Origin of the sequence: Nocardia huaxiensis (assembly GCF_013744875.1) — a bacterium.
In the GTDB taxonomy this organism is placed as follows: Bacteria; Actinomycetota; Actinomycetes; order Mycobacteriales; family Mycobacteriaceae; genus Nocardia; species Nocardia huaxiensis.
Map to the genome: position 1 here is coordinate 4,879,213 of NZ_CP059399.1, position 57,671 is coordinate 4,936,883.

At 67.5% G+C, this 57,671-nt stretch carries 41 protein-coding genes, 1 tRNA gene and 2 pseudogenes (2 of these 44 only partly in view); 36 read left to right on the plus strand and 8 right to left on the minus strand.

What is annotated here, in order from left to right:
• Positions 1–311 carry the 5' portion of a helix-turn-helix transcriptional regulator gene (locus H0264_RS22035; RefSeq protein WP_181579287.1) on the minus strand. It extends 124 nt beyond the left edge of the window, so the window shows 311 of its 435 coding nt (coding positions 1–311); its start codon is at positions 309–311; its stop codon lies beyond the left edge, outside the window.
• A gap of 210 nt (positions 312–521) precedes the next feature.
• Between H0264_RS22035 and H0264_RS22040 the strand changes: the two genes are divergently transcribed.
• From H0264_RS22040 to H0264_RS22090, 11 genes and pseudogenes are all read left to right on the plus strand, one after another.
• Positions 522–1,562, plus strand: coding sequence for a ketoacyl-ACP synthase III family protein (locus tag H0264_RS22040; protein ID WP_181579288.1), 1,041 nt, complete (start codon positions 522–524; stop codon positions 1,560–1,562).
• Positions 1,532–2,773 (plus strand): MFS transporter, encoded by a 1,242-nt coding sequence (locus H0264_RS22045; RefSeq protein WP_181579289.1) that lies wholly within the window; start codon positions 1,532–1,534, stop codon positions 2,771–2,773. Before H0264_RS22040 ends, H0264_RS22045 begins: the two co-directional genes overlap by 31 nt.
• A complete protein-coding gene (locus H0264_RS22050; protein WP_181579290.1) occupies positions 2,731–4,131 on the plus strand; it encodes an FAD/NAD(P)-binding protein in 1,401 nt (466 codons plus the stop codon). Before H0264_RS22045 ends, H0264_RS22050 begins: the two co-directional genes overlap by 43 nt.
• Positions 4,132–4,136: 5 nt before the next feature.
• On the plus strand, positions 4,137–5,399 hold the full coding sequence (locus H0264_RS22055; protein ID WP_181579291.1) for an ATP-grasp domain-containing protein: 1,263 nt from the start codon (positions 4,137–4,139) through the stop codon (positions 5,397–5,399).
• Positions 5,399–6,397: an enolase C-terminal domain-like protein gene (locus H0264_RS22060; RefSeq protein ID WP_181579292.1), complete on the plus strand. Its 999-nt coding sequence runs from the start codon at positions 5,399–5,401 to the stop codon at positions 6,395–6,397. Before H0264_RS22055 ends, H0264_RS22060 begins: the two co-directional genes overlap by 1 nt.
• A gap of 39 nt (positions 6,398–6,436) precedes the next feature.
• On the plus strand, positions 6,437–7,438 hold the full coding sequence (locus H0264_RS22065; protein ID WP_220139811.1) for a dipeptidase: 1,002 nt from the start codon (positions 6,437–6,439) through the stop codon (positions 7,436–7,438).
• Between the two features lie 46 nt (positions 7,439–7,484).
• A complete protein-coding gene (locus tag H0264_RS22070; RefSeq protein WP_181579293.1) occupies positions 7,485–8,909 on the plus strand; it encodes an MFS transporter in 1,425 nt (474 codons plus the stop codon).
• Between the two features lie 99 nt (positions 8,910–9,008).
• A pseudogene (locus tag H0264_RS22075) lies at positions 9,009–17,111 on the plus strand (type I polyketide synthase); the annotation flags it as partial.
• 244 nt (positions 17,112–17,355) lie between these two features.
• Complete coding sequence (locus H0264_RS22080) at positions 17,356–22,536, plus strand: type I polyketide synthase (RefSeq protein ID WP_220139812.1); 5,181 nt, start codon at positions 17,356–17,358, stop codon at positions 22,534–22,536.
• Positions 22,533–23,585: a TIGR03617 family F420-dependent LLM class oxidoreductase gene (locus H0264_RS22085; RefSeq protein ID WP_181579296.1), complete on the plus strand. Its 1,053-nt coding sequence runs from the start codon at positions 22,533–22,535 to the stop codon at positions 23,583–23,585. Before H0264_RS22080 ends, H0264_RS22085 begins: the two co-directional genes overlap by 4 nt.
• Before the next feature lie 63 nt (positions 23,586–23,648).
• Positions 23,649–23,722, plus strand: a tRNA-Met gene (locus H0264_RS22090).
• 87 nt (positions 23,723–23,809) lie between these two features.
• Here the strand turns inward: H0264_RS22090 and H0264_RS22095 are convergent.
• Positions 23,810–24,091 (minus strand): tyrosine-type recombinase/integrase, encoded by a 282-nt coding sequence (locus tag H0264_RS22095; RefSeq protein WP_181579297.1) that lies wholly within the window; start codon positions 24,089–24,091, stop codon positions 23,810–23,812.
• Positions 24,092–24,396: 305 nt separating this feature from the next.
• Here H0264_RS22095 and H0264_RS22100 point away from each other — a divergent pair, with 305 nt between their 5' ends.
• The gene (locus H0264_RS22100) at positions 24,397–25,644 is read left to right on the plus strand and encodes a S8 family serine peptidase (RefSeq protein ID WP_181579298.1); all 1,248 of its coding nucleotides are present in this window, start codon (positions 24,397–24,399) and stop codon (positions 25,642–25,644) included.
• Positions 25,645–25,772: 128 nt separating this feature from the next.
• Here H0264_RS22100 and H0264_RS22105 read toward each other — a convergent pair whose 3' ends face one another.
• A complete protein-coding gene (locus H0264_RS22105) occupies positions 25,773–26,006 on the minus strand; it encodes a hypothetical protein (protein WP_181579299.1) in 234 nt (77 codons plus the stop codon).
• A gap of 16 nt (positions 26,007–26,022) precedes the next feature.
• On the opposite strand from H0264_RS22105, the gene H0264_RS22110 reads away from it, so the two are divergent.
• The 3 genes from H0264_RS22110 (at position 26,023) to H0264_RS22120 (ending at position 30,163) form a co-directional block, all read left to right on the plus strand.
• Entirely contained in the window at positions 26,023–26,292 is a 270-nt protein-coding gene (locus H0264_RS22110) for a hypothetical protein (protein WP_181579300.1), read from the plus strand.
• Between the two features lie 1,868 nt (positions 26,293–28,160).
• Positions 28,161–28,388, plus strand: a complete 228-nt coding sequence (locus tag H0264_RS22115) for a hypothetical protein (RefSeq protein ID WP_181579301.1) — start codon at positions 28,161–28,163, stop codon at positions 28,386–28,388.
• A gap of 410 nt (positions 28,389–28,798) precedes the next feature.
• Entirely contained in the window at positions 28,799–30,163 is a 1,365-nt protein-coding gene (locus tag H0264_RS22120) for a PAS domain-containing protein (RefSeq protein WP_181579302.1), read from the plus strand.
• 512 nt (positions 30,164–30,675) lie between these two features.
• Here the strand turns inward: H0264_RS22120 and H0264_RS22125 are convergent.
• The gene (locus H0264_RS22125; RefSeq protein WP_181579303.1) at positions 30,676–30,906 is read right to left on the minus strand and encodes a hypothetical protein; all 231 of its coding nucleotides are present in this window, start codon (positions 30,904–30,906) and stop codon (positions 30,676–30,678) included.
• 424 nt (positions 30,907–31,330) lie between these two features.
• On the opposite strand from H0264_RS22125, the gene H0264_RS22130 reads away from it, so the two are divergent.
• The 11 genes from H0264_RS22130 (at position 31,331) to H0264_RS22185 (ending at position 42,661) form a co-directional block, all read left to right on the plus strand.
• Positions 31,331–31,807 carry an NADH-quinone oxidoreductase subunit B family protein gene (locus H0264_RS22130; protein ID WP_181579304.1) on the plus strand — a complete coding sequence of 159 codons (477 nt, stop codon included), beginning with the start codon at positions 31,331–31,333 and terminating at the stop codon, positions 31,805–31,807.
• Between the two features lie 68 nt (positions 31,808–31,875).
• Positions 31,876–33,786: a proton-conducting transporter transmembrane domain-containing protein gene (locus H0264_RS22135; RefSeq protein WP_244976274.1), complete on the plus strand. Its 1,911-nt coding sequence runs from the start codon at positions 31,876–31,878 to the stop codon at positions 33,784–33,786.
• A 44-nt stretch (positions 33,787–33,830) separates the two neighbouring features.
• On the plus strand, positions 33,831–34,748 hold the full coding sequence (locus H0264_RS22140; protein ID WP_181585749.1) for a respiratory chain complex I subunit 1 family protein: 918 nt from the start codon (positions 33,831–33,833) through the stop codon (positions 34,746–34,748).
• A gap of 73 nt (positions 34,749–34,821) precedes the next feature.
• On the plus strand, positions 34,822–35,484 hold the full coding sequence (locus tag H0264_RS22145) for a hypothetical protein (protein WP_181579306.1): 663 nt from the start codon (positions 34,822–34,824) through the stop codon (positions 35,482–35,484).
• On the plus strand, positions 35,484–36,947 hold the full coding sequence (locus H0264_RS22150) for a proton-conducting transporter transmembrane domain-containing protein (protein ID WP_181579307.1): 1,464 nt from the start codon (positions 35,484–35,486) through the stop codon (positions 36,945–36,947). Before H0264_RS22145 ends, H0264_RS22150 begins: the two co-directional genes overlap by 1 nt.
• A complete protein-coding gene (locus H0264_RS22155) occupies positions 36,944–38,419 on the plus strand; it encodes a hydrogenase large subunit (protein WP_181579308.1) in 1,476 nt (491 codons plus the stop codon). Before H0264_RS22150 ends, H0264_RS22155 begins: the two co-directional genes overlap by 4 nt.
• A gap of 104 nt (positions 38,420–38,523) precedes the next feature.
• On the plus strand, positions 38,524–38,853 hold the full coding sequence (locus tag H0264_RS22160; RefSeq protein WP_181579309.1) for an ArsR/SmtB family transcription factor: 330 nt from the start codon (positions 38,524–38,526) through the stop codon (positions 38,851–38,853).
• 98 nt (positions 38,854–38,951) lie between these two features.
• Positions 38,952–40,811 carry a phosphoenolpyruvate carboxykinase (GTP) gene (locus H0264_RS22165; RefSeq protein WP_181579310.1) on the plus strand — a complete coding sequence of 620 codons (1,860 nt, stop codon included), beginning with the start codon at positions 38,952–38,954 and terminating at the stop codon, positions 40,809–40,811.
• A 2-nt stretch (positions 40,812–40,813) separates the two neighbouring features.
• On the plus strand, positions 40,814–41,305 hold the full coding sequence (locus H0264_RS38730; RefSeq protein WP_276514503.1) for a sodium-independent anion transporter: 492 nt from the start codon (positions 40,814–40,816) through the stop codon (positions 41,303–41,305).
• Positions 41,302–41,682 (plus strand): DUF5313 family protein, encoded by a 381-nt coding sequence (locus H0264_RS22180; RefSeq protein ID WP_181579311.1) that lies wholly within the window; start codon positions 41,302–41,304, stop codon positions 41,680–41,682. The genes H0264_RS38730 and H0264_RS22180 overlap by 4 nt, the downstream gene beginning before the upstream one ends.
• Positions 41,683–41,923: 241 nt before the next feature.
• Positions 41,924–42,661, plus strand: a complete 738-nt coding sequence (locus H0264_RS22185) for a hypothetical protein (protein ID WP_181579312.1) — start codon at positions 41,924–41,926, stop codon at positions 42,659–42,661.
• Between the two features lie 733 nt (positions 42,662–43,394).
• On the opposite strand, the gene H0264_RS22190 is transcribed toward H0264_RS22185, so the two are convergent.
• The gene (locus H0264_RS22190) at positions 43,395–43,946 is read right to left on the minus strand and encodes a YbhB/YbcL family Raf kinase inhibitor-like protein (RefSeq protein WP_420831983.1); all 552 of its coding nucleotides are present in this window, start codon (positions 43,944–43,946) and stop codon (positions 43,395–43,397) included.
• Between the two features lie 344 nt (positions 43,947–44,290).
• Positions 44,291–45,431 (minus strand): annotated as a pseudogene (locus tag H0264_RS22195) (LuxR C-terminal-related transcriptional regulator).
• A 185-nt stretch (positions 45,432–45,616) separates the two neighbouring features.
• Between H0264_RS22195 and H0264_RS22200 the strand changes: the two are divergent.
• The gene (locus tag H0264_RS22200) at positions 45,617–46,702 is read left to right on the plus strand and encodes an S-(hydroxymethyl)mycothiol dehydrogenase (protein ID WP_181579313.1); all 1,086 of its coding nucleotides are present in this window, start codon (positions 45,617–45,619) and stop codon (positions 46,700–46,702) included.
• 33 nt (positions 46,703–46,735) lie between these two features.
• Here the strand turns inward: H0264_RS22200 and H0264_RS22205 are convergent, their stop codons facing one another.
• Complete coding sequence (locus H0264_RS22205; RefSeq protein WP_220139813.1) at positions 46,736–47,395, minus strand: TetR/AcrR family transcriptional regulator; 660 nt, start codon at positions 47,393–47,395, stop codon at positions 46,736–46,738.
• A gap of 132 nt (positions 47,396–47,527) precedes the next feature.
• On the opposite strand from H0264_RS22205, the gene H0264_RS22210 reads away from it, so the two are divergent.
• From H0264_RS22210 to H0264_RS22250, 9 genes are all read left to right on the plus strand, one after another.
• A complete protein-coding gene (locus H0264_RS22210; protein ID WP_181579315.1) occupies positions 47,528–48,661 on the plus strand; it encodes a VOC family protein in 1,134 nt (377 codons plus the stop codon).
• Positions 48,658–49,596, plus strand: coding sequence for a fumarylacetoacetate hydrolase family protein (locus tag H0264_RS22215; RefSeq protein WP_181579316.1), 939 nt, complete (start codon positions 48,658–48,660; stop codon positions 49,594–49,596). The genes H0264_RS22210 and H0264_RS22215 overlap by 4 nt, the downstream gene beginning before the upstream one ends.
• Positions 49,593–51,506 carry an acyl-CoA synthetase gene (locus H0264_RS22220; protein WP_244975913.1) on the plus strand — a complete coding sequence of 638 codons (1,914 nt, stop codon included), beginning with the start codon at positions 49,593–49,595 and terminating at the stop codon, positions 51,504–51,506. The genes H0264_RS22215 and H0264_RS22220 overlap by 4 nt, the downstream gene beginning before the upstream one ends.
• Positions 51,503–51,859: a DoxX family protein gene (locus H0264_RS22225; protein WP_181579317.1), complete on the plus strand. Its 357-nt coding sequence runs from the start codon at positions 51,503–51,505 to the stop codon at positions 51,857–51,859. Before H0264_RS22220 ends, H0264_RS22225 begins: the two co-directional genes overlap by 4 nt.
• On the plus strand, positions 51,856–53,412 hold the full coding sequence (gene mhpA, locus H0264_RS22230; protein WP_181579318.1) for a bifunctional 3-(3-hydroxy-phenyl)propionate/3-hydroxycinnamic acid hydroxylase MhpA: 1,557 nt from the start codon (positions 51,856–51,858) through the stop codon (positions 53,410–53,412). Before H0264_RS22225 ends, mhpA begins: the two co-directional genes overlap by 4 nt.
• Positions 53,413–53,453: 41 nt before the next feature.
• Positions 53,454–54,530 carry an MCE family protein gene (locus H0264_RS22235; RefSeq protein ID WP_181579319.1) on the plus strand — a complete coding sequence of 359 codons (1,077 nt, stop codon included), beginning with the start codon at positions 53,454–53,456 and terminating at the stop codon, positions 54,528–54,530.
• Positions 54,531–54,687: 157 nt separating this feature from the next.
• Entirely contained in the window at positions 54,688–55,872 is a 1,185-nt protein-coding gene (locus H0264_RS22240; RefSeq protein ID WP_181579320.1) for a cytochrome P450, read from the plus strand.
• 14 nt (positions 55,873–55,886) lie between these two features.
• Complete coding sequence (locus tag H0264_RS22245) at positions 55,887–56,084, plus strand: ferredoxin (protein WP_181579321.1); 198 nt, start codon at positions 55,887–55,889, stop codon at positions 56,082–56,084.
• 14 nt (positions 56,085–56,098) lie between these two features.
• Positions 56,099–57,226 carry an NAD(P)/FAD-dependent oxidoreductase gene (locus H0264_RS22250; protein WP_231085648.1) on the plus strand — a complete coding sequence of 376 codons (1,128 nt, stop codon included), beginning with the start codon at positions 56,099–56,101 and terminating at the stop codon, positions 57,224–57,226.
• Between the two features lie 44 nt (positions 57,227–57,270).
• Here H0264_RS22250 and H0264_RS22255 read toward each other — a convergent pair whose 3' ends face one another.
• Positions 57,271–57,671, minus strand: the 3' portion of a protein-coding gene (locus H0264_RS22255; protein ID WP_181579322.1) for a YhgE/Pip domain-containing protein. Its footprint extends 910 nt past the window's final position; 401 of the gene's 1,311 nt are visible here — the last part of the coding sequence; its start codon lies off the right edge, out of view; its stop codon occupies positions 57,271–57,273.

The window sequence follows — 57,671 nt, forward strand, 5'->3', positions numbered from 1 at the left end:
AGCGCTTCGATGCCGGGCGCGGTGGCCAGGCGCAGATACTCGATCTCCTCGCGCCCGCGCTGCCAGGCTTCGTCGTCGGTGAAGAACCGGATGTCGACGTCGAAGGCGGCGGCCAGGCCGGCGGCGTGTTTGAGGGAGGGATTCTGTTTCAGGCCCGAACGCAGCTGGGAGACATAGACTGCCGAGATCGGGTATCCGAGATCGTTTGCACGACGGGCGATCTCGTCGGCGGTGTAGCGAACGCCCTGGGCGTTGGGCATCGTTCGGAACAGATACTCGAGTCGTTCGGAGAAGGCTGCTCCCTCACCCATGTCAAGCCACCACTTTCCCCTTCTCGGCTTTCGATCATGCTACAGCATCGGGGGATTCGCCTCTCCGGAGGGCTCGATCAGCGGGTTCCAATAGCAGCGTCCACCGAATTGTGACCCGACTCACACTTCGCCGGTTGAGATCGAATATGCCACAGAATCGTGATTATGCTGTGGCATATCCGCAGGGCGGTGGATGGGATGAGATAGTCAATGAAAATTGTTGGGGCACTGAGCATCAAGGGCGCAGCGGCCTGGTTGCCGGACACGACGCAGACCGCCGACGAGGCGATCGCGGCCGGACTGCTCACCGCGGAATACGCGAAACGCATTGGAATCGAAGCGGTTACCGTTGCCGAGGACACGATGGGCGCGCCGGATATGGCGGTGCTGGCGGGACGGCGAGCGATCGAGGACGCGAATATCGATCCCGCGCTCATCGGCCTGGTCACCCACTCCTGGCTGTTCTATCAGGGGCACGATCTCTGGTCGCCCGCGCACTATGTCGCGGATGGCGTCGGAGCATCGTCGGCGACCGCGTTCGGGATTCATCAGATGTCGAACGGCGGACCGACCGCGGTCCAGCTCGGCGCCATCAACCTGATGGCCGACCCCGATGCGCACTACACCCTGGCCACCAGCGGTGACCGCTTCTGCCTGCCGGCGATCAATCGGTGGGGAGTCGACAGCGATTGCGCGCTCGGTGACGGAGGCGGAGCCCTGGTGCTGGGGCGCAGCGACGGTGAGACCGACAGATTGCGACTGCTGTCGGTGGGCACCGCCACCGCACCGGAATTCGAGGGTCTGTGCCGCGGTGACGACGTCTGGTCGCCGCATCCGCTGTGGCATCGCATGCCGATCGACGGAACACGGCTGAAGACGGCGTTCTGCGCATCGATCGATGTCGAGCAATTCGTGCTCGCGGTCCGCAAGAAGCTCGTGGAATCGGTGCAGCAGGCGCTCGATCACGCGGGCATCGAGAACGGCGATCCGCGCATTCGAATCGCCGTGGTGCCGCGCATCGGACGGGGACTGCTGGAACGAGCCTTCCAGCCGGCACTGCGGGACACGGTGCGGGCCGAGATCGTGCATCTCGGCGGCAGGACCGGGCACCTGGGCGCCGGTGATCTCTTCGCGAACATCACCGACATCATCGAGCTGAACCTGCTCGAACCCGGTGAGATCGCGATCATCGCCAGCAGCGGCGGAAGTTGTTCGTGGTCATGCGTCGTGGTCCAGCAGCCCGCCGGCTGACGCTCGGGCTGCTCGCGATCGCACTGCTGGGATTCACCCTTCGATCCGTATTCGGAAGTGCCGCGGCGGTACTTCCCGAAATAATGCGCGACTACCGGCTCGGCACCGTGGCGGCAGCGCTGCTGACCACGGGACCGGTCCTGTGTTTCGGACTGTTCGGCGCACTGACGCTCCGCCTGGTCCGCCACCGGCCGGTGCCCGCCGTGCTGGCCGGTTGTCTGCTGGTCGTCGCCGCGGGCACCGCGTTGCGCGGGATACCGGCGTGGGAAGCGCTGGTGTTCGGGACATTGCTCGCCGGGGCGGGCATCGCCATGGCGAATGTCCTGGGGCCGGTGGTGATTCGGATGCTCTTCCCGCATCGGCTCGGGGTCGTGACGGGTGTGCTGACCGCACTGGTGAGCGCCAGTGCCGGGATCGCCTCCGGCGTCACGGTTCCGCTCGATCGCCACGTCCTGCACAGCTGGCGAATGACTTTGCTGGCGTGGGCCGGGCCGGCGGTGATCGCAGCCGCCGCACTGGCCGCGGTGGCCGTACTGCACTCCCGAATCCATGGCGGCGGCGGGACACCCGGAAGTGAGAGAGCGTCATGGGATACCGAGCTACGGAGATCGCCGACCGCGTGGGCGATCACCGGTTTCATGGGAATTCAATCCCTGCTGGCGTATTCGATCATCTCCTGGCTGCCGACGCTGTACCGCGAGCGCGGGATCGCGGCGGAGCAGGCGGGGCTGGTCTCGACCGCGGTGAGCGTTGCCGGCATCGGCACGGCGCTGGTCGTACCGGCGCTGGCCACGCGCCTGCGAGCGCAGAGCGGGGCGGCTCTCGCGATGGTGGCGCTGTCGGTCATCGGCTTGACCGGAGTCCTGGTCGGCGGCGCGCACGGCGCGCTGGTGTGGGCCGTGCTGCTCGGGCTGGGGCAGGGCGGGCAACTGTCGCTGGCGCTGACGCTGATCAATCTGCGTGCCGCGTCGGCGGTTCGAGCGACCGGGCTCTCGGCCATGGCGCAATCCATCGGCTATCTCATCGCGGCCGCCGGGCCGGTGCTGACCGGAGCGCTGCGCGCGGCGACCGGGTCGTGGTCGGTCCCGGTGGCCGTGCTGTTGCTCCTCATGGTCCCGCTCGCGGTGTGCGGATATATCGCCGGAAAGCCCAGAGAAGGTTCGAGAACATGGAATCCATTGCGATTGTCGGCTGCGGCGCCGCGGGGGTAGCGCTGCTGGCGAATATGTCCCGCCTCGGGTGGGGCAATACGGGCCGGATACTGCTCATCGATCCGCGGCTGCCGGGGTCGGGCATCGCCTTCGATCACGACGAGGAATACCTGCTGTGCAATACCAGCGTCGGTGTCAACAGCATCTTTCCGGACGACCCGGACCACCATTTGCGTTGGCTGCGTTCGGATCTGGTGCACGCGCCGCGATGGGGAACGGACCGGGCGGCGGTCACCGCGGATTCCTATGTTCCGCGCGGGTTGTTTCTCGCCTACCTGTCCGCGCAGTTTCGCCGCGCGCTGGATGACTGTGCGGCGCGGGGGATTCTGGTCGATCACCTGCCCGACAGCGCCCTGCGGATCACGCGCGAGGGTGGTCGCGTGGTCGTCGCCACCGATGCGGGAGACCGGTTTCCGGTCGATCGCGCGGTGGTGTGCACCGGATTGCGAACCTCCGACCAGACCACACGGCGCTGCCTGGCTTCGGCGGGAATGATGTGGCCGGCCTATCAGACGTCGCGGAACCTCGAACGGCTCGGCAAGGCGAGCCGGATCGCCGTGCTCGGCATGGGCCAGAGCGCCATCGACTCGGCACGCCTGGTGCGAGAACACAATTCCGACGGCGAGATCGTCATGCTGTCCCGCTCGGCGCGATTCCCGGCGGTGCGCTCGGAAATGGTCGAACGGCCCAGCGAGAGCCTCACCGCCGCAGCGGTTCTGGAACCCTCGGCCCGGGATCGGCCGGGCAGCGTGCAACGGTGGCGGCGACTGCTCCGTGCGGAACTGTACCGCCAGGACGGCGCGGCGCCACTGTTCCCGGCCAGGCAGACCGATCCGATCCGGCAACTGGCCGTGGATCTCGAGCATTCCCGCTCGGGTAGTCGCGCATGGCAGCGGATCGACCGTCATGCGGTCACCGTAGCCAACTCGGTGTGGTCCGCGGTGCCGCAGCCGCAGCGAGAGCCGTTGCGGCGCTGGTACATCCAGCATGTCCGCCGGTATGTCTCGGCGGTGCCGGAGACCGTCGCGCAGGAACTGCTGGCCGCCGCCGCACAGGGGGAGCTGCGCTGTGCGCGCACGCTGGGCGAGCCGGAATTCGGGGCACGCGGTGTATCGATCGACTCCGACGTCGGCGCGATCGTCGCCGATGTGGCGATCGACGCGACCGGACTGACCGCGGTCGATCGCATATCCCGCACGCTGACACCCGCCGCGGTCCGGCCCGGGGACGAGTCCGCGATCCACTACCTGGGACCGGCGAGCGGAGACGCCCTCGCGATACCCAACTACTTCAATGCCGCCGCGCGGCAAGCAGTCGCGCTCGCCTCATCACTGACCGCGCAGGTCACAAGGAACTGAGTCAGATGTCGCCACTGATAGCAATCGTCGACGGATACTCCACCGGCCGATACCTCGCACCGCAGATCCACCGTTTCGGCGGGTCGACCGTACACGTGCCCAGCAGCCCCGAGCCGCCCAAGATTCTCGAGCGGACCCGAGACGCGCACGGCGCGAACAAATCCCTGCCGTACGCCGCCGCCGACTCCATGGCGGCGCACCTGCGCGAGCTCGGGGTGGAGCGGGTCATCGCCGGCGCCGAATCCGGGGTGCTCTTCGCGGACGAGCTCTGTCGGCGGCTCGGAATCGACTGGAACACAACGGAATCGAGCCGGGCGCGGCGCGACAAGTACGAGATGATCGAACAGCTGCGCCGCTGCGGGTTGCGGGTGGTCGGGCAGGTGCGTTCCGCGGATGCCGAGGAGATCCACCGCTGGGCGCAGGCACAGCGGCAGTGGCCGATCGTGATCAAACCGGTCATGTCGACCTCGTCCGAGGACGTGTTCTTCTGCCGCGATATCGCCCAGATTCGCGAGGCGACGGACACGATTGTCGGCAAACGGAACTTCCTGGATGTGCTCAATGTCGATGTGCTCGCCCAGACCTATCTGGACGGGCCGATCTATGTCGTCAACAGTGTCAGCCACGGTGGCACGCACACCACCAGCGATGTCTGGCAGTTCGACTTCGAACGGACGCCGGGCAAGGGCATTCGCATGCTCCAGCACACCCTGCTGTCGCGCTCGTTCGAGAAATTCGACGAACTCGTCGCGTACAACAATGCCGCGCTGACCGCGCTCGGAATCCACAACGGCCCTTCGCACACCGAGCTGAAACTGACCGAGCACGGGCCCAGCATGATCGAGACCGGAGCCCGCCTCATGGGCGCCACCATCGAGGACGAGCCGTTCAAACGGTCACTGCCGTACACGCAGGTGGAACTGACCGCCATGGCGCTGTGCGCGCCGGAGGAATTCGCGAAACTGTCGGGCAGTGTGCAGCAACCGCGCACCGGCCTGGCCATCGTGTGGGTGCATTTCGACACCGAGGGCCGAATCACCGGCGACGCCGGGCTGTCTCAGCTCGCCGGCATCTCCTCCCTCGCCGGCTGCTACGGGCTGCCGGCGATCGGCGATCAGGTCGGCCGCTCGCAGGACACCACCGGCCGCGGCGGATTCATCTACCTGCAGTCGGACAACGAGCTCGATCTGCATCGCGACAGCCGGCGGGTGTGCCGGCTGGTGCGCGAGCAATCGCTGTTCGATCTCGACACCCGAAAGGCGAACTGATGTTGCGCGCCACCACGCTGTTCATGTCCGCCGACGTGGACACCGTTCCCCTGGCCAGGACCTACCGGTACGCCCGCGCGGTGGACCGCACCTGCACGCTCGCGCGGGCGTATCTGGACGACGGCCGGCACCGCGGCCGCGGCGAGGGGTCGCCGTTCGAGAGCTTCTTCGTCAGCGACTCCTCGTCCACCACGCGAGAGCTCTTGCGCGCCAAGGACTTCGTCAATGCCGGCGGATCGGTCGACACGGCCATCTTCCGGATGAACGACAAGCCGGCCCGCAATGCTCTCGAGGCCGCCTGGCTCGACTTGCGCGCCGAGCGCGAGCAGATCACCGTCGCCGAGCTGCTCGGGATCCCCGCACCGCCCGCGCTGACCGTCATGACCACCGTCGCGATGGGCGATCTCGACACTGTCGCAGCGGATTTGGCGCAGACCCGGGATCATCCGCTGCTCAAACTCAAACTCGGGGCCGACGACGACGCGGACCGTCTGGAACTGGTGCGGGCGCATCGCCCCGACGCGCGCCTGACGGTGGATGTCAATGGCGGTTGGACGGCAGCGCGATTCGCCGAACTGCTCCCGGCACTGGTGGCCGCCGAGGTCGAAATGGTCGAGCAGCCACTGGCCGCGGCGCAGGAGCATCTGCTGCCGTCGATCCAGTCGCCGATCCCGGTCGTGGCCGACGAATCCTTTTCCGACGGTTCGGATTTCGAACGGGTGCGCCGCTACTACGACGGGGTGAACATCAAGCTGGACAAGTGCGGGGGCCTCACCGCCGCGCTGTCGTGCATCGAGGTCGCCAAGGATCTCGGGCTGCGGGTCATGGTGGGGTGCCTGCCCGCGTCGTCGCTGTCGACCGCGGTCGGGATGCATGCCGCGCAGTTCGCCGAATGGATCGATCTCGACAACCACCTGTGGATGGACGAGGACGTGCAGCCGGCCATCGGCTACCGCAACGGCACCCTGGCGCCGCCCACACCGGAACTGTGGGGCTGAGCGGCCGTGAAAAAATCTGTCGCACAACCTCATACGACCGTGAGACCGGTCCTGGTCGATGCGCACAACGATCTGCTGATGCTCGTCGTCAAACGCCCGCGCGAGCGCTGGGGCAGCTACTTCCGGGAAAACTGGCTGCCGCAACTGCGCCGCGGCGGAGTCACCGTCCAGGTGCTGTCGGTCTATGTCGACCACAAGCTCTACGCCGAGTCCGCACTGCGCGAAACGCTGCGCATGATCGAAGCGGCGCATGTGATCGCCGAGCAGAACTCCGATCAGGTCCGGCTGTGCACCACGCGCGCGGAGGTCGACGCGGCGCAGCACAGCGGTCGTATCGCGCTGTTGCTCGCCATCGAGGGGTGCGGTCCGCTGGCTCCCGACCTGGCCCTGCTGGGACAGGTCCATCGCCTCGGCGTCCGGATGGTCTCGCTGGTTCACATGGGACGCAACGCTTTCGCCGACGCCAGCGACGAGCCCGCCTCGAACGCGGGGCTGAGCGCGCTGGGCGTGGAGGCCCTGCGGGAGATCGAAGCGCTGGGCATGCTCTTCGACATCTCCCACCTCAACGAGCGCGGCGTGGACGATGTGCTCGAGCTGTCGACGCAACCGGTCATCGCCAGCCATTCGGCCGCGCACGCGCTGCGCCCGCATCACCGCAATCTCACCGATGCGCAATTGCGCGCGGTGTCGGCCGCGGGAGGCGTGGTGTGCGTCAACTACATGGCTTCTTTCGTCGCGATGCGGAACGCCACCGTCGCCGACCTCGCCGACCAGGTCGACCACGTGACCGCGATCGCCGGAATCGACCATGTCGGAATAGGCCCGGATTTCGTCGCCGAGGTGTTCGCCGAAATCGCACCCGCCACCGTCGGTCCGGGATTCGACGATTTCGACCCGATCGAAACCATTGCCGGGCTCGAGGGGCCCGCCGGGCTGCCGCTGCTGGAAGCCGAACTGCGGCGGCGCGGCTGGGCCGAGGAATCGATCGGCAAATTCAACGGAGCGAATGTGCTCCGCCTGATCGCTCAGGTATGTGGCTAGCCACTCGTACCGGAGACCGAATGACAAGTGAGAGTGAAGGATCGGAATGTCCACAATCGATACGCAACGGTCGGCGGAATCGCCGACCGCGCCGAGTCGCTGGCTGCTGCCCATCATCTTGGGCGGCACCATGCTCAATATTCTCGATACCTTCGTCGTCAATGTGGCGCTGCCGACGCTGAGTTCGACCCTGCACGCCGGTACCGCCGCGCTGGAATTGGTGATCGCCGGGTATATCGTCGCGTTCGCGTGCCTGCTGGTCATCGGCGGTCGCCTCGGTGACATCTTCGGGCGTCGCCGGGTATTCATCATCGGCATGGCCGGTTTCGTCGTGGCCTCCACGGTGTGTGGCGTGGCGACCTCGGTGGAGGTGCTGATCGCGGCGCGGGTCGCACAGGGCGCGGCCGGAGCGCTGATGGTGCCGCAGACCCTGTCCATGATCCAGGTGCTGTATCACGGGGAATCACGACAGAAGGTGCTCGGCCTGTTCGGCATGGCCAATGGCATTTCCGCGGCGGTCGGCCAGATACTGGGTGGGCTGCTGATTTCCGCGGATATCTTCGGGCTGTCGTGGCGATTCGCCTTCCTGATCAATATTCCGTTCGGCATCGCCGGCGTGCTGGCGGCCCGGAAGGTTCTTCCCGAGACGCGCGCGCCGCAGGCGACGACGATCGACGGTGCCGGCGCTGCGCTGCTGGGGGGCGCAATGGTGCTGCTGTTGATCCCGCTGACCGTTGGGCGCGAACAGGATTGGCCGGCCTGGTGCTGGGTGCTGCTGGCCGCGTCGGTGGCGGTGATCGGGCTGTTCATCGTGGTCGAACGCCGCATCGAGGGACGGGGCGACATGCCGTTGCTGCCCATGTCGCTCATGCGGGTGAAAGGGGTGAACCGCGGGCTGCTGGTGTGTTTCGCGATCTTCGCGGCCTCCGGCGCGCTGCTGCTCACGTTGACCGTGGCGTTGCAGTACGGCCTGCACTACAGCCCGGTGAAGGCCGGATTGACGCTCGGCCCGTACACGGTGGCGCTGCTGGTCGGCGCGCTGGTCTCGCGGCATCTGGTGGCGAAGTTCGGGCGGACGGCCCTGTTCGCGGGCGGTGCTCTCGTGACCGCCGCATGCCTGGTGATGGCGGTGCAGATGAACACCGGCTTCGAATCGCTGACGCCGCTGAGCATCGCGCCGGTGCAGGCCGTCATCGGATTCGGCCAGGCGCTGTTGATGATTCCGCTGCTGGGCATCGTGCTGGCCGAGGTGCCCGTCGCGGCGACCGGCGCCGCCAGTGGCGCGTGGTCCACGACCAAGGAGGTCGCGGTGGCGTTCGGTGTGGCCGGCGTGGGGGCGCTGTTCTTCACCGTGGCCGCGGATCACGGCTTCGGCCCGGCCACGGCGGTGGCCGCGATCGCCGAGGCGGTGCTGGCCGCGATTGCCGCGGTCGCGGTGCTGACGCTGCCGGTGCCTGCCGCCGCTGCCTGATTCGTTTACCGCTACTGCCGCGAAAGCGGTGCGGCAGTAGCGGGGCGTACCTCGAATTCAATTGGTTCACTGGAAATTAGGGGATGATCCCTGGTGTACGACGCAATCGCGGTTGTCGGGCTGTCCTGCCGGGTCCCCGGAGTCGATTCACCGTCCGCTCTCTGGCAGCTCGTGTGCGAGGGCGGATCCACTGTCGGTGAAATACCGCGTGCCAGATACGGATTGCTCGGCGCCGCCTACGACGTGGACGAACCCATTGTCGGATCGTTCTTCTCCGAACCGCATGCGTTCGACCATGAATTCTTCGAACTGCCGGCGGCCGAAGCCGCGATCATGGATCCGCATCAGCGGCTGATGCTGGAGCTGGCGTGGGAGGCGATCGAGGACGCGCGGGTCAAACCGTCCGTCTTGCGGGGGACTCGGACCGGCGTCTATGTGGGCGCGAGCAGCAGTGATTTCGCCGCGGTCATGGCCAGAATCGAGCGCGAGGCCGCCGATCCGACCATGCTGACGGGGCTCAACCGGGGCATCATCGCGAATCGAGTGTCGTTCGCGCTGGGCCTGAATGGTCCCAGTTTCACCGTTGATTCGGGTCAGTCGTCGTCACTGCTCGCGGTGCATCTGGCCGGCGAGAGCATCCGGTCGGGGGAGTGCGATATCGCCCTGGCCGGTGGCGTCCATCTGAATCTGGCGCATGACTCGACGACGGCCATGAAGTACGCCGGGGTGCTGTCGCCGGACGGGAAATGCTTCACCTTCGATGCACGCGCGAATGGCATCGTGCGAGGTGAAGGCGGCGGATTCGTCATGCTCAAGGCCCTCGACCAGGCGCTGGCCGACGGCGACCACATCTATGCGGTGCTGCCCGGCAGCGCCGTCAACAATGACGGGGCCTCCCCGCTGCTGACCGAGCCCGCCGCCGATTCCCAGGCGAGCGTCATCCGGGACGCACTCCGGCGCGCGGGTGTCGAACCGGAAACGATCGGCTTGATCGAATTGCACGGCACCGGAACTCGTGTCGGTGATCCGGTGGAAGCTCGAGCGCTGGGAGCGGTTTTCGGGCCGGGACGGCCGGCGGGCCAGCCTGTCGCGGTCGGTTCGGTCAAGACGAATATCGGGCACTGTGAGGGTGCGGCGGGCATTCTGGGTTTGATCAAGACGGTGCTGGCTGTCGAACACGGGGTGCTTCCGCCCAGTATCAACTTCGAGAACCCCAATCCGGCAATCGATTTCGAGCGATACGGGCTTGCGGTCCAGACGCGGCGCGCAGCCTGGGAGACCCGTGGCGGTCCTCGCATCGCCGGTGTCAGCAGCTTCGGGATCGGCGGAACGAACTGCCATGTGCTCGTCGCCGAGGCGTCACCGCGGGCGGCTGTCCCCGAAGCGGGCGGCGAACCCGAATTACCGTGCGTGCCCTTGCTTTTGAGCGCCAAATCGATGGCGTCGCTGCGCGGGCAGGCCGCACGATTGACGAGCATGCTCGACGAATGCCCGGACTTGTCGATGTCCGCGCTGGCTGGTTCTCTCGTCGATACCAGGGAAACCTTCGCGTTTCGTGCCGCGATATCGAGCCCGACCCGCGATGGGGTCCGCGCGGGTCTCGCGGAGATCGCCGCGGGCGTCCCGGGGGAGCACTCGGACATCGGCCGCGCCGTCGAATCCCCCAGGGGCACAGTCTTCGTCTTCCCCGGGCAGGGCGGGCAGTGGCTGGGCATGGGGGAGGCCCTCCTCGCGGAGAGCCCGGTGTTCCGGGCCGAGATCGAGGACTGCGACCGCGCCGTCCGAAGCCGGTTCGGCTGGTCGATCGCCGAGGTACTGCGGCGGGCCGACGGCGCGGCAGACCCGGAGCGCATCAGCGTCGTACAACCGGTCCTGTTCGCGGTGATGGCCGGCCTCGCCCGGCTGTGGGCGTCCTGGGGTGTGAAACCCGCAGCCGTCGTAGGGCATTCGCAAGGAGAGGTGGCCGCCGCGTATATCGCCGGATGCCTGACCCTCGACGATGCGATGGCCGTCATCTGCGTCCGCTCACGGTTGATGGAGACCGTCGAAACCGAGGGCGGCATGCTCTCGGTGCAGGCGCCGGTCGAGACGGTGCGGGGTGTGGCCGCGGACCTCGTCGCGGGTGTCTCCGTCGCGGCCGCCAACAGCCCGAGCGCTGTCGTTCTCAGTGGCGACCGGCAACGCCTGTCCGCCATCGCGGCGACGCTCGAGGCTGCCGGAATCCGTGCCCGCTGGATTGCTGTGTCGCGGGCATCGCACAGTGATCATGTTGCGGGCCTGGCCGATCCGATGCTGGCCGAGCTCGGCGGCATCGCCCCGACGGCGGGCGATATCCCGATGTACTCGACGGTGGACCCCGGCTGGATTCCGGGCGACCGGCTGACCGCCGAATACTGGTATCGGAATCTGCGCGAACAGGTGCGATTCCAGCAGGCCGTGGAGGACCTCGTTCGATCCGGGTATCGGCACTTCCTCGAGGTGAGTCCGCACCCGGTGCTGATCTCGAGCATCTCGGAGACCGTGACGTTTCGGCACGAACGAGCCGGTGTCACCGGCACTTTGGCGCGCGACCAGGGCGACCTCGGACGCCTGACCGCATCCGCCGTACGGTTCCACCTGCAAGGCGGACAGGTGGACTGGCCGGCCGGTCCCCTGCGGAATGCTCCCCGGCACCGAGTCCGGCTGCCGTCGTACGCCTTTCAGCATCAGGCACTGTGGCCCTCGGCGGCGGGGCTTCCCGATTCGTCCATCCCGCCGGCCCACGACGTCAGCGCGCAGCGCGTCGAAGATGTTCTGCTCTCCCAGATCTCAGCACTGGTCGGCGCAGCGAAATCACCGCTGGTGCACCTCGATGCGAAGTTCGGCGATATCGGCGTCAGCTCGGCCATGTCCGTCGAGCTCGCCACCCGGCTGAATTCGATTCTCGGAACCAGGGTTTCGAGCACCGTCGTCTTCGACTATCCCACCCCCGCGGCCTTGGCCGAACACCTGCGGGCGGGCGGCCCGGCGGACGGCGCCGCCCCGGACCCATCAACCCAGAGCTTAGGAACTTCCATGAGTAGCGACAAGATGCTGGAGAATCTGCGGTGGGTCACCGCGGAGCTGCAGAAGGCGCGACGCGAGAACCGCGAGCTGGAATCGGCCGCCGCCGAGCCGGTCGCCATTGTGGGCATGGGGTGCCGATTCCCGGGGGGTGTGGGTTCCCCGGAGGAGCTGTGGGACCTCGTCGCCGGAGCGCGGGACGTGATCGGCGACTTCCCGCACGACCGCGGCTGGGACCTGGACGGCCTGTTCGACCCCGACCCCGAGGCCACCGGCAAGTCCTACACGCGGTCGGGCGGATTCCTGTACGACGCGGCGGATTTCGATGCCGGGTTCTTCGGCATCAGTCCGCGCGAGAGCTTGGCCATGGATCCACAGCAGCGGCTGTTGCTGGAGGTGTCGTGGGAGGCCCTGGAGAGGGCGGGGATCGACCCGAAATCATTGCGGGGCAGCGACACCGGCGTCTACACCGGTCTGATGGCCGGATACGGCTACCACTCGACCGGCGTGGGGGACGTCGAGGGCTATCGGCTCACCGGAGGCGCGGCCAGCGCGGGATCGGGCCGGGTGTCCTACGCGCTGGGCCTGGAAGGCCCCGCGGTGACGGTGGATACCGCGTGCTCCTCGTCGCTGGTGGCCCTGCATCAGGCGGTGGCCGCGGTGCGCTCGGGGGAGTGCGGGCTGGCGCTGGTCGCCGGAGTCACGGTGATGTCGACCCCCGCGGTGTTCGTGGAATTCTCCCGGCAGCGTGGACTCTCGGCCGACGGCCGGTGCAAGTCGTTCGCGGCGTCCGCCGATGGCACCGGCTGGGCGGAGGGCGTCGGCGTGCTGGTGGTCGAACGACTGTCCGCGGCGGTGCGGCGCGGACACCGGGTGCTGGCCGTGGTCCGGGGCTCGGCCGTGAATCAGGATGGCGCGTCGAACGGTTTCACCGCACCGAACGGTCCCGCGCAGCAGCGGGTCATCCGGCAGGCGCTGGCGAACGCGCGACTCGCGGCGAGCGACGTCGACGTGGTCGAAGCGCACGGAACCGGGACCAGACTCGGCGATCCCATCGAGGCGCAGGCCCTGCTGGCCACCTACGGTCAGGACCGGGGCGCGGGCGGACCGCTGCTGCTGGGGTCGCTGAAGTCGAATATCGGTCACACCCAGGCGGCCGCCGGTGTCGCCGGTGTGATCAAGATGGTGCTGGCCATGCGGCACGGCGTGGCGCCCAAGACCTTGCACATCGACGCGCCCACACCACACGTGGATTGGTCGGCCGGGGCGGTCGAGCTGCTCGCCGAGCAGCGGGCGTGGCCGGAGACCGGACGGCTGCGGCGGGCGGCGGTGTCGAGTTTCGGGGTGAGCGGCACCAATGCGCATGTGATCCTCGAGCAGGCCCCCGCCCCGGACCCGGTGGAGGCGGAGACCTCGAATCCGGCCAGCGGTTCGGTGCCGTGGGTGCTGTCCGCGCGGAGCCGGGAAGCCTTGGCGGCGCAGGCACACGCGCTGTCGCGATTCGCCGCCGCGAACCCGTCCGCGGATGTGGCGGCGGTGGCGTCGGCGCTGCTGCGGACCAGGTCGCGATTCGAGCATCGCGCGGTGGTGATCGGCACGAACCTGGACGAACTCGTCTCGGGCGTGGCGGCGGTGGCAGATTCACGGTCGGCGCCCGGAGTCGTCGAGGGGGTGGCCGGAAACGGCAAGACCGTCTTCGTGTTTCCGGGGCAGGGCGCGCAGTGGCTCGGCATGGGACGCGAATTGCTCGACACCGCACCGGTATTCGCCCAGGCGATCGGCGACTGCGAACAGGCGTTCGCGCCGCTGGTGGATTGGTCGCTGTCGCAGGTGCTGCGGGAGGCCCCGGGCGCGCCACCGCTGGATCGCGTCGATGTGGTGCAGCCGGTGCTGTTCGCGGTGATGGTGTCGCTGGCGCGGCTGTGGCAGTCGATGGGCGTGGAACCCGCTGCGGTGGTGGGGCATTCGCAGGGCGAGATCGCCGCGGCCCACATTGCCGGTGGCCTGTCGCTGCAGGACGCGGCCCGGGTGGTGGTGTGCCGCAGCAGGCTGGTGCTGCGGGAGCTGGCCGGCGGTGGCGGCATGGCCACGGTGTCGCTGCCCGTGGACGCGGTCCGCGCCCGACTGGCGGACGCGGACCCCGGACTGGGGGTCGCCGCGGTCAATGGCCCGGGGTCGGTGGTGGTGTCCGGTGCGGCCGGTGCGCTGGACGGGTTCCTGCGCGCCTGCGAGAGCGACGGCGTGCAAGTGCGCAGGATCGCGGTGGACTATGCCTCGCACTCGCCGATGGTGGAGGTGCTGCGCGAGACGCTGCTGAGCGAACTCGCCGATATCGCGCCGCGCTCCGCGAACATCCCGTTCTACTCCACGGTGACCGCCGCACAAGCTGATACCAAGGACCTGGACGCCGCCTACTGGTACGCGAACCTGCGCGAGACGGTCCGCCTGGAGCAGACCACGCGACTGTTGCTGGAGACCGGGCACAGCGTGTTCATCGAGGTGAGCCCGCATCCGGTGCTGACCATCGGACTGCAGGGCACCTGTGAGGAAGCCGGTGACCGGGGCGCGGAGGCGGTGATCGTCGGATCCTTGCGCCGTGATCACGGCACGCTGACGGATTTCTCGGCCGCGCTGGCGCGAGTGTTCGTCTCCGGTGGTGCGGTGGAGTGGTCGCGGACGCTGCCGGAGCGTGGTGCTCACAGCGTGGATCTGCCCACGTATGCCTTTCAGCGGCAGCGGTATTGGCTCGAACCCGACATCGCCGGCGGCGACGTGACCGGCTTCGGGCTCGATGACGCCGCGCATCCGCTGCTGAGCGCGGTGGTCGAACTGCCCGAGCACGACGGCTGGGTGTTCACCGGCCGATTGTCGCTGCGCACCCACCCCTGGCTGGCCGACCACACGGTGGCCGGGGTGGCGCTGCTGCCCGGCACCGCCTTCGTGGAACTGGCCGTGCGGGCCGCCGGCGAAATCGGCTGCGGCGGTGTGCGCGAGCTCACCCTGCTGTCGCCCCTGGTATTGCCCGAGCACGGCGCGGTATCACTGCAGGTTCGGGTGTCGGCCGCCGATGAGACCGGGGCCCACACGATTTCGATCATGTCGCGGGATGAGTCCGGAACCCGGGTACTGCACGGACAGGGCACACTGGCGACGGTCCCGGTGACGTCCGAACCCGCGGTCCCCTGGCCACCCGCCGACGCCACCGCCATCGATCTCGACGGTGTGTACGACCGGCTCTCGGATCTGGGCTATGGCTACGGCCCGGTCTTCCGGGGCCTGCGCGCGGCGTTCCGCCGCGGCGCGGAAGTCTTCGTCGACGCGGTCCTGCCCGAACCCGCACCCGCCGGCGAGTACGGGATCCACCCGGCCCTGCTGGATGTGGTGTTGCACGCGGTCTTCCTGGGCGAGTTCGCCGAGGGCCTGGTGCTGCCGTTCGCCTGGAGCGGGGTGTCGCTGCGACAGGCCGGTGCCGGGGCGGTGCGGGCTCGGATCGCCTCGACCGGCCCCGGCGCCGTCTCGGTGGAGGTCGTCGACACCGCTGGGCGGCCGGTGTTCGCGGCCGAGTCGCTGACCATGCGTGCGATGTCGGCGCAGGAGCTGTCGAGCGCCAATCGCGACGGACTGTTCCGCGTCGAGTGGTCGCCGGTCGCGGCCGAACCGCTGCCGGTGTCGACCGGGTCGTGGGCCGAGCTCGACCCCGAACGGACGATGCCCGACATCGTCGTTCTCGACTGCGGCGCCGGGGCAGCCGACGCGGTCCGCGACCTGCTCGCCGAGGTGCTGTCCGCTGTGCGGCAATGGCTTTCGCAGGACCGCTATCGATCCTCGACCCTGCTGGTGCGCACCCGCGGCGCGGTCGCGCTCGCCGGGGAGGACCTCACCTCGCCCGCGGGCGCGGCGGTGTGGGGGCTGGTGCGTTCGGCGCAGGCGGAGGACCCGGGCCGGATCGTGCTGGCCGATGCCGAGGGGGAGTTCGACGCCGCCGCCGTGCTGGCTTCGGGCGAACCGCAGGTGGTGGTGCGGGCGGGCACGCTGCATGCCGCCCGGCTCCGGCGCGTCACCGCCTCGGCGCGGTCCTCGACGGCCCTGTCGGCCGCGGACACCGTCGTGATCACCGGTGGCACCGGCACAGTGGGTGCGCTGCTGGCGCGTCACCTGATCGTCGAGCACGGGGTACGGCAATTGGTCCTGACCAGCCGCCGGGGACCCGAGGCGCCGGGTGCGCGAGAGCTGGTCGCCGAGCTGACCGAACTGGGCGCGTCCGTGACCGTGGTGGCCGCCGATCTCGCCGATCGCGCGGCCGTCGGTGAGCTGTTCGCACACATCGGAATCGACCGGACGCTGGCGGTGATTCACGCCGCCGGCGTCCTCGACGACGGCGTGATCGGATCATTGACCCCGCAGCGCCTCGACACGGTGCTGGCACCGAAAGTCGATGCCGCGCTGCATCTGCACGAAGCCACGCTCGGGCGCCCGGTGTCGGCGTTCGTGCTGTTCTCCTCGGCCGCAGGCGTTTTCGGGACTCCCGGGCAGGCGAACTACGCGGCCGCCAACGCCTTCCTCGACGCCTTCGCGGTGTACCGGCGTGGCATCGGGCTGCCGGCGCAATCCCTGGCGTGGGGTCTGTGGGCCCAATCCAGTGGCATGACAGGACATCTCGGCACGGCCGACGCCGCCCGCCTGGCCCGGGGCGGGCTGGCGCCGATGTCATCGGAGCAAGCGCTCGAGCTGTTCGATCTGGCCCTGGCCGAGGGCGGGGCGAACACGCTGACCGCCCGCCTGGACCTCGGCGCCCTGCGCGCTCAGGCCGATTCGGCCGGTGTGCCGGCGCTACTGCGCAGCCTGATTTCCACAGGCGGCACACGGGTTTCGCGGAGTGCCGGGCCCGTCGAGGCAGATGTGGCGCAACGCCTGGCAGGGCTGCCCGAATCCGAACAGCGGCAGGTGATCAGCGCGCTGGTGCGCCAGCAGATCGCCGCCGTCCTCGGGCACAGCGATGTCGCCACCGTCGACGGCGAGCAGAACTTCCGCGATCTCGGCTTCGATTCGCTCACCGCGGTCGAGGTGCGCAACCGCCTCAAAATCGTGACGGGACTGACGCTTTCGGCCACCCTCCTTTTCGACTATCCGACCCCCGCGGCGCTCGCCGAGCACCTGCGGGTGGCCGTCCTGGCGAAGGCCGATACGCAGGGCGTCGACGGCGCGCTCAGGGAAATGGAGCGGTACTTCGACGCCGCACCGACCGATGAATCCGCCCGAACCATGGTCAAACGGCTGGAAGACCTCCTGCTCCGCTATCGAGACGCGACGACCGACAGCACCGCCGCGGTGGGCGAGATGGATGTCGAATCGGCGTCGGAGGACGAGTTGCTGGAATTCATCAACACAGAGCTGAGGAATGTCCATGAGTAACGAGAAGATGCTGGAGAACCTGCGGTGGGTGACCGCGGAGTTGCAGAAGACCCGCCGTGACCATCGAGAGCTGGAATCGGCTGCGTCCGAACCGATTGCGATCGTGGGGATGGGATGCCGCTTTCCGGGCGGGGTCACCTCGCCCGAGCAGCTGTGGGAGCTGGTCGCCGACGCGCGGGACGTGATCGGCGAGTTCCCGGGCGATCGCGGCTGGGACGTGGACGGGCTGTACGATCCGGACCCGGCCGCTGCCGGGCGGACCTACACGCGGTCGGGCGGATTCCTGTACGACGCAGCCGAATTCGACGCCGGATTCTTCGGGATCAGCCCGCGCGAAGCCCTCGCGATGGATCCGCAGCAGCGGCTGCTGCTGGAGGTCTCGTGGGAGGCGCTCGAGCGGGCCGGGATCGACCCGAAATCGTTGCGGGGCAGCGATACCGGTGTCTACACCGGCGTCATGTACCACGACTACGCGGGCCGCATGCGGGAGGTGCCGCGCGAGGTCGAGGGCTACCTCGGTTTCGGCAGCGCCGGCAGCGTCGCCTCCGGGCGCGTGTCCTATGTGCTGGGGCTGGAAGGGCCCGCGGTGTCGGTGGACACCGCGTGCTCATCGTCGCTGGTGGCCCTGCATCAGGCGGTGTCCGCGCTCCGGTCGGGGGAGTGCGGGCTCGCGCTGGTCGCCGGTGTGACGGTGATGTCGACACCGGTGAACTTCGTGGAATTCTCCCGGCAGCGCGGGCTTTCGGCCGATGGCCGGTGCCGGGCGTTCGCCGCGTCCGCGGACGGGACCGGATGGGCCGAGGGCGCGGGCGTGCTGGTGGTGACCCGGCTGTCCGAGGCGCTGCGGCGTGGCCACGAGGTGCTGGCGGTGGTGCGCGGGTCGGCGGTGAACCAGGACGGCGCGTCCAACGGACTGTCCGCGCCCAACGGTCCCTCGCAGCAGCGCGTGATTCGGCGGGCACTGGCGAACGCGCGCGTGTCGCCCGCCGAGGTCGACGTGGTCGAGGCGCACGGAACCGGCACCACGCTGGGTGATCCGATCGAGGCGCAGGCCCTGCTGGCCACCTACGGCCAGGACCGGCGTTCGCCGCTGCTGCTGGGCTCGCTCAAGTCGAATATCGGTCATACCCAGGCGGCGGCGGGAGTGGCCGGTGTGATCAAGATGGTCATGGCCCTGCGGCACGGGGTGGTGCCACCGACCCTGCATGTCGATGAGCCGACGCCGCACGTGGATTGGACGGCGGGTGCTGTCGAGCTGGTGACCGAGGCAGTGCCGTGGCCGGAGGTGGATCGGCCGCGGCGGGCGGCGGTGTCGAGTTTCGGTGTGAGCGGGACCAATGCGCATGTGGTGCTCGAACAAGCGCCGGTGGTCGAGGCGGCTGCTGCGGTGTCATCGGCTCCGCTCGACATGCCGGTTCCATGGGTGCTGTCCGCGCGCAGCCGGGACGCACTGGCAGGGCAGGCGCGCGCCCTGGCGCGGTTCATTGCCGACCACCCGTCGGTGGATGTGTTCGATGTGGCTGCCGCACTGGTGGATACGCGTTCGCGGTTCGAACATCGCGCGGTGGTGACGGCTGCCGATCGGGACGGGCTCGTCTCGGGTCTTCAGGCCGTAGCCGGTGCGGAGCCGGCGTCCGGTGTGGCCGAAGGGGTGGCCGGAGCCGGTGGGACGGCGTTCGTGTTCCCGGGGCAGGGCGCGCAGTGGCTCGGCATGGGACGCGAACTCTACGAGGCATTTCCGGAGTTCGCTAGCGAATTGGACAGGGTCGCAGCGGCATTGGACACGCGACTGGGCTGCTCACTCCGGTCGATCATGTGGGGTGACGACGAAACACTCTTGAACAGAACCGGTTTCACGCAGGCGGCACTGTTCGCCGTGGAGGTCGCACTCTTCCGGCTGCTGGCCGGCTGGGGTGTGCATCCAGACTTCGTTGCCGGGCACTCGATCGGTGAACTGGCCGCCGCGTATGTCTCGGGCGTGTGGTCGCTCGAGGACGCCGCCACACTCGTGGCCGCGCGCGGCCGTCTCATGGACGCCCTGCCGGCGGGCGGTGTGATGGCGGCAGTGCAGGTCGGCGAAGCGGAGGTGCTGGCGCTGCTGACCGACGACTGCGGGGTGGCCGCCGTCAACGGACCGGATTCGGTGGTCGTGTCCGGTGCCGGGGAAGCGATCGCGAAGATCGTCGAGACACTGCGGGCGCAGGGGCGGCGGACGAAACAATTGACCGTGTCGCATGCGTTCCACTCGCCGCTCATGACGCCCATGCTGGACGAATTCGCCACTGTCGCACAGGGTATCGCCTACGCCGAGCCGCGCATTCCGATCGTGTCCACCCGCACCGGCGCCCTCGCGGACGAGTCGCTGCGCACGCCCGCACACTGGGTCGACCATGTGCGTGACACGGTGCGGTTCGCGGACGGCATCGAATCGCTGGGCGCGCTGGGCGTGACCCGCTTCGTCGAGCTGGGTCCGGCGGGCGGTCTGTCCGCGCTGATCGAACAGGCCGTGAATCGACAGGATCTGGTGACGGTGTCCGCCCTGCGGCCGGGGCACAGCGAATCGGCCACCGTGCTCGCGACCCTCGCCCAAATCGAGGTGTCCGGCGGTGGCGTGGACTGGCCATCGGTGCTGCGGGGTCGTGGCGGCCGCCGGGTGGACCTGCCGACCTATGCGTTTCAGCGGCAGCGGTACTGGCTCGAAACCGACACCGCCGCAGGTGATGCGGCGAGTCTCGGCCTCGGAGACGCCAGACATCCGCTGCTGGGTGCGGTGGTGGAGCTGGCCGAGGACGAGGGCTGGGTGTTCACCGGGCGCGTGTCCCTGCGGACCCATCCCTGGCTGGCCGATCACGCCGTGGACGGTGCGGTGTTGTTGCCCGGCAGCGCATTCGCCGAACTGGCATTGCGAGCCGCACGAGAGGTCGGGTGCGGCGGAGTGCGTGAGCTGACGCTGGTCGCACCATTGGTGATACCCGAGCACGGCGGCGTTTCGCTACAGGTACGTGTCTCCGCTGCCGATACTGCTGGGGCACACGCCATCTCGATCACCTCGCGCACGGGCGACGCGCCCCGCGTCCTGCACGGGCAGGGCACGCTGGCTCTGATACCGGTGTCGCACGAATCGTCGGTGAACGAGCTGCCCGCCGGCGCGAGCGAGGTCGATGTGGCCGACGGCTACCGCCGGCTCGCGGACAACAAGATCGACTACGGCCCTGCGTTCCGTGGCGTTCGAGCCGCATGGCGGGTGGGGGAGGAGGTCTTCGCGGAAGTACAGCTGCCCGACGTGGTCCTAGGGGAGGCAAGCGGTTTCGCTGTTCATCCCGCGCTGCTGGATGCCGCGATTCACTCCCTGGCGATCGGCGACCGCCCGGGAGGCGAGATCGGCCTCCCGTACTCCTGGAGTGACCTGAGCCTGCGCACCACCGGGCCGTCCGCCGTGCGCGTCCACGGCCGCAAGGCCGGCGCGGACTCGTGGACTCTCGCACTCAGCGACCTCGACGGACGCGTGGTCGGCACGGTCGGGAATCTCATGACTCGGGCCGGCGGTCCCACAACGGATTCGCTGTACACCCTCGACTGGCGGGAACTGGATGCACAGCCCGGCGAAGACCTGGCGAGTGAATGGGTCGTCGACGGCACCGACCTTTACGCCGTGCTCGACAGAGCGGATATCTTCTGCCGGTTCTCCGTGGAGAGTGTCGCGGAGATCGCCGGCGACAGTGATTCGGGAACGCGGGTCGTCCGAACCGTCAGATCAAAGCGTCACGCGAACGGGACAGCCGGCTCCGCATTCGAGATCTCCTGCCGCGTCCTGGATTTGGTGCAGGAATGGAATTCGGTCGCACGGCCGAACCGGTCCCGGCTGATAATCCTCACCGAAAACGCGGTATCGGTGAACGGTTCCGAGGAACTCGACCTCGCGGCCGCCGCAGTCTGGGGCCTGGTGCGGTCCGCGCAAACCGAACATCCCGATTCAATGGTGCTCGTAGACACCGACGGAAACTATGACTCGCTCAGAGCGCTCGTCGACGCCGTGGCTTGCGGGGAATCACAGATCGCCATCCGCGATGGACGCGCGTACGCGCCGCGACTGATCAACGCGCAGCCCTCCCTCACCGAATTCGACGGTTTCGCCGGCACCGTGCTGATCACCGGCGGCACCGGCGCACTGGGCGCTGCCGTCGCCCGCCATCTGGTCGAGAAATACCGGACGCCGAGCCTGCTGCTCGTAAGCCGTGCCGGACTCACGGCTCCCGGCGCAATCGATCTGAAGCGGGAACTACTGGCGGCCGGTGCCACAGCGGTCGAGGTCGTGGCCTGCGATATCGCGGACCGTGGCGCGGTGCGCGCGCTGCTCGACACCATTCCCGCGGCATATCCCCTGCAGGGAATAGTGCATGCGGCAGGCGTACTGGCCGACAGCGCGATCGAATCGATGTCCGCCGCCGATATCGCAACCGTGTTCCGCCCCAAGGTCGACGCCGCCATGAACCTCTTCGAATCAACCGCCGACTACGACCTGTCGGCCTTCGTCCTGTTCTCCTCGATCGCCGGCGTTCTCGGTGGCGCAGGACAGGCGAATTACGCAGCCGCCAATGCATTCCTGGACGGCCTGGCCGAATACGGGCAGATGCGTGGCCGCAAGGTCACCTCCCTGGCGTGGGGGCTGTGGAAGCAATCCGGCGGCATGACAGGACATCTGCGCGAGAGCGACCTGCTGCGCATGAAACGGCTTGGAATCGAGGCTCTGACCGAAGCCGAGGGACTGCACCTGTTCGACCTGGCCTTGCGCTCCGACGACGCCACCCTGGCCCCGGTGCGGCTCTCGAAGCGAAACCTGGTGTCTGCCAAGACGAACCGCGCTGACACCGAGCAAACCTTCGCCGCCGAGATCCGCGGCCACAGCGGCGAAGAACGCGAGCGCGCCCTCCTGGACGTGGTCCTGGATTCCGTCTCGGGCGTACTCGGCTACCGCCCCGAGGAAGTCGATACGGAGCGAAACATCCACTTCAGCGAGCTCGGCCTGGATTCTCTCACCGCCATCGAATTCCGCAACAGATTGAAAATCGTCACCGGCCTCACCCTCCCCTCGACCCTGATCTTCGATTACCCCACTGTCGCGGAACTGGCCGCACATCTCGGCGAACAGCTTGAAGGAACGGTGAATTCATGAATCCCAGCATCGACAGGCTGATCGACCCGGAGTCCTTCACCGAATTCTCCGCCGACACGATCGCCGCGGACGCCGCCGCGTGCGAAAGCGCGGGCGCGGGCGGCTTCTGGTCCGTCGAACGACTGCACGACCCCTTCCTGCCCCTCGCCTACGCCGCGGCCGCGACGACAACCATCGCCCTCGGCACCTCCGTCACAGTCGCCCTGTCCCGCAGCCCGATGACCCTCGCCTACGCCGCCCACGACCTGCAAGCCCTGACCAAGGGCCGCTTCATCCTCGGCCTGGGCCCCCAGCACCAGAGCCACGTCGCCAACCGCTTCTCGATGCCCTCCGACCGGCCACTGGGACGGATGCGCGAGTACGTCGGGGCGCTGCGAGCGATCTGGAAGAGCTGGAACACCCACCGCCCCCTCAACTTTCGCGGCCAGTTCTACACGCACACCCTCATGCCGCCCTACGTCAGCCCACCCCCCAACCCCTACGGCCCACCCCGCATCTTCCTGGCCGCGGTCGGCCCCAAAATGGCCGAACTCGCCGGCGAAATCGCCGATGGCGTTATCGCCCCGCCCTTTTCAACCGTCAAACACCTGACCGAGGTCCTGCTCCCCGCCGTCGAACGCGGCCTGACCAGATCCGGCAGAACCCGCGCCGACTTCACGATCATGTGCCTGCCCATGACCATCGTCGGCGACTCACCCCTCGAACAGGAAACAGCGGCAGCCAGCGCCCGCCTGCAACTGGCCTTCCACAGCAGCCCCGCCGACGCCCGCGCCCTCTTCGACCTCCACGGCCTCGCCCACCTCGGCGACCAAGTCACCGAAATCTTCCTCTCCGGCGCCCCCGACCAGCCCCAACGCATGCAACGCCTGATCACCGACGAAATCCTCGACCTGTTCACCCTCACCGGCCGCCACGACGACATACTCGGCAAAACCCGAACCCGCTTCGCGCACATAGCCGACCGAATAGCACCCGTCCTCTACACAGCCGAACCACACCACGGCCAAGCCCTGACCACAGCCCTCCGCGCCACCACCCGCACCCCGTAATCCCCCGCCCCACCACCCGTTTTGGCGTATACCCCCCTCCCCGTGTAGCGTTCTCTGTACCGACGCGGGGTGGAGCAGCTCGGTAGCTCGCTGGGCTCATAACCCAGAGGTCGCAGGTTCAAATCCTGTCCCCGCTACTAGGAAAACGGCCCGGAACCTACTGGTTCCGGGCCGTTTTCGCGTTGGTTTGGCATCACGTTTGGCATCATTAGCCAAACTCAGTTTCATGGATGCGGTGCCGTCGCAGGGGTTTCGCGGCGTCTCGGCATGTAGCTGCCGGCGCGGGCGGCGGCGTCTTCGTCCATGCCGGGCACGACGTGCTGGTGGGTCTTCATGGTGAAGGCGACGTCGGCGTGCCCGGCGCGCTGGCTGACCACCTTCGGGCTGACCCCGGCCATCGGCGAGGCTGTGATGTAGGTGTGGCGGAGGTCGTAGAAGCGGATCTCGGGGAGTCCGGCGCGGGCGGCGAGCCGCTTGAAGCGTTCCCGGATCGAATCGGGGTGCACGGGGCGGCCAGCCGAACCCTACCTGCAAGCAGACTGCTTCAATGTGAGCTATATCACACCAGTACCCGACTGCTCGAACCGCCAGCCGCCCACATTCTCAGGGGCTCGACACCGGCGGCTACCTATGCAGAGTGATGCTCATCATATTTGAAACGTATGCACTTCACATATGCATGGGGGTCCGTACGGTACCGAGCGGGGTGGGAACTCATGGCCAACGCTGACATCTGCGCGCTGCGGCTTCACGTAGACCTGCTCTACCTGCGGAACAACGCGTTCCACCATACGAAGAGAGATTTCATCACGTGAAGAAGACCTGGTTGGCGCTGCCGCTCGCCGCACTGTCCATACTTGCCGCAGCCGCGGTCCCCGCGGCCGCCGATCCTGCTGAGGCCAAGCCGAAGGTGTCCGTCGGTCGGGCAGAAAACGGTCGTGCCATCAAGGACATCTATGTCGTCGCGGTGAAGGACGGGGTGGATATCGACAAGGTGCTGTCGAACGCGAAGATCAAGGAAACCAAGGTCGTATCACCCGGGCTGAATTCCTTCAGCGCGAAGCTTTCGAAGCATCAGGTCGAAGCGCTGCAAGAGGATTCGGGGGTTGAAGTGATCCTCGAGGACCGATGGATAGTAACCAGCTCGGCGACGGGTATGGAGAACTGGCACCTTCCGGCCGACGAACCGGCTCCCGGGTGGGCGGCCGATCGAATCAACCAGGCGGCGCTGCCCCTGGACAACAGCTACACCACGACCGCCACCGGCGCCGGCGTCACGGCCTACGTCATCGACGGTGGCATCGACATCACTCACCCAGACTTCGGCGGGCGAGCCTCCGAGGGCATCACCGACATCATCACCGAGCCGCAAACCGCCGCTTGTGGGGGCTTCCAGCACGGCACCGGTGTCGCAGGCGTGCTGGGCGGCACCAAGTACGGCGTGGCCAAGCAGGCCAAGTTGGTCTCCCTCCGCATAACCGGCTGCGACGGGAGGTCCACCATGACAAACGTGCACAAGGCCCTGAACTGGGTGTTGGGGCATGCCCAGAAGCCCGCTGTGGTGAACCTATCGTTCAATGTCGACGGACCTGGCAACATATTCGACCAATGGGAGTCTCTGGTGCTGCGCGGGTTGGTCAACAACCTTGCGGAAAATGGCATGTTCATCACGAATTCCACAAGCAATCGCGGAAATGACGCATGCCTTGCCTACCCCGCCGAGGCGGCGGGAGTGGTTGCGGTCGCACATACGGATAAGAACGACCACGCTGCCGACAGCTCGGACTGGGGACCCTGCATCCAACTCTATGCACCCGGCGAGTGGGTCCCCATGCCGATGGCTGGTGGCGGCTTCGCGATCGGTAGGGGTTCGTCCTTCGCCGCGCCGATGGTCTCCGGCGTCGGGGCCCTGTACAAGTCCACCTACGGCGACGCCCACCACACGGTGATCACCAACTGGATCAAGGACAAATCCACCAAGGACGTGGTGCTGCCCAAGCTCAACGGCAACGCTACCCCGAACACGGTGAACCGCCTCCTCAACACCGGCGGCCTGTAACCGTCAAGGCGAACCGCCCGCGAGACACCGCCCGCTCAACGACAGGTTGATCGACGGTCCGCGGAAAGCTCCCGGAAGCACGAATAACAGTGCGCCGCAACCAACCTCGGTCGCGGTGCACTGCTGTATCACCCGGAGAAATGTTCAACCTCTGTCGCATCGGCGATCCCGCCACCGCCGAACCCGCCGAGCACAAGCCGAGGATCACCGTAGATAAGGCTGAACGCGGTCGTGGCGTCCCCAACGTCCATCTCGTCGCGGTGAAAGACGGCGCGAATATCGACGGGGTGCTGTCGAACGCGAAAATCAAGGAAACCACCGTGAAGTCGGCCGTCCTGAATCTCCCCCGGGTTCGTGCTCACTCTCTTTACTGCATGCATGCGGGCGAGTGCCCACGACGCGCAGCTGCGTGAGTTGATCACGAGCGGTATGACGAGGATCGCCGACCGCGTGGCGCTGCTGCTGGCCGCCGATCCGGTTGCGGCACCGACGGTTTCCGCGCCCTCCACCACCCTGCGGGCGCCCATCGGTATGACGATCGCCACCGGGCAGCATGCCGATCTGCTGCTGGGGGAGGGCGAGAGCAGGGACCGGTCGCTACAAGCGCTGGCGGGGATTTGGCGGCATGCGCTGTGGCAGGCTTCGTGATCGGCCGGTGCGGTCACGCACCGCCCGGCTCGCCCGATTGCGGCGGCGCTGAGCCCCTGTCAGGGCCGACTGCTCGCTACTTCTCGACGCGATACCGATCCCCAAATCCGCCGTGTTTGGCAACGGATTTGGCAACCGAACACGGCGGAATCCAGCGAAAGGGGTGGAACGATAAGGACAAACCGGTACGGGCGACACCCCGCTGACCGGCACAGATGGGATTCTGCGGTACCCGCCGACCCGCATGGGAACGTGTCCTCATGAGCTCATAACCCAGAGGTCGCAGGTTCAAATCCTGTCCCCGCTACTAGGGAAACGGCCCCGGAACCACTGGTTCCGGGGCCGTTTTCATTGCCTTCTATTGTTCGAGGGCTGTCAGGGTGGCGGTGTCCAGGGCGAGCCGGGACCGCCATCGCGAAGAGCATGCCCATCGGGTACCGGTGAGTCGTGCCGTTCGAGGGCATCGGAGACCGGCAGGGGCGGGAGAGTTGTTGCGGGCACGGGCACTCCGAGAATCTGGCGTGAGAACCCTCATCGATTCCCGAAAGTGCCTGTGCCCACCCGCATCTGGTGCGGATTGTCGCGCAATAGCATCAGTGCGGGTCTGTGGAGGTCGGGTGAGAACGCCGTGACCCGCCCGGTTCAGCCGGGCGGCGTTTCGACCTGAACTGCCAGACCGCTACGCATGGCAAGCCGGAACGGACACCGACTGCATATTCGATTTGGAGATCCATCCACGGTTTCGGAATGCGGTCTCGACAGAGTGCCAATCATTATTTGAGTTGTTTGCCAGGTGGCAAATCACGTGGAGCATCTGCCCTTTCGATACCGTTGTTCCGGTGGGATCGCATACTGGCCTCTCACCTCCGCGTAGGTTACGGGATTCTTGTCCGGAAAATAATTGCACCTGGTTTCCGCGTTCGCGACGGGCGCCCTGCCGCTGGCGCCAGCGCTCCGAAGAGGGTGGCGGGGTCGTGGGTGCTACTCGCGTTGGGGATCGCGGCGGTGCTGACGTATTGCATTGCCACAGCATCGGCACGGTTGGTGGCGGCGTCTCCGGTGTTGGGTGGGACGTATGGGTACGGGCGAAAGGCTATGTCCACCGCGCCCAGCCGCGGCACATCGTGCGACGGCACGCGTGAATTCTGTGACATGGGATCCGATCGGGAAAATGAGTCGGGCGGTTGTTGTTTCGTGCGAGCGTCCCGTGCAGCCGATGAATCGTGCTGGGGCCGAAGGTCCCTGGTCCTCGGGGACGTTGGACTCGTGTGGTCCCCGTAGCCGTGGTGGAAACTTCCAGTCGCCGGATAACCGGCAGACCTGTCCGCGACGAACCACTACAAGGTTGACCGTTACCCCTGCCAACCAGAGTGGCCCGTCCACCCCGCAAATGCGTCGCGGACAGGTCTTTTCGCCATCGGCCTGGGAAGTTCTCGCACCTTCGACGAATGGAATGCAGTCATGCGAACAGCGCGAGATATCACTGGTCGTGGCGACCCCGTGCTTCACCGAGATCGCGGCCATGGACCTGGAATCACACCTCCCCCGGATCGCGAGTTTCTGGGCACGAGCACTGCTTCGGCATGCGGAGCCGACCGCTGCTCGGGCCAAGATCCAAGGGGAGCGCATCGCACGCGCGATGCTTCGCCGCTTGACCGGCACGGGTGAAATCCACGGAACGGGGCCGGGTTTCGTTCCGCTCGCCGCCGTGCGGCTGCGGTCGCGTCAGAATTGAGCGGACGCGTTCGGAGGCGGTGCGGCGGCCCTTTCCGTCTCGCGCAGTAGGGGCGAAAGTCCTTTCATCCGAGGACTATTCGGGAAGGAACTTCCAGCGTTTCCGCAGCTGTGACCGTATACCCTCGTGCGCCATGGTGTTCAGACTGCGAGCCGTTTCGTCCGATACGGCAGCCCGTGGTATGTCGATCCGCGAGTATCAGTACCAGACCCTGTCCGAAGTCGTAGATGCCTTGCGCCCCTTCGGTATCGCGCTGGATCCGGAACGGCTTCTCGCACAATCTGCGGATGGTAGATGGCAAATGGCTGTGGACAGCGAGAATGGACGGGCGACCCTCACTGTTTTCCTACCCGCCGATTAGACGATCCCGGTTGACATCAAGAAATTGCGGGGTCCAGCCGAATCGGTTGTGACCCCGCCGGAGACATAGACGCCCTCTACGGGCTGGTGCGCGCGGGCGTCGACTTCGTCGTCGACCCCGAGGATCTGGAACTCGACCCGGCCCCGCAGGCCGAACTCGACGATCCCGAGGCGGAGCCGTCGCTGCAACTCGAATACAGGTTCTCGGCGACCTTCAGCCGACGAATGAGGTCCTTGGTCCCGTCGCCTCGGGTCCCATGCCTCTGATCCGGGTCGCCGTTCGCTCAGCAGGCTTGCGGGCATGGGTTCGAGGGTGCGGCGTATTGCCGCGGTGTATGCGACGGGGCAGGGGACGACGGGGGAGAGCGCCGAATTCATCGGCAAGGCACGAAACCGCGAGTGTCTGACCGCATGACGGTCACCGAGGACATACTCCCGCTCGAGGAACCGTCGGTCGTCGGCGATGCCGTGCCCTTGGGGGCGACCGAGCTGTTCTTCTCCACCACCGACCACCACGGCGTTATCCGCCTCGGCAATTCGGTCTTCGCACGAGTCTCCGGCTACGCACTCGACGAACTCGTGGGCGCGCCGCACAATCTGGTGCGCCACCCGGATATGCCTGCCGGGGTCTTCGAGCTGATCTGGGAGCGGCTGCGCGCGAACCGGCCGGTGGGAGGGTTCGTCGAGAATCGTGCCAAGGACGGCTCGGCCTATTGGGTATTCGCCACCATGAGCCCGCTGCACGATGGCTACCTCTCGGTCCGAATCGCCTCGCGCAGTGTGTATTTCGAGCGGATCGCGGCGGTTTACGCGCATGCGCGCGCCGTCGAGGACCTGGCCGCAGCCGCCGGTGTCGGGCGCCGCGAACGGGCGGTGTGCGGGCGGGTGGCCGTCGAAGAAGCCTTGCGCCACCAGGGTTTCGCCTCCTACGACGAGTTCATGGCGACGGCGTTGCCAGCCGAGATATCGGTGCGGGCGGACTCGGTTCGCGAGGCTTTCGCGCGATCGGACTCGCAAGGACCGGTCGGGCAGACACTCTCGGCCGCGCTCGCACTGGACGCGGAGTTCGCTCCTCTGGTCGGGCGGCTGGCCGACTACCAACTGCTGTGCGAGCGGCTGACGGTCGCCGCCCAACGGGTGATCGAGATCGCCTGCCGCCTGGGCATATCCGTCGAGGCCGCACGGGAAGCCTCTCGGCCCGTGGCCGACACCGCACCGGTCCTGGCGAATGTCGCTCGCGTCATGGGCGATCCGATGCGGGACGCGGTGACGGCGCTGCGCAGCCTGCCGACAGCACTGGATCGGTTGCGCACCGACGTGCTGCGACTGCGCTTCCGGATCTCGCTGGCCGTACTGCACAACACCACGGTCGCCGCGTTCGCGGCCGAGGTGATCGACGGCACCGCACCGCCGCAGTCGCTGCAGGCGGTGCCACTGCTGTGCGATGCGGCGGCCTTGGGGTTGGCGGAAATGGCCGAGCAGGTTCACCGCCTCAACGGCGAACTGGCGGCGGTCGCGGCCGTCACCGAACAAGCCGCCGCCGCCCTCGACCGCTTCCGCCGATTCCTGGGGCAATGGCGGATCCTCGTGCTGCGGTACAAGGCCGGGCCGCTGATCGCGGACCAGCTCGCACTCATCGACGCCGAAATCGTGGCGAGCGCGGACTGGATGTCGCTCCTGCATGAGCTCGGGGCCGAATTCCGCAGTGCCACAGTGGTGATCGACACCGACAGGCTGCGACACCAGTGGACGGTGATCAAGCACACGGCCCGCTGACAGCGACCGTGCCGAGAGAGCCGGCCCGAGCAACCGAATCGCAGAGCAGCGCGATCGGCAGCTCGGCCTTCGCCTATTGTCCGGCTCATCACGCCATGCTGACGGTGATGCACCACTTGGTAGGCAACAGCTCGCGGATCGGTGGTGATGGCCAGACCCGTCCGGGCTGCCCGCGCCCGTACCGGTACCGCCAACGGACCCGAATCGGTGACCTCGTAGTTGAGCGTCCTTCAGTTGCGGACGCCGTCGGAGAACAGCTCTCCCGTGCTGACGACCACGAGGGTTGGTGCCGCGCATTCGGGACACGACCGTGACCCGGGTGCGAGTGCGGAAGTACGGCACAACAGGCCGCAATCGAAACATCGCAGTATCCGGCCGCGTAGCCGGTAGATCGGTGTGACCCGCAGTGCACTCACCTCCATATTTGTTTTCTAATATTAGCAAGTATGATATCGCCGGGGAGCGGTGGGATCCTGCGGGGAGGGTGGGCCCGATGTGAGCCCCGGAGCTGCCTATTGTTGGGGCGGGGTGCGTCCGGTGCGTTTCGTCGCCCACCCGACCCTTTTCAGACCGGCATCGCAGAGTTCGAGCAGCCTGCGACGTTCCTCGTCGGAACACTGGGCGGCGAGGACTTCGCTGCGTAGCGCGGCCAGTTCATCCGCAAGGGTTCCCGGATCGCCCAGTGCCAGGGCCTGCCTGGCATCGAGGAGCGCTTGGCGGACTCGGCGTTCCAAGTCGTTCATCACCAACCACCTTCTGCGTGGATATGGGACAACAAAGCCAATGGGTGCGCGGGGCGGACGCGAGACCGCGAGCCACCGAATTGATGGTAAGTCGTCGCACTCTCGTTCGAGTGCGAATCCGGTTGTGCGGCTGAAGATTTGGAAAGTGGAAGTGAGTGGCCCGGGAGGGCTGGCGCGTGCCGGCTGGCGTCGTCGAAACGCGACGCCGATGCTGCGTGTGCCGACACGCCGTGTGACGCGCCCCCTGTCCCGCATCGGTCCCGGTCGCCTTCGGCGAACGTGGCGGTCGGTTCTTATTGTATGTGGTTTCTGCATTGCATTGTTTCGCAATCAGTAGAACACACGCCGAGTTTCTGCTACATCTTGTCGCGTGAGTGACGTACTCGCGGGTTCTCGCACTGTCCCGGCGCGGTGGTGACGCGCCATGGGCTGGCTGCGCACGATCTTGCGGACGGGCAGGGTGGCCGACGCGGCGCCCCCGGGTCCGGCGCGCGCGAATGTGCCTGCGCCGCTGCGGGGTTCGCTGCAATTGCGGCATGTCGACGCGGGTTCCTGCAACGGATGCGAGATCGAGATCTCCGGGGCGTTCGGGCCGGTGTACGACGCGGAACGCTATGGTGCGAGGCTGGTGGCCTCCCCGCGGCACGCGGACGGATTGCTGGTGACCGGGGTCGTGACCCGGAACATGGCCGAAGCGCTTCGTCGCACGCACGCCGCCACGCCTGGGCCCAAGGTCGTGATCGCTTGTGGCGACTGTGCTTTGAACCGTGGCGTGTTCGCCGAAGCCTACGGGGTCGCGGGGGCGGTCGGTGAGATCGTGGACGTCGATATCGAGGTTCCCGGGTGTCCGCCGGCGCCGGAGGCGATCGTGGCGGCGCTGCGGTCGGTGACCGGGCGGTGACCGCCACGATCACGACGACGAGGGCGGGGGACCCGGCCGTACCCCCGGGGCACGAGCCGGTCGGCTCGGTGGTGTCCGGCGTCGTGACGAGCGCGCTGGGTGTGTGCGGTGTGGCGGTGGGAATCGCCGGGCTGCTGGGTCCGGCGCGGTCATTGAGTGTCGGGTGGTTGTTGCCGCTGGCGGGGGTGTATCTGCAGTTGGATCGGCTCGCCGGGTTCTTCTTGGCCCTCACCGGCGCGGTCGCTGTGCCTGTTGGCGTGTACGTGATCGGTTACGCGCGCCGCGAACGGCTGAGCCGGTTGTCGCTGGCGGTGCTGCCGGTGTTCGTGGCGGCGATGCTGCTGGTGCCCGTGGCCGGGGCGGTGACGACGTTCCTGCTGGCGTGGGAGTCGATGGCGCTGGCCTCGCTGGTGTTGGTGTTCACCGAGCACGGGCGGGCGGTCACCCGGCGGGCCGGCGTGTTCTACGCGGTGATGACGCAGCTGGGTTTCGTCGCGATCCTGGCAGGTCTGCTGGTGGCGTCGGCAGCAGTGGGCGGGACGGATCGTTTCGACGCGCTCGCGGGTGTTCCGGACAGTGCCCGTGCCGCGGTCTTCGTGCTCACCGTGGCCGGGTTCGGGTCGAAAGCGGGGTTGGTGCCGTTGCATGCGTGGCTGCCGCGGGCGCACCCGGAGGCTCCCACCCCGGTGTCGGCGCTGATGAGTGCGGCCATGACGAATCTCGGGATCTACGGGATCGTGCGCTTCGAGCTGCAACTGCTGGGTCCGGGACCACGGTGGTGGGGGGTGGTGCTGCTGGCGCTCGGCGCGGTGACGGCCATCTACGGCGTGCTGCAGGCATCGGTGCAGTCCGATCTCAAACGGCTGCTGGCGTTCTCGACTGTCGAGAACATGGGTTTGATCACGCTCGCGTTGGGGGCCGCGACGCTGTTCGCAGCCGCGGGGGCGGGTGCCGCGGCCACGGTGGCCATGGCGGCGGCGATGCTGCATCTGATCGCGCACGCGGCGTTCAAATGCCTCGGATTCCTGGGTGCGGGTGCGGTTTTGGTCGCGACCGGGTTGCGGGATCTTGATCGGCTCGGCGGACTGGCCCGGCGGATGCCCGCGACCACGACCCTGTTCGGGATCGCGGCCCTCGGGGCGTCCGGATTGCCGCTGGGCGCGGGCTTCGTCAGCGAATGGCTCCTCGTACAAGCGCTGATTCACCCAGGTACACAGAATGATTCGGTGGTGGCGTTGGCCGCGCCGCTGGCCGTCGGCGCGGTCGCGCTGACCGCCGGGCTGGGCGTGGCTGCCATGGTCAAGGCGTTCGGCATCGGATTTCTGGCCCGCCCACGCTCACCACGGGCCGCTGCCGCGCGAGAGGCGCCGGCGTCCATGGTGGGGGGAATGGCGGTCGCGGCGGCCGCATGTGTGGTGCTGTCCGTGGTGCCGGCGGCGGTCGGTCCTGCTGTCGGCCGCGTCGTCGGCGCGTTACCAGCCTCGGCCGGAACCGAATTCACCGGATTGGCCTGGACGATCCGCCTACCCGGGCTCGCGGGCAGCATCGCTCCCGGTGCTGTCGCGGCCGCGGTGGCCGCAGCCGCCGTGGCCGTCGCGGCCCTGCTGAAGTGGCGCGCCCGCAGCAATCCCGCGCCCGAGACGCTGCCGTTGTGGGCGTGTGGCGCGGGCCGGACGTCCGCGCGAATGCAGTACACGGCAACCTCTTTCGCCGAACCGTTGCAACGGGTCTTCGACGACGTGCTGCGCCCGGACACCGATATCGAGATCACCCACGTGGCCGAATCCCGGTATCTGGTCGAGCGGGTCTCCTACCGCACGCGGATCACCGACGCGGTCGAAGATCGGCTGTACCGTCCCGTGATTCGGGTCATTCGGTGGGCGGCACTCGCGCTGTCCCGTGCCCACACCGGCAATGTGCACCTGTACCTCGCCTATGGCGCGGCCGGGGTGCTGATCGTGTTGCTGGTGGCGCGGTGACCGGGCTCGCGTACGTGGCCGGCGCGGCCCAGATCAGTGGTGTGATGGCCGGTGCGCCGTTGGTGGTGGGTGTGATGCGGCAGGTCCGAGCACGTGCGGAGGGCCGCGCGGGGGCCGGGATCGGACAGCCGTGGCGGGACCTGCGCAAGCAGTTGCGCAAGCAGTCGATCACCCCGGTCGCCACCACGCTCGTCTTCGTGGCCGCGCCACTGGTGTTGGCGGCGACGACGCTGGTGATCGCCGCCGTCGCTCCGCTCGTCGCGACCGGCTCGCCGCTGGACGCGGCGGCCGATCTGTTCACGGTGGTCGGCCTGTTGTTGGTCGGCACCGTGGCGCTGGCGCTGGGCGGGATCGACACCGGTACCGCGTTCGGCGGTATGGGGGCCAGCCGGGAGACGGTCATCGCGGCGCTGGTCGAGCCGACCATTCTGTTGTCGGTGTTCGCGCTGTCGATTCCCGGCGGTTCATCGAATCTCGGTGCGTTGGTGAGCAATACCCTCGATCATCCGGGGCAGGTGCTGTCGCTGAGCGCGGTACTGGCCGCGGCGGCACTGGTGATCGTGATCATCGCCGAGACGGGACGGCTCCCGGTGGACAACCCGGCCACCCACCTGGAACTGACGATGGTGCACGAGGCCATGGTGCTCGAATACGCCGGGCCCCGGCTGGCGTTGATCGAATGGGCCTCGGCCATGCGGCTGACCGTGCTGCTGGCGTTGTTGGTGAACCTGTTCGTGCCGTGGGGAATCGCGGGCAGCGCGCCGAGCGCGGCCGAGGTGGTGATCGGCGTGGGCGCGATCGCGGCGAAGGTGTTCGTGCTGGCGACGCTGCTGGCGTTCGGGGAGGTGTTCCTGGCCAAGCTGCGCTTGTTCCGGGTGCCCGAACTGCTGGCGGGCTCGTTTCTGCTGGCGCTGCTGGCGGTGACCGCCGCGAGCTTCTTCACTTCCCGAGGCGGTTCATGACTCACTCTGACCCGACACCCCTGAGCTGTCGCTCGTCGCTTGCCGCGGAGGCGTCCGCCGGTCGGGGGCGGCCATGACCGAGGCCGGATATGCGGGTGTGCTCGACTTCGCCGCGGGCGCACTGGTACTCGCGGCGGTGTTCGTGGTGTGGCGACGCGATCTGCGGGCGATCGCGGGGCTGCTCGCGGTGCAAGGCGCCGCGTTGGCGGTGATCCCGCTCGTGCAGGGCGCTCATCATGGCGACGGTCTGCTGCTGGGGGTCGGTGCGGCCGTGCTCGTGCTGCGCGCGGGCGCGCTGCCCTGGTTGCTGGCCCGAGCGATCGGTGCCGAACGCTGGGAGTATCGCGAAGCGACGCCGCTGGTGAACACCGCCTCGTCGCTGTTGATCGCGGCCGGGTTGACGATCGCGGCGTTCGGGGTCACCCGCCCTCTGGTGAATCTGGAGCCGACGCCCGAAACCGCCGCTGTCCCGGCCGCGTTCGCGGTGATCCTGATCGCGTTGTTCGTCATGGCCACCCGCCGCCACGCACTCTCGCAGGCGGCCGGATTCCTCATGCTGGACAACGGGATCGCCGCTACCGCGTTCCTGCTCACCGCCGGTGTGCCGGTGATCGTCGAGCTGGGCGCCTCCCTGGACGTGTTCTTCGCGATCGCGATCATCGGCATCCTCACCGGCCGCCTGCGCCGTGCCTTCGGCGGCGCCGACCTCGACCAGTTGCAGGAGCTGCACGACTGATGACAGCCCTGATCCTTACCGCGATACTCGCGCCGCTCGGCGCGGCGGTGACCGGCGCGGTCGCCGGATGGCGGCGTGGCACAGCGATATTCACCACCGCGACCGCGATCGCCATCCTCGGATGCGCGGCGGCGCTGGGCGTCGGTCTGCACGATCGCGTCCACGTGCTGGCCGGTGGGTTGCTGCGGGTGGACGCCCTGTCGGTGAGCATGCTCGTCGTGATCGGTGTCGTCGGCACCCTCGCCACCTGCGCGGGCATCGGCTATCTCGATGCCGAACTCGCGCACGGCCACATCGACGCGCGCGGCGCTCGCACCTACGCCACGTTGGTGCCCGCGTTCCTCGCCGCGATGGTGCTCGCGGTGTGCGCCAACAATATCGGCGTGGTCTGGGTCGGGATCGAAGCCACCACGGTGGTCACCGCGTTCCTGGTCGGGCACCGCGGCACCCGGACCGCCCTGGAGGCCACCTGGAAGTACGTCATCATCTGCTCGGTGGGCATCGCCGTCGCATTTCTGGGCACCGTGCTGCTGTACTTCGCCGCCCGCCACGCCGGAGCATCCGCCGAACAGGCGTTAGACCTGGATGTGCTGCTCGCGCACGCACACGGTCTCGATCCGAATGTCACGCGCTTGGCCGGGGGATTGCTGTTGATCGGCTACGGCGCCAAGGCCGGACTGGTCCCGTTCCACACGTGGCTGGCCGACGCGCACAGCCAGGCGCCTGCACCGGTGTCGGCATTGATGAGCGGGGTGCTGCTGGCGGTCGCGGTGTCGGTGGTGCTGCGGATCAAGCCGATCGTCGACGCCGCGACCGGCGCCGGATATCTGCGGACCGGGCTGCTGATCGTCGGCCTGGCGACGCTGCTGATCGCCGCGGCCATGCTGACCGTCACCCGCGACCTCAAACGGATGCTGGCCTATTCCTCCATGGAGAACATGGGTTTGATCGCGGTCGCCGCCGCAGCGGGGACCCGCCTCGCGATCGCGGCACTGCTGCTGCACGTGCTCGCCCACGGCATCGGCAAGACCGTCCTGTTCTTGTCCACCGGTCCGCTGCAGGCCGCGCACCGATCCACCGCCCTCGCCGCGATCAGGGGCGTCGCCTCCCGGTCCCGAGTGATCGGCGTCGCCTTCGGCGCGGGCACCGTCGTGCTGCTGGGATTGCCGCCGTTCGCGATGTTCGCCAGCGAAGTGGCCATCGCACGATCGCTGGCCGACGCGCGCCTGGCGTGGGCGCTGATTCTCGCGCTGCTGTTGATCGCCGTCGCCTTCGCCGCGCTGGTCCGCAATGCCGGGCGCATCCTGCTCGGCGCCGCCCCCGACGCCCCCGCCATTGTCGTGCCGGTCACGATCACGGTGGCTTTGGTTGCGGGAGTGACGGTTTCGATCGCATTGGGCATCACCGCCGGACCGTTCACCGACCTGTTCACCACGGCCGCCGAGCAAATGAGCCCACGATGACCGCTGTCCGGCGTCGCAGCCTGGTCACGACCGACGACCTCACCGACACCGCGGAAGAACTCCTCGGCGACGGATACCGGCTCGCCCTGGTCGCCGCACACGACGAGGACCCGATGCTGCGGGTGGTGTATCTGTTCCTGGCCGGACGACCCGACCGCAGGGTGGAGCTCGAATGCCTGCTGCCGGTGCGTGATCCGGTGCTGCCGTCGATGGCGTACATGTCCTTTCCCGCCGGGCGGTTCGAGCGGGAAATGATGGATCTGTTCGGAATTCGCCTCCTCGGCCACCCCCGGCCGCGGCCGTTGGTGCGGCATGCGCACTGGCCCTCGGACTGGCATCCGATGCGCGCCGGCGCGGGCGCGATCCCCGATTTCCAGGGAGCGGGGGAGTTGCGATTCCTCACCGTCGCCGGGGACGGGGTCTACGAGATCCCGGTCGGCCCGGTGCACGCGGGCCTCATCGAGCCCGGGCATTTCCGGTTCTCGGTCGTCGGGGAGACCGTCGTCCAGCTCAAGGCACGGCTGTGGTACGTGCATCGAGGCATCGAGCGGCTCTTCCAGGGCCGCCCGGTCACCGGTGCCGTGGAGTTGGCCGAGCGGATCAGCGGCGACACGTCCGTGGCGCACGCGCTGGCCCACAGTCTGGCGGTCGAGGACGCGTGCGGGCTGATCGTGCCGGGCGAGGTACACCGCTTGCGCGCCATGCTCGTCGAGCTCGAGCGGCTCTACAACCACGCCGCCGATCTCGGCGCGCTCGCCAACGACGTCGGATTCGGGTTGGCCAATGCCCACGCCCAGCGGATCCGGGAAGACCTGCTGCGCATGAATGCCGCCGTCACCGGGCATCGGCTGCTGCGCGGCGCGATCCGGCCCGGCGGCGTCGTGGTGCGTGCGCTGCCCGACCCGGCACGATTGACGGCCCTCGCCGCGGACCTCGCCGAGGTCGCGGAGCTGACCCTGCGCAATGCGGTGATCTACGACCGCTTCGCCGGGACCGGCGTCCTGAGCGCCGACGATGCGCGTGCGCTCGGCTGCCTCGGCGGTCCGGCCCGTGCCAGTGGTCTGGTCACCGACGCGCGTCTGGACCATCCCACCATCGACCTGCCGGTCACCGAGATCGCTGCCGCGAGCGGTGACGTGCTGGCCCGCTACACCGTACGCCGCGACGAATTCGCCGCCGCCGCAACGCTGATCGCCGACCTCGTGACGAACCACCATGGCCCCCTGCGATTCACGGCCGAGCCGCGGGAGATTCGCGCGGGCTGCGGGGTGGGGATCGTGGAAGGCTGGCGCGGCACCATCGTGCATCGCGTCGAGGCCGACCACCTCGGCCGATTGACCCGCGCCAAGATCGTCGACCCGTCGTGGTTCAACTGGCCCGCCCTGCCGGTCGCCATGACCGAGACGATCGTCCCCGATTTCCCGCTGGTCAACAAGAGTTTCAACCTCTCCTACGCGGGCAACGACCTGTGATCACCACCCGCAGCGGTGCAGGGTGATTGCGCTGTTTGCTAAACTCTGCAATCAACGGGTGGTGATCGGGAGAGACGCCGCGATCGGCGAGAGGAGTGGCAGGCATGCCAGGACTGCAGCAGCCGCTCTATCAGATGAAGGCCGACTTCTTCAAAACCTTGGGTCACCCGGTGCGCATCCGAGTGTTGGAACTACTCAGTGAGCGCGAGCGCGCTGTGTCGGAGATGCTGACCGAGATCGGGGTCGAGCCGGCCAATCTCTCACAGCAATTGTCGATCCTGCGCCGAGCGGGCTTGGTCACCGGCCGCCGCGAAGGACTCTCGGTGACCTACGAACTCACCTCTTCCGAAGTCGCCGAGCTGCTCGCCACGGCGCGAACCATCCTCACCGGCGTCGTTGCGGGCCAGGTCGAAGCCCTGGAACAGCCCGCGTAACCGAGCGTGCACACACCCTCCGGGGTGGGTGTGTGCGTGATCACTGATTGCAGTATTTCTAAACTCATAACCTAGCTGTTTCGTGAAGGAGAACCGCCGTGACCAACCAGTCCACCACTGCCAGCGGGACCGTTGCGGCCCTGACCCAGCACGAGGGCATCCTCGCCTGGGTGGCCGAGGTCGCCGAGCTCACCGCACCGGAACAGATCGTGTTCTGCGACGGCTCCCGCGCGGAGTGGGACCGGCTGACCGGCATCCTCGTGGACAAGGGCACGTTCGTGCCGCTGGCACAGAAGCCGAACTCCTTCTGGTGTGTCTCCGATCCCGATGACGTCGCGCGCGTCGAGGACCGGACCTTCATCTGCTCCGAGCGCAAAGAAGACGCCGGGCCGACCAACAACTGGGTCGATCCGGTCGATATGCGCACGGTCATGACCGAGCACTACCGCGGGTCCATGGCCGGGCGCACCATGTACGTGATCGCTTTCTGCATGGGACCTCTCGACGCCGAGGACCCGAAATTCGGTGTACAGGTGACCGATTCGGAATACGTCGCGGTGTCGATGCAGATCATGACTCGCTCCGGTACGCCGGTGTGGGAAAAGCTCGGCGAGGGAACGGAGTTCGTGAAATGCCTGCACTCGGTGGGGATGCCCCTGTCCGATGGACACGCCGATGTGGCGTGGCCGTGCGACAGGACGAAATACATCGCGCACTTCCCGGAATCGCGCACGATCTGGAGCTACGGGTCCGGCTACGGCGGCAACGCGCTGCTGGGCAAGAAGTGCTTCGCGCTGCGCATCGCCTCGGTGATCGGGCGCGACGAGGGCTGGCTGGCCGAACACATGCTCATCCTGAAACTGACCTCGCCTGAGGGGAAGACGCACTACATCGCGGCGGCGTTCCCCTCCTCGTGCGGCAAGACCAACCTGGCCATGCTCGAACCCGCACTCCCGGGCTGGAAGGCCGAGACCGTCGGCGACGACATCGCGTGGATGCGCTTCGGCGCCGACGGCCGGCTCTACGCGGTCAACCCGGAAGCCGGATTCTTCGGTGTGGCACCGGGAACCGGCGCGAAGACCAATCCGAACGCCATCGCCACCATCGAGCGCGGCAACTCCATCTTCACCAATGTCGCCCGCACCGACGACGGCGACATCTGGTGGGAGGGCTCGAGCGACGAGGCGCCCGCTCATCTGATCGATTGGCACGGCAACGACTGGACTCCGGCATCGGGAACCCCTGCCGCGCACCCGAATTCCCGCTACTGCACCCCGATCGAGCAGTGCCCGTCGGTCGCGCCGGAGTGGAACGATCCGGCGGGCGTGCCGATCTCGGCGATCTTCTTCGGCGGACGCCGTGCCTCCACGATCCCACTGGTCACCGAGACCTTCGATTGGGCGCACGGGGTGTTCACCGCCTCGGTGCTGTCCTCGGAGACCACCGCCGCGGCCGCGGGCAAGGTCGGCGTGGTCCGCCGCGACCCGATGGCGATGCTGCCGTTCCTGGGCTACCACGTCGGCGACTACTTCGCCCACTGGCTATCCCTGGCCGAACGCGAGGGCGCACAGCTGCCGAAGATCTTCCAGGTCAACTGGTTCCGCCGCAGCGCCGACGGGAAGTTCCTGTGGCCCGGCTTCGGTGACAACGTCCGCGTGCTGAAGTGGGCTCTCGAGCGCCTCGACGGCACCGCGCCCGCCGCACCCACCCCCGTCGGCTGGGTGCCGACGCCCGAATCGCTGGATCTGGACGGGCTCGGCGAGGCCGAACGCGCATTGGCCGTCGCCGCGCTCGAAGTAGACCTCGACGAATGGGCTACCGAGATCGCTTCCATTGACGACTGGTACGCCACCATCGGCGGCAACCGGCTGCCCGAGCAGCTCCGCGAGCAGCTCGCTGCCCTGAAAACCCGGCTCGCCCAGGCGCGTTCGGGCAGCAACGCCGACGGAGCCCGCTGATCGTGCGGGCGCTGTTACCGGCCTGGTCGGACTGGCGGCCCGCGCTGCGATCCCCGGGTGCGGACCTGCTGTCCGGGTTGATCGTCGCGCTGGTGGCGCTGCCGCTGGCGCTGGGCTTCGGCATCAGCTCCGGTCTCGGCGCGGCCGCCGGTATCGCGACGGCGATCGTGGCCGCGGTGTTCGGCGGCTCCCGTTTCCGGTTTCTGCTCGAACTCGCCGAAGTGTCCGATGTGCACGTGGTCATTCTGCGCATGTCTCACATCACCGCCCTCGACACCACCGGCGCGCTGGTTCTCGAGGACGCCATCGGCAAGCTCGAACATCGTGGCATCGCCGTGCTCATGTCCGGTCTGCGCGCCGACCATCGTCGTCGCCTCGCTGCGATCGGAGCCCTGCCGGTCGGGGGCGAAGGCAGCATCTTCGCCCATACACCCGAGGCCATCGCCCATGCTCGCGCCTGCCTCCCCGACCCCGTGAAAGCGATCAGCCGATGACCGAACGCACGACACCGACACTCGCACAACGCATCCGCTACATTTGCGGCGGCGTGCTGCCACCGCAGATGTCGGCGTGGGTGATCAACGACCTCACCGGCCCCGGCGCGGTCCGCCGCTACATGCTGCGGATTCTGATCCCGATCATTCCGCCGCTGTGTCTATTCCTGCTCATCCCCGGACCGCTGTGGATGGGACTGGCCATGATGGCGCTGCTGTATCTGCCGCTGATTTACTTCACCGCGGCCCTGATGTACGTGTTCCGCCGCGCCCGCCTCGTCAAACACGGCCTGGATCCGGCGCTCGCCGATGCGCGTGAACGCGAAAACAGCGCAGCCGTACGGGAAGCCTACGAGCGGCGGCACGGTCGGGCCTGAAGCCGCAGCGGGAACGGATTCCGTTGCCATTGCATATGACTGCTGGCTTTCTGAGATAGAAATCCCACGTCCGCTCACACCTCTGAGAGTGAGGGCCTCTACAGTGACCACCCACCTCGACTCCGGTCACGGGAACGACGCGGCTCAGCGTCGCAACCCGGACCCGAGACGCTTCGGAACCGCAGTGGTGGCGGTGTGGGGCGGCCGGGGCAATCGAACAAACCGCTCGTGTTGGACCGCGATGGAAGACTACGCGGCGCTGCTGACCGACCGTACAGTCCTGCCCGCCACGACCACCCCCTACACGACATGTCGCCCGTCCTCGGTGGCGGCGCGAATCAAGAAACTACCCCCACAGACCGTCGCCGTCTTCCTGATGGGACTCAACGCCACGGAATCCGCTGCCGTGCAGTCGATCACGGCCGCGACCGGTGCGCGCCCAGTGGTCTCCGAAACCGACGCGCTCACCGCCGCAGTGGCCGCCGCAGCGGTAACAGCACTGCGCGCGAAGCGAATTCCGCCCCGGCAAGGCCGGTTGGCGGTGATCGGCGCGGATCGGGCGCCGCTGCTGGAATCGGTGCTGTACGAGTGCGGGGCCGCCCACGTCACCGCCATCCACAGCGAAATGCTGCTGGGGCCCGCTATTCGCAAGCTGATGGTCGTCCACGACATCATGGTCGACCTCACCGGCCGGGACTCGATGTGGGCAGTCCCCACCCGGACCGTCGCGGTCCCCGCCGACCCGTTCGGATTCGCCGCGCTCGCACTGCCCGGACTGCTCAGCGCACTCTGCGGCCACGGCGCATCCTCCGTCACGATCCACGCCCTCGCCGCGGCCGCACGGGCGCTCGCACTCATCACGCCCGTCGATCGGGCGCTACCCGATGGTCGCGATCATCGGCTGGTCCCCGTGGTGGCGCGGCAGGTGAGCCGGGTCTTGGGCGCACCTGCCGCAGGACGACCGCAATCCCGGCCGTGATTGTGCGGCGCTGGTACATCGACGACCGTGACGTAATCACGGTCGTCATGTGGCATCACCCGCCTGGACCGACGAACCCGATTCGCATATGAGGAAGCCGGCACCCGTATCGGTCGCACCGTCTTACCTGTGTCACCGCGCCTGTGTGGGATGGGCGCGGTGACACCGGCATCGGGGCGTGCGGCCTCGCCTTTGGTCGCGGAGGTGAAACGCCGAAAGGCCGGGGACGGTCGCTACGTTTGGCATCCCTTCGAACCCAACGGGGATTTCGAGCGGACATGGTGGTACGAGCCTCGCTTCGAAGGTGACTCGTTCGAGTTTCTCTCGTTCCGCCTCGGCGCAACCGAGGTGGCGCGAGTCGCTCTCGGCGACGACACCACGCTCTGCCGCTGCGCTGGTCCAGCACTGTGGACCGAGGCCACTCTCGAAGTCCAGTTCCTCGAGGTGGCCGTTCCCCATCGTCGCCAGGGGATCGGCGCTCGTGTCGTCGAGCTACTCGTCCAGTCGTATCCGGATTCTCAGTTGGTGGTCTTCGGTGACGGCGTCGAACGGTTCTGGTCTTCGATCGGCTGGCGCCGCTGCTGCCGGCATCGCGGGAGGGGCGAGTGTCATCCGATGTTCGCGGCACCACCGCCGCAGGATCGAATTCGGTAGCGGCCCAAGGTCTCCGGTGCTCGTATCCGCCGTGCAGCGCGACGAGCTCGCCGGACCGGTCCCAGCCCCGGCGCGGCGACTACCGGCCGAAGGTTGCGATGATGTGTGTGCGTGCCAGGGCGTGGCCGAACAGGTTGAAGCCCAGGACACCCGGTGTCGCGTGTGCGGGCAGCACGAGGCTCTCGACATCGACTGCGTGAACGGTGAAGTAGTACCGATGGTTGCCATGCCCCGGAGGTGGTGCCGCACCGACATAGCCGGTAATGAGGCCATCGTTGACCAGCGCAATCGCACCAACCGGCAGAGAGCCGCCTTCGCTGCCCGCGCCCGTGGCCAGCGAGGTGACCGTGACCGGGATATCGAACACCGCCCAATGCCAGAATCCCGATGCCGTCGGCGCATCCGGGTCGTAGCAGGTGACTGCGAAGCTCTTGGTCTCGGCCGGAAAATCGGACCAAGACAACTGCGGGGAGATGTCCTTGCCGCCCGCACCGAAAATCCCGCTGACCTGATCGAGCCCCAGCGACTGTCCGTCGATGATATCGGCGGAGGTCAGCCGGAAGGCGGGCAACTTCGGGAGCGGTCCGTACGGATCATAGGAATGGTCGGGCATCGTGTCGTCCTCGCTCATATCAGCAGTGCTCCAACGGGTGGCTGTGCCGAACTCGACTCATTGCTGCCAAGCAGCCGTCCACGGGGATAGGACGGCAGATCCTCCGAGCGTGCTCGGAGCATCGACCCGTCTGGATGGCCATGACCAGCCACAGCACGGCGTCGATTCACACCGATGTCCAAGGCAATCGCCGCGTCGTCAGCGAAACCTCTATCGCGACAATAGATTACACGGCTAGCGTGGAACACGGAGGAGCGCGTTGATGATCGCGATAGTACGTGTGGCAAGTGCGTCCGATCCCAGGCGTGCGGCAGGCGCTCCGGCCGGGCGATTGTCAGGGATCATCAGTAACAAAGGAGTCGTCACGAGCTCTCCAGTCCGCGGTGGGCGAGAGCTGCGGCTTCGCCTCGGGTTTCCACCTCGAGCTTTTTCAGGACCCGGGTCACGTGAAATTTGATGGTGTTCTCGCTGACGCCGAGGTCGGCGGCGATCACCCTGTTGCGTTTTCCTTCGACCAAGCGGGCGAGCACTTCTCGTTCCCGCGAGTTGAGGCGTGCCAGTCGATCGCGACCGGGCTGCTCGGGACTCCTGGTCGCGTAGTTCGATACGCAATGATGTGTCGCTGCGAGTCCATGCGACGCGCAGGCGAGTCAGCGTGGGCTGCGCCGCGAAAGCCAGTGCGGCAGTACGGGTCATGGCGATCGCGGCCTGCGCGATCTCACTCGGAAGTGGACGTCCGTCCTTCTCCGGGGTCACGAATTCGATGCGGGTGTGGCAGTGGCGTAGTGCTGAGCGCAGCTCGCGGCGGCTGCGTGCGAACGCCGACGAGGCGGATTCCTCGGCCAGTTCGCGCTCGGCGTCCTGGGTGGCGCGCAGCGCTAGCAGCGCTTCCGCCGCGGCGTCGGACGCCGCCGAACGGGCGCGTGCGTCGTCGAGGGTGCTCGATCTGAGCGGTGCGAGGATCGCCTGCAGCCCTGCCTGATGTGTCGCGGTCAGTTCGGCGGTCGTTCTCGCCCGTTCGATCGACGCTGCCCGCGATTCCGCGAGATAGTCGGGGCCGGCCTGCACGACCTGCTGGCGGATCGAGGTCGCGACGATTCCGAAGGCGGCAGCCAAATCGGCCGCACCAGGGAAGGTGCCGTCGGACGCCCGCGGAAGCAGGACGAGCAATGTCCCACCGGGATCGCGCACCGTCTGCACAACCGTCGGAATTCCAGCGATCGCGGCCGTCCGCTCGGCCCACCCGCCAGGTTCGAGGCTTCGTTTGATCTCGTCGAGTTCGGTGATGGTGACCCGATCCACGACTTCCGGTGGGCCGGCGACCTTGCGCGGCCGGCCCGTGCACTCCCGGGTGAAGATGATCAGCGCGGTGTGCGGCCAGCGGTCGGCGACAAGGCGGGAGAATCGCCGAGCGATGTCGGGCAGCGGGCCGTCGATTACCTTGCGGAGCGCCCTCAGCTCGCTCGCCGAGCTGTCCGGGGGCGCAAGTTGCGGGTCGAGCATCTGCCCGACTGTACTGCGCGATCAGTGGCGGAAAGCCAGCGGGCGCTCTGCTTTTCGCGCTCATTCGTCCGGGTGGTTCTACTATCCGATCGGGTAGGCGAACGCCGTGGTCGGCGTGGTTAGTGTCGGTCGGCATGCGTCCGAACGCATGATTCACCGATCCGATGCAGAGGGAACCGACACTGATGCCACAGCATGTGCAAGGCGTTATCGCCAGATCCAAGGGCGCACCCGTTGAGATCACGCAGATCGTCATCCCTGATCCCGGGCCCGGTGAGGTGGTGGTCGCCGTCGCCGCCTGCGGGGTGTGCCATACCGACCTGACCTACCGCGAGGGCGGCATCAACGACGAGTTCCCGTTCCTGCTCGGTCACGAGGCGGCGGGCACCGTCGAAAGTGTCGGTCCGGGAGTCACTTCCGTCGCCCCCGGCGATTTCGTGGTGCTGAACTGGCGGGCGGTGTGCGGCCGGTGCCGCGCCTGCAAACGCGGACGCCCGCAATACTGCTTCAGCACGTTCAACGCCGAGCAGAAGATGACCCTGATCGACGGGACCGAGCTCACTCCGGCGCTGGGCATCGGTGCGTTCGCCGAGAAGACTCTGGTGCACTCCGGTCAGTGCACCAAGGTGGATCCGGCCGCTGATCCGGCCGTGGTGGGATTGCTGGGTTGCGGCGTCATGGCCGGTCTGGGAGCGGCGATGAATACCGGTGAGGTCGGCCGGGGTGATGCTGTCGCTGTCATCGGATGCGGCGGAGTCGGCGACGCCGCCATCGTGGGCGCCCGCTTGGCCGGCGCCACCAAGATCATCGCAGTGGATCGCGACCGCCGAAAGCTGGCGTGGGCCGAGGATCTCGGTGCGACGCATACCGTCGATGTCTCCGAAACCGATGTGGTACAGGCGATTCAGGAGATCACCGGCGGATTCGGAGCCGACGTCGTCATCGACGCGGTCGGCCGTCCCGAGACCTGGAAGCAGGCTTTCTACGCCCGCGATCTGGCCGGGACGGTGGTGCTCGTCGGTGTTCCGACGCCCGAGCTGAGGCTGGAGATGCCCATGCTGGACTTCTTCTCCCATGGCGGCGCGCTGAAGTCCTCCTGGTACGGAGATTGCTTGCCGGAGCGCGACTTCCCGATGCTGGTCGAGCTCTACCGGCAGGGTCGGCTGCCGCTGGCCGAGTTCGTCACCGAGCGGATCGAGCTCGGCGCGGTCGAGCAGGCATTCCTCACGATGCACGCCGGTGAGGTGCTGCGTTCGGTCGTCGTGCTGTGAGCGGCGAGAACGGACGGGGCCTCGAGGTCAGGTCTAGGCGGCCGAGTTGTCGAGGGGTTCGTCGAGTGCGGGTAGGGGGCGCCGACAGATCTCACGAGCTTCCTCGGGCGGGAGGCCGAACATGCGCAGGAGATCCTCGGCTACCTGATCGGCAGCCTCGGCATCGTCACGTTCCGGATGAGCGTGGAGCAGCTGCCCGAGGCAGATGGCGGCGCCGGCGACGACGGTCATGGCCAGCTCCGGGTCTCGAACGTCGAAACGCCCGGCGCCGGCCGCGGCCTCGATGTCACGCCGTGCGCGGGGTGCGAGACCCCTGTCCGAGCTCGCGAGGTTGAACCCGTCATTGAGAATGACCTTGCTGAGGGTGGGATGCCTGCGGTGCAGGCGGCCGGTGAGGCGAAAGCTCTGCGCGAAGACCTGGGCCGGATCTTCCACGCCGTCGCACAACAGGTCCAGGAGTGCGCCGTGGTGGTCGAGCGCCTCCTCGACGGCGGTGTGGAACAGTTCCTCGCGGCTCTGGAAGTGGTTGTAGAACGAGCCCATTCCGACGTCGGCGGCCTGGGTGATCTCGAGGATCGGCACGTTGAGCTTGCCCTCGGCCAGCAGGGACTGCGCCGCGCCGACCAGTGCGGCACGGGTCCGCGCCTTGCGGCGTTCGAGGCGGTTGGGTTCCGAACCGTTGCCTGCGGTCATCGATGCACCTCTCCTGGCGTACTTGCTCGTCATCATACATTTCGGCTCAATTTTGACGGAATCGTCAAAATCTATTGACTGACGCCTCTCTCGTAAGTGACGATATCGTCACCATAGAGAAGGGGGTGGTCGATGAACGGCCATCACGATGCGCACACCGGATTGCACAGCGAACACGGCGCGCTGGCGGGCGAGCACCCCGGACGGGCGCGCAATCCCGTGATCAAGGTGCTCGATCTGGCCTGGCTGGAGTTCGAGAAGCCCGATCTGGACGCGGCGGAAACCTTCGCCCACGCCTTCGGCTTCGCGACCGCGAGGCGGACGGCCGGCGAGGTACAACTCCGCGGAACCGACCCGGGCTCGCCCTGCGTACTCATCCGTCGTGGCGCGCGTTCGCGTTTCGTCGGTCCGGCCTTCCACGCCGCCGATTCCGCCGACCTGCTGCGTCTCGCGGAAGCGACCGGCACGCGAGCCGTGGCACTGCCGGAGTCGTTGGGCGGGTTGACCGTTGATCTCGCGGACCCGAGCCGCCTGCGCGTACGGGTCGTCGCCGACACCCACGAACTGGAGGCCCTGCCCACCCAGCGGCCGCACCTGCTCAATGCCGGGCACGAGGTGTCGCGCGTCAACGCCACCCAGCGGCCACCCCGGGTACCGGCGCGCGTGCAGCGACTCGGTCACGTGGTGGTCCAGACGACGAGGTATCGGGAGACTCTCGATTGGTATCTGGAGAACCTGGGTCTGATCGTCAGCGACTTCCTCTATTACCCGGGCCAGCGGGACCGCGGTCCGGTCATGAGCTTCATCCGCTGCGACCGCGGTTCGGTGCCCGCGGATCACCACACACTGGCGCTGACCCTTGGGCCGTCGAACCGCTATGTGCACTCGGCATATCAGGTCGCCGACATCGACGCGCTCGCGGCCGGTGGTGAATACCTGCGTGAGCAGGGCTATCGCCGATCGTGGGGGATAGGGCGGCACATTCAGGGCAGTCAGATCTTCGACTACTGGCGCGATCCCGACGGGTTCCTGGTCGAGCACTTCAGCGACGGCGACATGTTCGACTGCACCCTCGAGCCGGGCTGGACACCGATGAGCGCGTCCGGTCTGGCGCAGTGGGGTCCGCCCGCGACCAAGGACTTCCTCGGCGTCCAGCCCGGTCTCGACGCGTTGCGCGAACTGCGCTCGACCCTCGACGCGCTGCGCGAGGACAACGAATTCGATCTCCGCCGCCTGCGCGGCCTGTGGAAAGTGGCCAACTCATGAGCACATCCGTCCTCCGCACCGCCGACGCCTGGTGGGTGCGAACACCAGCGGGCGCGGCTCGCATCGACACGGTCGCGCCGACCACCCGGGAGTTGCTGGCCGACCGCGCGGCCATCGTCGCAGCAGCCGCCAGCTCGGAAATTGTTCCGGTGGAAAGCCTTTCGCTGATCTCCCCGGTGACGGCACCATGCCGTGTCGTGGCGCAGATGACGAATTTCGCCTCCCACGTGAAGGACTCGGGTATGGACCCCGAGACGGTTCCGTTGACCTTCTTCCGCAAGGCATCCGGATCGATCAGCGGACCCTGCGACGACATCGTGCGCCCCGCACATGTGCGGCTGCTCGATTACGAAGTGGAGATCGGCCTCGTCTTCGGCCGCGACATGCCGGTGGGCTCGCAGGTCACGGCGGAGAATCTGGCCGACTTCGTCGCGGGTTTGGTGGTGACGAACGATATTTCGGCGCGCGACGTGCAATTGCCGAAAACCCAGTTCTACGAGGGGAAGTCGTACCCCACCTTCACTCCGGTCGGACCGGAGCTGGTGCTGCTGGACGCCGATGAACTGAAGCGGTTCGAGGACCTGCGGCTGCGACTGTGGGTCAACGGTCAACTGCGGCAGGACATGACGGTCGCGGACATGATCTATCGGCCGGTGCAGACCCTGCGGGAGCTGACTCGTTTTCAGCGGATGGATGCCGGGGACCTGCTGCTGACCGGCACACCCGTCGGCACCGCCATCAGCGCGCCACCGAAGGTGGCGGAAATCATCGGCTCGCTGCTGCCGCCGAAGGTCAAGTGGAAGCTGTTCTTCCAGGGCCAGGCCAAGAATCCGAAGTATCTGAAGGACGGCGACGTGGTCGAGGCGGCGATCGGAACCGACGACGGCGCCATCGACCTGGGCCGTCAGCACACCATCGTGAGGTACGCCCGATGACCGACCGATCGATGATCGCGACCTCGACCGAGGAACTGCTCTGGCCCCGCTATGCCGGTCCGCAAGACCTCACGGCCATCGAAGCCGTCCCGTTGGCGGCACGCGGGCTACCCGAAACCACCTACGACCTGCTGACCCGCGCGGCGGCACGGTGGCCCGGACGGACCGCGGTGACCGTGCTGCCGGACGCCGAGCATTGGCGAGAGCCGTTGCGGCGCACCTACTCCGAACTGCTGGACGACGTCCACCGATATGCCGATCTGCTGCACGAGTTGGGCGTGCGCCGCACCGACGCGGTCGCGCTCATCGCGCCCAACTGTGCGCAATTGATCCCCGCCACCCTCGCCGCGCAGCTGGCGGGCATCGCCGCGCCGATCAACGGCGGTCTGTCACCGCACCATATCGCCGAGCTGCTGCGCCGTTCGGGAGCCCGAGTCCTGATCTGCGCCGGCCCGGAACTGGCACCCGATATCTGGACCACGGCAAGCGAATTGGCCACCGAGGGGCTCCTGGATGCCTTGCTGGTCCTGCGCCCGACAGCCGCCCCAGGTCCCGCTCCGCTCTTGCCCACGATCGGGGATCTGCTGATCGGATACCTCGACACCCTTGCCGCCCAAAGGGATTCGACCGGGTTCCGCGGCGAGCCGCCGGCGGCCACGGATCTGGCGGCGCTGTTCCACACCGGCGGGACGACCGGCGTGCCGAAGCTGGCGGCGCACCGTCACTCCGGTGAGGTCGCCAACGCATGGATGATCGCGGCCAACTCCCTGCTCGACGAGGAGTCGGCGATCTTCGCCGCGCTGCCGCTGTTCCACGTCAACGCTTTGGTCGTCACCCTGCTCGCACCGCTTTTCCGCGGCCAGCCGGTGGTGTGGGCCGGTCCGCTGGGCTACCGGGACTTCGCGTTGTATCCGCAGTTCTGGAATATCGTGGCGCACTATCGGATTGCCGCGATGAGCGCGGTGCCGACGGTGTACGCGGTGCTGGCGCAATGTCGTGTCGATGCCGACATCTCGAGTCTGCGCTATGCGATGGTCGGAGCCTCGCCTCTGCCACCCGCGGTGCGCGAGAACTTCCAGCGCCATACCGGAGTGACGCTGGTGGAGGGGTACGGCCTCACCGAAGCCACCTGCGCGACCGCGCGCAGCTTCCCCGAAGTGCCACGACCCGGCGCGGTCGGGCAGCGCATGCCCTATCAGCAAGTCGCGGTTGTCCGCACCGCCGAGGACGGCCCGTGGCAGCGGCTGCCCGTGGGGGAGACCGGCGTGCTGGTGGTCAACGGGCCCACGGTCTTCGCCGGGTACGTGACCGGCCATGACGAACACGGCCACCATCTGGACGGACTGGGCACCGTGGTCGACGGCTGGCTCAGCACCGGAGATCTGGCTCACCTCGACGCGGAGGGCTTCATTCATTTGCACGGTCGCGCAAAGGATCTCATCATCCGGGGCGGGCACAATATCGATCCGGCGACCATCGAGGACGCGTTGCTGAGCCACCCACAGGTCAGCGCGGCCGCAGCGGTCGGCAGACCGGACGCGCACGCCGGTGAGGTGCCGGTCGCCTACGTCGTCACCACCGGAACCGATGTCACCGAGGAGGAATTGGCGGCGTGGGCCGCCGAGCGCGTACACGAACGCGCGGCCGCGCCCAAAACGGTCACGATCCTCGACTCGTTGCCTGTCACCGACGTCGGCAAACCCTACAAGCTGGGGCTGCGCGCCGACGCGACCCGCCGTGAGCTGCTCGACGCGCTCGCCACGATGCCCGGCGTCGCCGGCATCAGCGCCGTGGTCGACGACGGGACGATCGTCGCCACCATCACGGTCGCTCCCGATAGCGACCGGACCACGGTCGAGGCGACGCTCGGCCGCTACGCAATCGACTGGAAACTCGAGGTACAGCAATGAAAGTCGCGTCGATGGTGCTCGCGGGCCTGCTCGCGGCGGAATTCGCGTCCTTCGGGGCGGGCAAGCTGCTGGCGCTCGCTTCGATGCGCAAGCGTGCCGAACAACTCGGGTATTCGACAGCCGCTTATCGCGGGATCGGTGCGCTCGAGGTCGCCGCGGCCGGCGGCGTGCTGCTGGGGCTCGCCTACCCGGTGATCGGCGTGGCGGCCGGGGGCGGGCTGGTGCTGTTGATGGCCGGTGCGATCGCCTCCCACCTCCGAAACCATGATGGCCCAAAGGAAATCGCGCCCGCTGCGGTTTCCGCGGTGGTTTCGGCGGTGTATGTCGCCACGCTGGTGGGTGCGTCCTGGTGAGCGCGCCGACTGTTCCGGTCGTGATCGTCGGTGCGGGCCCGGCAGGGCTCACCACGGCCACGCTGCTGGCGCAGTACGGCGTTCGATCGCTGGTCCTGGATCGGTGGGAAGGCGTCTACCCGCAGCCGAGGGCCGTCCACCTCGACGGTGAGATCCGGCGACTCATCGACCGTCTCGGCATCGGTGCGGAATTCGACGCGATCTCGCGGCCCGCGTCAGGGCTGCGCCTGGTCGACCCGAATCGCCGGGTACTCGCGCAGTTCGATCGCGACCTGTCCGGAGGGCGCAACGGATTCCCCGAGGCGAATCTGTTCGATCAACCGGAGCTGGAAGCGCTCCTGCGCGCCAACCTGGACCTCTATCCGGCCGTCACACTGCGCGGAAACACCGAAGTCGTCGCCGTGACCGACGAACTCGACTGTGTCCGAGTGGAATTCACCGATCGGTCCACCGGTGCCGTGGAATCGGTTCGGGCGGACTATGTTCTGGGCTGCGACGGCGCGAACAGCCTGGTGCGCACCGCCATCGGCGCGCGCATGCGGGATCTGCGATTCGAGCAGCGCTGGCTCGTCGTCGACATCGCCACGACGATCGAGCCCGGGCACTGGGACGGTGTGCACCAGGTCTGCGACCCCAGAAGGGCGGCGACCTATATGCGCATCGGTCGGACCCGCTACCGGTGGGAATTCCGCTTGCATCCCACCGAAACGGTGGCGGACTACCGAGACCTTTCCATGCTCTGGCCGCTGCTGTCGCCATGGCTCGACGGAACCGACTGCGAGAGTGTCGAATTGGTGCGGGTCGCGGAGTACACATTCCGCGCGCAGCTGGCCGATCGATGGCGCCGCGGACGGGTGTTCCTGCTCGGCGATGCCGCTCACCTGACGCCCCCTTTCATCGGACAAGGCATGGGCGCGGGCATGCGGGATGCGGCGAATCTCAGCTGGAAGCTCGCCGGGGTGCTGCACGGCCACCTGCCCGACAATCTGCTCGATACCTACGAAGCCGAACGAAAGCCCCACGCGCGCGCCATGATCCGGCTCGCCAAGCTCACCGGAATGACGATGACCGAGGGCGGTGAAATCGGCAACCGGCTGCGCCGCCTCATCGCGCCGAGGCTACAGCGGATACCCGGCCTCACCCGGATGGTCGCCAGTGGCGAGTCCCCGCCGCTTCATCGCTCAGCGCTCGTCCTCGCGCCGCCGCTTCGCCGAAGCCTGTCCGGGCGGCTGGTCCCCAATGGCCTCCTACCTGACAAGCGGCGGGTCGACGACCTCATCGCGGGTCGCTACGCCGTTGTCACCCTTGCCGATCCGTCGCCGGGGGACCGGATGATCGTGGAACAACGCGGCGGCGTCGTGCTGCGCCCCGGCCCGCACACGGAGCTCTACCGCTGGTTGCGGCGCGCGGGCCCGACCGCAGTCCTGGTTCGACCGGACGGCAGCGTGCAGAGCTGCGGACGAAATCCGTCGGCGCTGTGCGCATCGGTATCGAGGTTCACGCCGAGTGCGCGGTCGGCACGTGCCGATCCGGCATTGCCTGACGGCACCTGACATCGAAAGCCTGCGCGACGCGCTGCACGTTCGGAGATCCCATGCCCCTTGTTTTTCGAGCGAGCCTTGGCGCCTGCTTCACGGTCGCGACGGTGCTGACCGCCGGATGCGCTTCGCCGCCGAATCTGTTGCCGAAGACTCATATCACCGCCGATTTCCGCAGCATCGCGGGTGTGTTCGAGGGCAATCCGGTCACTGTGCTCGGACTCGAGGTGGGGACGGTGGACAAGGTCATTCCACGCGGCACCTTCGTCGAGGTTCATCTGAGCGTCGACCGTAGTGTGCAGATTCCCAAAGATGTTACGGCGGTGTTGATTTCGCCGTCGCTCATTACCGATCGGCATATCGAGTTGACGCCGCGCTACGTCGGTGGGGAGACGCTGCCCGATGACGGGCACCTCACCGTGGACTCGACCCGGACTCCGGTCGAGTTGGACACGCTGCTCGAGACCATCGACGACTTCGCGGCAGCGCTGAAACCCGCGGTGGGCGATGCGGCGGGTCCGCTGTCGGGCCGCGTGCTCTATCCCCTCCTGAACGGGCAAGGTGAGAAGCTTCGTGACACGCTCGCGGCCTTGGCAGGTGCGTTGAATACCGGCACGGCCAACAAGGATGCCATCGCCTCGATCATCATCAAGCTCAACGAACTCACCACCATGCTGGCCGACAACGATCAATCGGTGCGCGACTTCAGTGACCAGGTCACCCAGATGAGCGCGCTGCTCGCCGAGCAAGGCCCCGGCTTACAGGCCACGCTGGACCAGCTCAACGGGCTGCTGTCCAACACCAGTGGTGCTCTGGGGGCCTATCAGAATCAGTTGGCGGGCAGCCTGTCCGGGCTTGCGGCGGTCACGGCGCAGCTGCGCGCCAACGCGGCGGGCATCACCGAAATAGTCGACGTCGCCCCGCTGCTGCTCCAGAATCTCGACCGCTCGGTGAACCGGTCCGATGGGTTTCTCCGCACCCACCTCCTGCTGGGTGTGTCTTTGTCCGGGGAGATGGTCAGCCTGTTCTGCGAGCGGATTCAGATGCGTGCGGACGGATGCCGCACGGGACGAATCGAAGACTTCGGCCCGGACTTCGGCTTGACGGCGGCGCTACTGGGTCTCACCGCATGAGACGGCTGCCGCCCACCGGTGCGACGCGACGAGGGTGGCAGCAGGTTGTGAGGAAATGTTCAGAAACTATTGACTGAGGACTTCCTCGTAAGTGACGATATATTCAGAAAGTGGGTTCCCGCCCCGGGCGGCGGCCCCGATCTCTCCAGGAGTTCCGATGCGTAAGCACGCCGATGTGCCCACCTACGAGCCGGACATGTATTCGCCGCAGGCGATTCGTGACACCTATCCGCACTACGAACGGTTGCGGGCGCTCGGCCCGGTGGTGTGGCTCGCCCGCCAGAAGGCCTACGCACTGCCGCGGTACGCCGAATGCAAGCAGGTCCTGCTCGATGACGCCACCTTCATCTCCGGCGCCGGCGTCGGCCTGAACCCGATCACCAACCGGCTCTCGCGCGGAACCACTTTGAACAGCGATGGCGACGATCACGCCCGTCGTCGCGGGCTGCTGTCCCCACATCTGAGTCCGCGAGCGCTCCGCACCATGCGTGAAGCCGTCGACGAGCAGGCGGACGCGGTCGTCGCAGCCGCAACCGCGAAAGGTCGTATCGACGGTGTCGAGCTGGCGACCGCGCTCCCGATGTCGATCGTGCCCGATCTGATCGGCTGGCCACACGAAGGCCGCGAGAACCTTTTACGTTGGGCGGGAGCAACTTTCGACGCGCTCGGACCCATCAACCAGCAATCGGTGCGATCCGCGCCTTCGGGCATCGAGATGATGCGATTCGCCCGGCGGCTCGCCCGCGATCGCGCCATTCTGCCCGGCGGCGCGGGTCAAGACGTATTGCGAGCCGGTGACGAGGGCACGATCCCGCGCTCCGGGTGTCCAGCCATGCTGATCGACTACTTGGCGCCGTCCCTGGACACCACGATCAGCGCGATCGCGAGTGCGTTGTATCTGCTGGCCGCCCATCCCGAGCAATGGCGGCTGCTGAAATCGGACCCGTCGCTGATCCCCAACACGGTGAACGAGGTCGTCCGATACGAATCTCCGGTCCGTGCGTTCTCGCGCAAAGCGGTCCGTGATGTCGAGATCGCCGGAACGCTGATCGAGGAGGGTGCGCGGGTGGTGGTCATCTACGGTTCGGCCAATCGTGACCCACTCGAATGGGAGTCGCCCGACACCTTCGACATTCGCCGCGACGCCACCCGCCAACTCGGATTCGGCCACGGCACCCATGGTTGCGCGGGCCAAGGGCTGGCGCGCTTGGAGACCCAAGCCATGCTGCGCGCGCTGGTCGATCGTGTGGACCGCATCGAGGTGGCCGGTGAGCCCGAATGGGTGATGAACAACATCATCCACCGTTACGCGCGTTTGCCGCTGCAACTTTTTCCCGCCTGAAGGAGGGCACTCTGATGAAAATCAGCATCGACTACGACCGCTGTGAGGGACACGGGCTGTGCGCCGAACAAGCACCGGCGGTGTTCAGTCTCGACGACGACGCCGAACTGATCTATCACTTCGACGGCGGCGAAGTGCCCGGCGACCAGGTCGCCGCCGCGCACGCGGCCATCGTTTCCTGCCCGGTCGCAGCCCTGCGGGCATCGTCGTGAGCGAGCGCCACACCGTGGTCGTCGGTGAATCCATCGCCGGTGTCACCGCGGTCCGCGAATTGCGGGCGCTCGGTCACCGCGGAGCGATCACCCTCATCGGGGCGGACCCGCACGGCTCCTATGCGCGGCCGCCGCTGTCCAAGGCGGTGCTCGAGGATTCGAGCGCCGACGCCACCCTCGGCTACCCGCTCGATGATCTCGGCGTCACCAGCGTGCGTTCGGCTGCGGTGGCCGCCGATTTCGACCGGCGCACCGTCGTAACCGCTGATGGCGACATCATTTCCTACGATGCGCTGATCATCGCAAGCGGTGCCGAAGCCCGTCGCATCGCCGCCCCGGGGCAACGTGGCGAACTGGTGCTGCGGACGCTCGATGACGCGCGCACCCTGCGCCCACGGCTCGACACCGCCACCTCGGTGATCGTTGTCGGCGCGGGATTCCTCGGGATGGAAGTCGCCAGTGCCTGCGTCACGCGCGGCATTCCCGTCACGGTGATCGACGTCGACCCGCCCCTGCAAGCCGTCCTCGGTTCGTACCTGAGCGGCGTAATCAGTTCGCGCGCCGAAGAACACGGCGTTCGAATAGTGCGGACAACAGAATTCGTCACCCTCGTCGGTGATCCCGTCAACGGTGTGGCCCTTCCGGGTGGCGAGGTATTGACAGCTGACTTGGTGGTCACCTGCGCCGGAGAAATCCCGAACACCTCTTGGCTGGCCGGCACCGGTTTGGCTGATCGCAACGGCATCGGCATCGACGACGCGTGCACAACCGCAGCCCCTGACGTCTATGCCGCTGGCGACGTCGCCTATCTGCGCGCGGCGAACAAACGTGCCCCGTTCTGGTCCAACGCCGTTGCGCAAGCCAGGGTCGCCGCCGCTTCGGCGCTGGGGCTACCGGCGGCCGCAGCCGCGAGCGACAACTATTTCTGGACCGAAATCCTCGGCATCGCCATCAAGGTCGTCGGGCCATTGCCGGTGATCGGCGCTCCAACCAGCCTCGAGGGAAACCCCGCCGACGGATCTGCGCTGCTCATCTGGCGCCATGGTGCGGGTGGGGCAACGGTCGTCGCCTACGGAATCCGCAAATCCATAGCCGGTCTGCGCTCGCTGGCCGACGCACCGAGCTGTTCACCGCAGACCTAGGTCGAACCACGAGAGTGCGGAACATCCCCGGCGGAGTTTCTCCGTCACTCCCCGGTGTCGACAGGATCGCTGTGCTTCCTTGTCAGCCCCTTGAGGTCGTAGGTGCGAGTACCCAGGGTCCCGGCGAGGACGCCGACGATAAGCGCGATCACGGCGGCCGTTACGCCACGTGTCAGCCCCGAATCCCAGGTGGCTCCGAAATACAGGATCGAACGCGTACCCAGATAGATCTGGTGCATGGGCTCGAACGAGCTGAGGAAGCGGACGAAGGGGGGCATGGCCTCCGGCGGTGTCGTACCCCCGGAGCTGGGGATCGACAGCACGATGAAGAGGAAGAGGTTGACCACCATGCCGAGATTGCCCAGCAGGGCCAGGATCGCCTGAGCGACCACCGCGACGGCTGTAATGCTCAGAACGCTGAACAGCCACAGCTCCCATGGATGGT

What these genes read in the sequence shown, in the direction of transcription:
- H0264_RS22040 (WP_181579288.1), top strand. Translation starts at nt 522, where the DNA reads ATGAAAATTGTTGGGGCACTGAGCATCAAGGGCGCAGCGGCCTGGTTG.
- H0264_RS22045 (WP_181579289.1), top strand. Translation starts at nt 1,532, where the DNA reads ATGCGTCGTGGTCCAGCAGCCCGCCGGCTGACGCTCGGGCTGCTCGCG.
- H0264_RS22050 (WP_181579290.1), top strand. Translation starts at nt 2,731, where the DNA reads ATGGAATCCATTGCGATTGTCGGCTGCGGCGCCGCGGGGGTAGCGCTG.
- H0264_RS22055 (WP_181579291.1), top strand. Translation starts at nt 4,137, where the DNA reads ATGTCGCCACTGATAGCAATCGTCGACGGATACTCCACCGGCCGATAC.
- H0264_RS22060 (WP_181579292.1), top strand. Translation starts at nt 5,399, where the DNA reads ATGTTGCGCGCCACCACGCTGTTCATGTCCGCCGACGTGGACACCGTT.
- H0264_RS22070 (WP_181579293.1), top strand. Translation starts at nt 7,485, where the DNA reads ATGTCCACAATCGATACGCAACGGTCGGCGGAATCGCCGACCGCGCCG.
- H0264_RS22080 (WP_220139812.1), top strand. Translation starts at nt 17,356, where the DNA reads ATGAGTAACGAGAAGATGCTGGAGAACCTGCGGTGGGTGACCGCGGAG.
- H0264_RS22085 (WP_181579296.1), top strand. Translation starts at nt 22,533, where the DNA reads ATGAATCCCAGCATCGACAGGCTGATCGACCCGGAGTCCTTCACCGAA.
- H0264_RS22110 (WP_181579300.1), top strand. Translation starts at nt 26,023, where the DNA reads ATGCGGGCGAGTGCCCACGACGCGCAGCTGCGTGAGTTGATCACGAGC.
- H0264_RS22115 (WP_181579301.1), top strand. Translation starts at nt 28,161, where the DNA reads ATGGTGTTCAGACTGCGAGCCGTTTCGTCCGATACGGCAGCCCGTGGT.
- H0264_RS22120 (WP_181579302.1), top strand. Translation starts at nt 28,799, where the DNA reads ATGACGGTCACCGAGGACATACTCCCGCTCGAGGAACCGTCGGTCGTC.
- H0264_RS22125 (WP_181579303.1), bottom strand. Translation starts at nt 30,906, where the DNA reads ATGAACGACTTGGAACGCCGAGTCCGCCAAGCGCTCCTCGATGCCAGG.
- H0264_RS22130 (WP_181579304.1), top strand. Translation starts at nt 31,331, where the DNA reads ATGGGCTGGCTGCGCACGATCTTGCGGACGGGCAGGGTGGCCGACGCG.
- H0264_RS22140 (WP_181585749.1), top strand. Translation starts at nt 33,831, where the DNA reads ATGGCCGGTGCGCCGTTGGTGGTGGGTGTGATGCGGCAGGTCCGAGCA.
- H0264_RS22145 (WP_181579306.1), top strand. Translation starts at nt 34,822, where the DNA reads ATGACCGAGGCCGGATATGCGGGTGTGCTCGACTTCGCCGCGGGCGCA.
- H0264_RS22150 (WP_181579307.1), top strand. Translation starts at nt 35,484, where the DNA reads ATGACAGCCCTGATCCTTACCGCGATACTCGCGCCGCTCGGCGCGGCG.
- H0264_RS22155 (WP_181579308.1), top strand. Translation starts at nt 36,944, where the DNA reads ATGACCGCTGTCCGGCGTCGCAGCCTGGTCACGACCGACGACCTCACC.
- H0264_RS22160 (WP_181579309.1), top strand. Translation starts at nt 38,524, where the DNA reads ATGCCAGGACTGCAGCAGCCGCTCTATCAGATGAAGGCCGACTTCTTC.
- H0264_RS22180 (WP_181579311.1), top strand. Translation starts at nt 41,302, where the DNA reads ATGACCGAACGCACGACACCGACACTCGCACAACGCATCCGCTACATT.
- H0264_RS22185 (WP_181579312.1), top strand. Translation starts at nt 41,924, where the DNA reads ATGGAAGACTACGCGGCGCTGCTGACCGACCGTACAGTCCTGCCCGCC.
- H0264_RS22190 (WP_420831983.1), bottom strand. Translation starts at nt 43,946, where the DNA reads ATGAGCGAGGACGACACGATGCCCGACCATTCCTATGATCCGTACGGA.
- H0264_RS22200 (WP_181579313.1), top strand. Translation starts at nt 45,617, where the DNA reads ATGCCACAGCATGTGCAAGGCGTTATCGCCAGATCCAAGGGCGCACCC.
- H0264_RS22205 (WP_220139813.1), bottom strand. Translation starts at nt 47,395, where the DNA reads ATGACCGCAGGCAACGGTTCGGAACCCAACCGCCTCGAACGCCGCAAG.
- H0264_RS22210 (WP_181579315.1), top strand. Translation starts at nt 47,528, where the DNA reads ATGAACGGCCATCACGATGCGCACACCGGATTGCACAGCGAACACGGC.
- H0264_RS22215 (WP_181579316.1), top strand. Translation starts at nt 48,658, where the DNA reads ATGAGCACATCCGTCCTCCGCACCGCCGACGCCTGGTGGGTGCGAACA.
- H0264_RS22220 (WP_244975913.1), top strand. Translation starts at nt 49,593, where the DNA reads ATGACCGACCGATCGATGATCGCGACCTCGACCGAGGAACTGCTCTGG.
- H0264_RS22225 (WP_181579317.1), top strand. Translation starts at nt 51,503, where the DNA reads ATGAAAGTCGCGTCGATGGTGCTCGCGGGCCTGCTCGCGGCGGAATTC.
- H0264_RS22235 (WP_181579319.1), top strand. Translation starts at nt 53,454, where the DNA reads ATGCCCCTTGTTTTTCGAGCGAGCCTTGGCGCCTGCTTCACGGTCGCG.
- H0264_RS22240 (WP_181579320.1), top strand. Translation starts at nt 54,688, where the DNA reads ATGCGTAAGCACGCCGATGTGCCCACCTACGAGCCGGACATGTATTCG.
- H0264_RS22245 (WP_181579321.1), top strand. Translation starts at nt 55,887, where the DNA reads ATGAAAATCAGCATCGACTACGACCGCTGTGAGGGACACGGGCTGTGC.